The following is a 57,671-nucleotide window of genomic DNA, read 5'->3' as shown; positions in this document are numbered from 1 at the left end:
TCACATTCCGAACAGAAAGATGTCAGAACTTATAAGGTAACGGGACAGATCTTTTTTGCTTCCGTGTCTGAGCTCATGAATGCCATCGTTTATGATGAAGACGTGAAACGGATTGTCATTGATTTGACCGACGCCCACGTGTGGGATGATTCGGGAGCGGCGGCTCTTGAGAAAATTGTCGCCAAATGTAAAGAATACGGAATTGAGGCTGAATTAAAGGGATTAAATCAGAAAAGCCGAGATTTAATGAAACAAATGGCATAGAATTTGTGAAGTCCGGATGAATATATCCGGGCTTTTTTTCGGTTAAATTTGCCGGGGGGCATTGTTATAATGAATGAGACTTGAAAACCGTATATAGGAGACTTGCATATGATGTGGCTTCAGAAGTTGAACCAAGTGTTGGGGAGAATCATGCCGCTTTTGACTCCGTCAAGTGTGGCGGCGGGTGTGCTGTTATCTCAGCATATCAGCTGGATGGCCGGCGCTGTGCCGTGGATATTTGCATTTATTACATTTACGGGCAGTCTGAGTGCCAATTTTCATTCGCTGAAGCGCAGTATCGAGAAGCCGCTCCCGATGATCATGGCATTGTTTGTTCTGCATATTTTCATGCCTGTTTTTGCATGGGGAAGCGGCCATCTGATTTTCAGCGGTGACCCTTTAACTGTGACGGGGCTGATTATGGGTGTGGTGATTCCGACCGGAATTACGAGTTTGATTTGGGCTGCGATGTATAAGGGGAATGTCGGATTGACGCTGTCTATTATCCTGGTTGATACCGTGCTTTCTCCTTTTATCGTACCGTTAAGCCTGTCTGTCCTGGCCGGGGCGAATGTTCAGATGGATGTGTGGGGAATGATGAAAGGGCTGGCGGAGATGGTGGTGATTCCATCCATCGCAGGGATGATAGTCAACCAGTTTTCCCCGCCGGTAAGGACTCAGGCAATAAGCCGGTCGCTGTCTCCTTTTTCAAAAATCTGTCTGATGATTGTCATTGCCATTAACAGTTCGGAAATCGCGCCGTATGTCACGCACGTGGATATCAAATTTGCGGGCATCGCTGGCATGGTATTTTTTATTGCCATGACGGGTTATGCCGTGGCATGGCTGATCGGAAGGCTGATGAAGCGGAGCCAGGATGAAATTGTGTCTCTGATTTATACGGGGGGCATGCGCAATATCAGCGCCGGAGCCGTTCTCGCCGTTTCTTTTTTTCCGTCTCAAGTGGCGGTTCCGGTCGTCATCGGGATGCTTTTTCAGCAAATCCTTGCCGCTTTGTTCGGCTATTTGCTGAGACGCTTTGAACTTAAGCCGGTCGTGATGAAGTATGAAAAAAACCGCTCAGCTACGTGAGCGGTTTTTTCCGTACAGCCAGCTTAGTGCTGCATTGAATTGTCGTTTGAATGCTTCTTGATGGTGCACGGCGCCCTCTTCGATCGTGAAAGAGAGCTGAGATTGAGAAAAGCCTTTTTGCTTGAGGCTTTCGTACACGTCTTTATTTAGTCGGATCATGTTGTTTTGGATGTTGTTTTTATGCTCAGCTTCGCGGCTGCCGACAGACATAAAGATACGCCGCCGTGCCGGACGCAAAGATGCGGAGCGGACATAATCTGCTGATTTTTCATACCAGAAGGAACCGGAAATACAACCGATTCTGCCGAATGTTTCAGGCTTTTGGAGCATCGCGTATATCGAAAACAGTCCGCCTAATGACGCGCCGATCAGTCCTCTCGTTTCCGGATGTGCAGAAATGTGATGCATATCTTCAACAGTGGGAATGATGACATTTGTCAGCTCCTCGAGAAAGAGCCTCCCTTTGCCGCCGAAATCATGAAACGCAGGGCTCAGGGAGGGCGCGGGCCACGGCGTGTACTCATCGAGCCTGTCAGCCGGTTTGATGCCGATGAAAATCAATTCGGGAAGTGTTCCGTTCGCAAATTGGGATTCAAGCTTATCCATCTGTTCTAAAAACAAAAAACCCCCGTCCAGTACGTACACACAGGGTAAAGCCCCTGTTTGAACCGAATAGGAGGGAGGAAGATACACAGTGCATTCCTTTCCGTTTATCCGGTGTTCTGTAAGGGTGCCTCTCATGCATCCAGCCCCTTCTTTTGCTTAAACAGAAGAAAAAAGAAATAAGGAACGCCGAGAATCGCAAGAATAATTCCCGCCGGCACTTCTGAAGGCTGAAAGAACAATTTGCCCGCAAAGTCGGCGGATATGACGAGGAGCATACCGACCAATCCGCTGACCGGTAATGAGTATCTGTGCTCAATCCCGGCGAGCCTGCGGGAAATATGGGGCGCGATCAGTCCGACAAATGCCATGCTGCCCGCTGCGGTTACACATGCGCTGATCAAAGCGATGCAGGCAATGAGTAAAATCGTTTTTTCTTTATTGGTTGAAACACCGAGGCTTTTCACCGTGTCCTCATCGAAACGAATGGTATCCAGCAATGACGTTTTCGCCATAAGCAGAGGAATGAACACGATCAGCCACGGAAGGATCGCCGTAATGGTCAACCAGTTTGCCGACCAGATGCTGCCGTTTTTCCAAACCATCGCCATCTCATAATCCTGCGGGTCCATTTTTAATGAAAGAAATAAAGACAGCGCGCTGAATCCGGAATTCATGGCGATCCCGACGAGAATAATTCTGCCCGATTCCAGATGCCCCTGGTGCCAGGCGAAAATATAGATCAGCACGGCCGCCATCAATCCTCCGATGAGGCCGAAGACAGGCATACCCATCGCAGAGGCAAGTGCCGTCGCTTCAGATTGTCCCTGAAACAGAAGCATAAACGTGACGATTCCGGCTCCGGCTCCTGCATTAATGCCCAAAATACCGGGATCGGCAAGACCGTTTTTGGTAATGGCCTGAATAACGGCTCCGGCTATCCCCAACCCGAGTCCGATGGCAGCAGCCATGACAATGCGCGGCAGCCTCAGCTGAAACAGCAAAATGTCATATTGCGGATTCGGATGGATGCGGAAAAGCGTACTGAGCAGTTCACCCGGCTTTGCGGAAAAAGAACCGCTTGTCATGCTGAAATAGCTTACGAGCAATATGAGAGCAATCAGAATGATATAAATTCCGGCCATTTTACGTACCACGCTGATCCCCTCCTTTTCTTTTAATCAAATAAAGAAAGAAAGGAACACCGATGATAGAAGTGACAACTTCAATAGGCGTCTCAAACGGATAATTGATGAATCGGCTGGCAAGATCGCAAAGGGTCAGGAAGACGCCGCCGATGATGCACGCGCATGGGATCAGCCTGCTGTAGTCCGATCCGACGAGAAAACGTGTAATGTGCGGAACGACCAAACCGACAAATGCAATTTTTCCGGCGAGTGCCACCGAGCTTCCGGTCAATATGACAACGGCCGTCATCGCCATGAGTTTGATGGTTCTTTTCTGCTGTCCCAGACTTTTTGAAATGTCGTCTCCTAATGATACGGCAGTGACCTTTTTGCTGAGAATCATGGCCGTGATGATTCCGATCGCAAAAAACGGGACGGCCAGTTTCAAAAAATCAGGGTTCATTTGATGCAGTCTCGCACTGTACCAAAAACTGAGATCCTGCGAAATTTGAAAATAAATCGAAAGCGCAGCCGACAGACTGCTGAGAAGCATACTTGTCACCGTTCCGATGATGGCAAGCTGCACCGGGGTAAAACCGCCGGGAAGAATGGAGGCCAGCCCGAAAACAAGAGCAGCGCCGAATGCGGAACCGATAAACGAGTATATGATCATTTCAATGGATGTCGATTGAGGGAGCAATACCATGCAAAGGGTGATGATAAAAGCGGAGCCGTCCGACACACCCATGATTGAAGGCGAGGCCAGATAGTTCCGTGTGATTCCCTGCATGAGCGCTCCGGAAACAGCAAGGGCTGCGCCGATAAACATAGCGCCGGCAGCCCTCGGGATTCTTGAATGCCATATGATCTGATGGTCGGTATTCTCCGGATTAAAGTGCAGCAATGCGGAGAACACGGTATGGATGTCAAGCTGCTTTGCGCCGTATAAAACGGAAAGCAGCAGTGACAGAACAATGGCAATCGGTGAAGCAATGATAATCATGTGTGTCCGCCGTTTTGCATACATGTGAAAAACCTACTCTTTATTAGTCTTGAGTCAATTTGTCAGCCGCAACCTGTAAGAAGCTGATTTTACTCCACGCGGTTCCGCCTTGGGCTAACGGATCAATCGTATTGACGTATACATGGTCTTTTTTGACTGCCTTCAGGCTCTTCCAGATCGGATTTTTCTCTAAGTCTTTCAAAGCGTCCGGCTTATCTGCGTTTTCGTCATCAGAGAATTGTACGAAGATATGGTCAGGGTTCATTTCGCTTAATTTTTCAAGAGAAATCAGTTCCTGCGCTTTCGCCGCTTTGACTTCGTCCGGCGCCTTCAGGCCTAAATCACCGTAAAGCGTGGAGTTGAAATATACTTGTTCAGGATAAATATAAATATTGCCTTGTCTGATTCTGATGACCAGCGCGTTTGACTGTTTCGCTTTGCTGTTGATCTTTGTTTTTGTCTTTTTCAGGTCCTGTTCGTAATCTGCGATGATTTTTTTCGCTTTTTTCTCTTTATCTGTAAGCTGGGCGAGCAGCATCATGTTTTCTTTCCAGTTTGATGAGATATGAGAGACAGGGATCGTTTCAGCGGTGCCGCTCAATTTTTTCAACGTTTTTTCCGGGAATTTGGTTGATGCCAGAATGACGTCCGGCTGCAGCTCAAGAATTTTTTCCATATTCGGCTGCATTTTTTCCCCCGTTGATACGGATTTATCTGTAATATCTTTAAACAGTTCCGGGAATTTGCCCGAGAAAGAAATTGCTCCTGCCGGATGAACGTCAAGCAATTTGGCGTCTTCCATTGATTCTACGCTGCCTGTAATGGCGATTTTGTCAGTCGGCGCTTTGACTTCATATGTTTTTCCGAGATATTCGATTTTCTTTTTATCTGAAGAAGCGTCCTTTCCTTTACTTGCTGTATCAGATGTTTCTGAGCTTCCGCAAGCCGCGGCCGTGAAAGCCAAAAGCAAAATCATGAAAGCGAATGCCAATTTCTTCATCTATTGTTCCTCCTGTTCAATTGATAACTATTATCAATTGGAATTATAGAGAATGAACAGGGATAAGACCATGGATAATTTCCGGCATTACCATGGACGATCTTCGGAAAAAATAGAAATGCTTTGCTCGATCATCCGCTGATGTCCGCTTGGAGAATATTCAATCCACGGGTCAGATGATATAGGAAACACGCGTTTATTGCTGACGGCTCTAAGGTTCTGCCATATCCCGGTCTGCTGAATCCGCTGAAAATAACGAAGCGTTTCCGGTTCTTTACAAGTGAAAAGCATGATGCAGTCAGCCTGGCAATCCGCCAGCATGTCCAAGGAAATCTTTTCGTCAGGAGCAAAAGATTCCGGTTTTGCGGAGGCAAAGCCTAAATCACCGAAGAAGACATCCTCAATACTGTTGTTATGGGCGATGTACATATTTTCTTTATATACACGGACAAATAAGAACCGCTGATGCCGCACGTGTTTCAGAGCATCTTTCGCTGAATGGGCGAGACTTTGATAAGCTTTAAGCCAGTGCCGCGCTTCCTGCTCTTCATTCAAATATGCGGCTGTGCGAAGAAACTGGTCTCTCCAATTTTCTTGAGCCGGAAGGTAAAAAACGTCAGTGATGTCATTCAGGCGCTGTTTTTCTTCTTCACTGACAGAATCAAGACTGAAAATGATGTCCGGGGCAGCTTGGGAAAGCGTGTGCAGGTTCTCTTCCCAATTTGCATTATAGCGGTAAGCACTCAGGTGAACCGGAATATCGGAAGAGAATTGTTTGTAATAATAGGCCGTCCATTTCGGGTGCAGCGCCGCAGCATAAGGCACGTGATGCAGAGGAATCAGATGCCCCATCGTTTCTTTTCCGTACGCGGCCATTTTTGTGCGCCTTTTTTTCATATAGCTTGTGGGTGAGCTGCCGGTATGTTTTTTAAAGATGCGGCTGAAATAAAATTCATCTTGGTAGCCGATTTGATGAGCGATTTCCCGCAGTTTGCAGTTTGCCTTGGCCATCAGTTTTTTCGCATTGGTTATGCGGATGTCTGTGATATATTCAGTTACGCTCTGCCCGTATAGTTTTTTAAAGGTTTCACTGTAATGCTTGGGACTGATTCCCGCCATATGAGCGAGCTGGGTGAGCGTGATTTTTGTGTCGGACTGAGCATGAATGAATTGTTTTGTCTGTTCGATCGCCGCTTTCGTATTATTTTGATGGCATACTTTTGCGGCATAAAGGTCGTACATCAGCTGCTGAAAGTCGGCTGTATATTTCATTTTCTGCAATGCATCCGCCGATCGCGCATTTTCAGAAAGTGACTGAAGCCGGCTTGTCAAATGATCAACCGTTTGTAAATTCATTTGCTGAAGTCCGTGGAAGATGTCTTCCCCGTTATCCGGAAGCATCGCTTCATCATCTGATGAATAGGAGAAAACACGGAGTCTGACGATATACAAATGGATGCCGCCTGACGGTATAGGGGCAATATTGAATGTCTCATCACAAGGACAGATGTAGAGCGTTTCCTTCTGCAGCGGAAAGCTGTCTGTTCCGATATCAATTTGTCCCTCGCCTTTCACATGAAAGATCAATACGGGGGAATTAGTGAGCTGATGCTCTGACAGAAGGTCGGCTGTTTTTTTTACGGAGATGATATCAATGGGCTGAAAGAATAATGTGTTTTTCATGAGAAACCACCTTTTAGGAAACATTCATTTAAATGATAACTGTTATCATTTAAATTGTACCAAATAAATGAATGTTTTCCTATAAAAAGCGGAAATGTGAAATGCGTCAAAATGTTACACGTGTAACACGAATGTTGTCAGTATATGAGGTATTGTTTTCTTAGAGTTTTGAATTGGTCCAGCCGGCGTTGATATGTGCCGGTGATGTCTTCAATGGAAGTGCCTTTTTCTATTTTTTTGCGTACCCAGCCGTTACCGATCAACTTGTCAAAAGAGCCTGTCGTCAAGAAGGAAAAGTCATTCGGATATAAGTCATGCATGGTTTTCAGAATGGAAAGCCCTGTTTTTGCCGCTTCAAATGTGTTTCTGTTTGTTACGTAGACTTGTACGCCGTGGCACAGCTTGCCCTGGTGCTTGGAGAAGCTGGGGATAAATGATGCGGCTCTGAAGGTGACGCCCGGAAGCTTGAGACTGTTCAGGCGTTCTTCGAGCTCGGTGCTTTTCATATAAGGCGCGCCGATCAGTTCAAACGGCTTTGTCGTGCCCCTTCCTTCGGATACGTTTGTGCCTTCGATTAGTCCTGTCGCCGAATATGCGAATATGCTGTCCGGAGTCGGGATATTAGGCGAAGGGAGGACGAACGGCAGACCGGTATCTTCAATCGTCATCGTCCGCTTCCAGCGCTTCATTTTTACGACGGTGAGGTCGGCGCCAATATGAAACTCTTTATTGAATAAAAGAGCAAGCTCACCGATCGTCATGCCGTGCCTCAGCGGGATCGGATACAGTCCGACAAATGAAGCGTAATCCGGTTCAAGAACCGGGCCGTCCGGATTTCGTCCGCCTTGCGGATTCGGCCGGTCCAATACATAAAAAGGTATGCCTTTTTCTTTTGCCGCTTCCATGGCATAGGCCATTGTATAAATGTAGGTGTAGTATCGCGTTCCGACATCCTGAATATCGAAAATCAGTACATCTGTATCTTTCAGCATGTCAGGCGTCGGTTTCCTCGTTTCCCCGTATAGGCTGTAGACGGGAAGCCCTGTTTTTTCGTCTATATAGGATGTGACTTTGTCTCCGGCCTGAGCATCGCCGCGGACACCGTGCTCCGGTCCGAATAATGCGGTCAAGTGGATGTCTGGCGCCTCATACAGCACGTCAACGCTGCTTTTCAATGACGCGTTCACACCGGTCGGGTTGGTGATCAGCCCGACCCTTTTTCCCTTCAGTTCCTGTTTATAATCTTTCAGCAGGCGGTCGATGCCTGTTTGGATGCTTGGTTTCTTGGCGGTATGAAGGTTTCTGTCAGAAGCCGCCGAGACTGCCGTCATAGCACTGATGACGACAAGTCCGGCAAGAAGCGCAGCCGTTTGTGTTTTCATGATCAGTCCTCCTGTTTAAAGCGGTTTTCCGGTCTTCAGATTGATACCGAAACCATAAGGATACAGTGTCGTTCCCGGATGCGTGACGGAAGGAATGTCAGCGGGCAGCCTGCCTTGCGGTTTTGTCTGTCCGAATATCGCTTCAACGCCTGCCGGAATGTTTGGCTGGAGAAATTGTCCGTCTGTATATCCTTTAAAGCCGTAGACTGCGATAAGGGCTTCAGCTTCTTCAAAGTTCGCAGCGTCATATGGATTACGCAGGCTCATCAGCACAAAGGGTTTTTGGTTCGATTGTGCGGCTTTCATGACGGCCCGCGGAAATGCAGTCGTCCACTTGCCGGGATCTGTGACGGAATCGTCAATCACGCCGTCGTTTACGACAGGATCATTTTTCACAACATATGAGCCTGTAATCACGTAATCAGCGTCAGATATCTGCTTTTTGTGTTCATCATGAAATGTGCGTTCGGCGAAGTTCATTTTACTGATGGTTACCGGCCGGATTTTTTTCTTCTTGATGAGCTGCCGAATGGTTTGTTCCATTGACGCTGTTTGATCTTCATATGGAGCTGCAATGAGAACGCGGCTGTTCTTTTTCGGTTTGAATGGGAGCGTGCGGTTTTTGTTTTGTAAGACGGTGACGGATCTTTCCGCGATTTGTTTTTCAGCTTTCAGGTGATTTTTGCTGCCGACGGTTTTCTTTGCTTTTGCAATCTTCTTTTTCAGATTTGTCTCTTTCGGGGCGGGATATATCCCTCGTTTTATTTTCAGGGAAATGATACGTTCCGCTGATTTGTTAATTTGCTGCAGCGGAATATCCCCTTTTTGTACCGCCTTTTTTAAAGCGGAATGAACCCGGGCAAAGCGGTTTTCCGTTTGCAGCGATGTCACTTGGGCCGGCATCAGGGCAATATCGACGCCTGCTTTTACGGCCATGACGACCGCCTCTTCCTGGCCGAAATGATCGGCAATGGCTTTCATATTTAATGCATCCGTGACGATGACGCCGTTAAAGCCCATTTCCTCACGGAGAAGATGAGTCATCACTTTTTTCGAGAGCGTGGCGGGTACGAGGATGTCTGAACCGTCCAGCTTGCTTTTATAGGTTGTATCGTCAAACGCGGAAAATTGCACATGGGCTGTCATGATCATATCAGCTCCGGCCTGAATGGCCTTCCGGAACGGATAAAGTTCAATCTGACGCAGCCTTTCTTGATTGTGGGTGACAAGCGGAAGACCGTAGTGGCTGTCGACATCCGTGTCGCCGTGTCCCGGGAAATGTTTGACGGCGGCAGCGACATCCTGCTTTTGCTGAGCCTTCATTGAGGCAAGGCCGAGTGAAGCTGTCAGATCACGGTCTGAACTGAACGACCTGACGCCGATGACAGGGTTTCCGGGATTATTATTGATATCGAGAACGGGCGCGAAATTCGTATTAATGCCCAGTGCTTTCAGTTCTTTGCCGATAATGGCGCCGGTCTGGGACGCGTAGGCTGTTTTTCTAGCGGCTCCGAGCGCCATATTGCCTGGGAAATGAGTGCCCTCACCAAGTCTAGTTACGATGCCGCCCTCCTGATCAATGCTTAATAATAGCGGAATGTCAGGGCTCGCCTTTTGAAAGGCATCTGTCAGGCGTACCGTTTGCTCAGTGTTTTTTACATTTTCTGCAAACAAGATAACGCCGCCGAACCGGTACTTTTGAATAAGCCCTGCGACTTCGTCATTCATTTTGGTAAGAGCTTCAGGTGATGACTGCCCCTTTTTTTGCCAATTGCGAAAATCAGGCATGAGCATCTGCCCTAATTTTTCATCTAATGTCATACGGGATACCGCTTGTTCCGCCTGTGACGGAATGTCCGGTTTTGTCGATGCATGATGAGTGCCGAAAACAATGAACAACAGTAATACAGCTGAGATGACAAGTTTCATGATGGTGCCCTCCTGCCTTCATAGTTTGGACAAAAGACATGGGTTGTCATTCAATGGCTTCATAAATCGTTTTTATGACGCTGCCGTAGCTTCCGGTCGGAAAAAGATCCCCTTCAAAAACATTCGGGTTTTCACCGGGACTGACGACGGGGGAATGCTTTTTATTGGTTAAAAGTGCGATCCCCAGCTTATAAGCGGGATCAATAATCGTGACGGTGCCGGTCCATCCCGTATGGCCATATGCCTGCCTGCTTGCATAAGGGCCGAACATCCACTCCATATCCGGGCTGCCGTTTTTCCGCCAGCCGAGAGCGAAAGTCGGATCAGAGGATGCCGCCGTTGTGAACAAATCGGCCGTTCTTTTATTGAAGAGAGAAACGTGTTTATAACTGCCTCCGTTCAGCATGACTTGAAGAAGGACGGCCATATCATCAGCTCTGGAAAACAGCCCGGCGTGACCGGACACCCCTCCCATTGAGTAAAATGCTTTTTCATCGTGAACTTCCCCCTGCAGCGTATACGTCCTGATGTGAGGAAAATGGATGACTCCGTCACGTGTGTTGCCTAAACGTTCAGTAGCTGCGAATGCTTTTTCTTTAAAGCCTTTTTGCAGCGGATTGAACAGTGTGTGCGTCAGTTTCAGCGGTTTGTACAGTTCTTGTTCCGCATAGGCATCAAGGGTTTTTCCGGTTATGTTTTCAATGATGCAGCCGAGAAGCATGTAACCGATATCGCTGTATACGTGTTTTGTTCCTGGTTTGTATGCAAGCGGGATTTGAGTGAGAAAACGGATCGTTTTATCCCGTTCTTGTGAATACAAAGGGCCTGCGGTGTCCGGCTGATAGAAATAAAAGCTTGCCGGCAGACCGGATTGATGCTGGAGCACATCGATGACGCGAATGCGGTCTTTTTCTTGAATCGGATCGCTTTTTCTGTCTTTGAAATCAGGAAGGTAAGCCGCGACTTTTTGATACACATCAAGCTTTCCCTGGCTGACGAGTCGCTGTAATGCAAAATTCGCCGCGTACATTTTTGTATTGGAAGCTAGATCAAACATGGTTGATGTTTTCATTTTTTTCGGACGGGATAAAAGGGTGGTCCTGTCATATTTTTTGCTGTAGCCGTATGCTTTCTTTTTGATCACCCGTCCGTCCTTTACGACGACGAGGACGGCTCCGGGGAATCCTGCTGCGATGTCTTTTTCAATCATTTGATCAACCTTTCTGAGCTTTGCTGCGTCGTATAATTTGGATTGGGCTTCGGCTTTGTGCTGCGGCAGAAAAGAGAGGCTGATGACCATTGTGAGTATGGCGGCTGTCAGTGTTTTCATATTCTGATCCCTCCCGGTTTATTCAAATTCAGCTGCCATGTCATCCTTAAATCCGAACGCATAAGTGAAGACAAAGCCCGCCGCGTAAGAGATGAAGAGACCGATGATATACAAAACGATTTGAGCCGGCTGTACGAGAAACGAGAGCGGAAGGCCGGAGACACCGATTGAAAAAGTAGCCACCTGAAAATGGGCTTGAAAGGCGCCGCCGATTCCCGCCCCTAAACACGCCGTCAAAAACGGCCGGCCGAGAGGGAGCGTGACGCCGAAGATGAGCGGCTCTCCAATTCCGAGCAGACCGGATGGAAGTCCTCCGCCGATCGCTCTTTTCAATGAGGCTTTTTTTGTTTTCATAAAGATGGCGAAGGCCGCCCCTACTTGACCCGCGCCTCCCATCGCGAGAATCGGAAGAAGCGGGTCATCTCCGATTGATCGGATTAATTCCAAATGTACGGGAGTCAAGCCCTGATGCAGGCCGGTGACGACAAGCGGCAGGAAGGCGGCTCCCAGTACAAACCCTGAGAGCACTCCCCCGACATTCAGCAGCGACAATAAACCTGATGTAATCAGATCAGAAATAAAACCGCCTGCAGGGATAAAAACGACATATGTCACCAGCCCGGTGATAAGTAAAGACAATGTAGGCGTGACGATAATGTCGATGGATTGATGGACGTACTTTCTGATAAACCGTTCGGTATAAGCGATAAAAACCGCAGCGAAAAGAACGCCGATTAATCCTCCCCTGCCAGGGAGCAGATTCTCTCCGAACAAACTGATATTGGCGATCTCAGGGTTAAGGATCAATATGCCCGCAAGGCCGCCCATCGCAGGTGTCCCGCCGAATTCCTTCGCCGCATTGATGCCGACAAGGACGCCGAGGTAAGCGAATAAGCCTGAACCGATAACCGTTAAAATAAGTGCGATTTGGGATTCTTTCGGGAGCCAGCCGGCCTGAATGACGGCTTTCGTAATACCGGTGATTAAACCTGATGCAATGAGTGCGGGAATAAGGGGAATGAAGATGCTTGATATTTTTCTCAGAAACAGTCTGATGGGTGTGGTGTTTTTTCTGTTGAGATCGGCTTTTTTCCGTGAGGCGGCTTCTTTTAAATCAATGTTTTTTCCGGATGGCATAAGTTTTGCGAAAGCGTCGGCGACATGATTGACGACACCCGTGCCGAGAATGATCTGCAGTGTTTCGGCTTCGACGACGCCTATTACCCCGTCAAGCTGTTTCAGCGCTTCAATATCCGTTTTGTCCCGATCTAAAGGTGTAATCCTCAGGCGTGTCATACAGTGGGTAAAGCCTGAAATATTCGATGAACCGCCGCAATTGTCCAGGATATCTTTGGCCAGTGACTGATAAAATGCCTCTTTGCTCATGGAGATCCTCCTTTTTCCGTGCGATTTTTCCCGGGGAGCTGTGCCTGAAACGCGTCCTAAAAGCGCCTGCGCCGATCATGAAAACGGCGCGGGCTCGTAAAAGCACATTATTTTTCACCAAAGAACGATCAGCGTTCTTTTTCCTTTGAAACGTGCTGTTCAATGGCTTTGTCAATGAAGCCGTCTGCTTCTTTGAGCAGTGCCTTCGCGTGTGTTTCGTCTGAATTCGTCTTCAGCATGACGATTGCCGTTTTGACATGGCTGCCTGCGGCCTCAAGCGTTTCTTTTGCCTTGTCGTACGGAACGCCCGTGATGCTTTGGATAATGCCGATTGCGCGTTCTTTCAATTTTTCGTTGCTGACATGAACGTCCACCATTAAATTTTCGTACACTTTGCCGCTTTTGATCATCACGGCCGTGGAAATCATGTTCAGAATCATTTTATGTGCCGTCGCCGCTTTCATTCGTGTTGACCCTGTAATCACTTCGGGGCCGACGACGACTTCAATGCTGTGATCGGCATAAGTGCTGATCAATGAGTGTTTATTGCATGTGAGCGCGACGGTTTTGGCGCCGATTGTTTTTGCGTATTTCAGCGCACCGGCCGCATACGGCGTGCGCCCGCTTGCCGCGATGGCGATTACGGTGTCTTCTGCGGTAAGCCCAATCGTTTTGAGATCGAGAGCGCCGGTTTCCTCGCTGTCTTCTATACCTTCAGCCGCTTGCAAAAAGGCGTCTGCTCCTCCGGCCATCAGACCGATGACGGTGTCGGGACTTACGCTGTATGTAGGCGGGCATTCAACCGCATCCAGTACACCGAGTCTGCCGCTTGTGCCCGCTCCCGCATAAATCAGCCTGCCGTTTCGCCGTAATGATTGATGGGCGAATTGAACGGCAATCTGAATATCGGGCAGCACCTGCTGAACGGCTTCAGCCACTTTGAAATCCTCTTCGTTAATGATGCGGAGAATTTCCATCGTGTCTGCTTGATGGATTGAAGCGGTCTGCGGATTTCTGGTTTCTGTGGTCAATCTGTGAATGTTAAGCCGGTCTGTCATGATTGTACCCTCCCAAGTCGTTAATACTTGAAGTATATGGGCTTCTGAATAGATGTTTCAAGAAAAATCGGCAGGGGTGAGATGAATAATCAAGCGCTTTCACAAAAAATGATGCAGAATGTGCTGTTCACCGATGGGGCCGATCCTGCGACGACCTTTATCAATAAAACCGGAAGACCGGTACAGGTTCTTTGCACGATGATTGCGATGGTTTACAGCAAGCACGATTTCATCACACCAAGGAAAGTAATTTGCGACAAAAGCGGGGAGCTGCAGCATCGCTTGTTTGGCATAACCTTTTCCCTGATGCGGCGCATGTAAGGACAGCGCACTCAGCAAAATGGCAGACACATTGTTCGAATACGGGGCAATGGTTTCTTTTGAGGTATGTAAAATAAAAAAACCGACGGGGCGGTCTTCTTTTAAAATGACTGTCGGGTAGCGATCCCGGATGACAAGAGCCTGCGGCAGTACATCCTTCGGGAGAGCTGTGAACTTTTTATCTTCTTCACTCAGCACAAACCCGTTCAGTCCGTCTGCATGCTCCGGTTTATAAAAGGACAGGGCTACATCCATGATATCTACTCTCCTTTTTTATAATTGATCCAATTCATCTTCTGATAGAACACGGCAGCCTGCCCGTTTTAAAAGAGCGGAAGTGATGCCGTCTCCGATTATTTTTTTTCCTGAGAAAGTGCCGTCATAGATAAAGCTGCTGCCGCAGGACGGACTGTTTTCTTTAAGGATGACCGTTGCGGCGCCTATTTCTTTTGCGTATGCTAACGTTTTTTCCGCGCCATCCATATATAAAGCCGTAACGTCTTCGCCTGATGCCGTTACGATTCTTGCTGTTCCGTTCAGCACGTCTTCGCCCGTGCCGCCGATGATTTCCGCCGGTTCGCGGGGAGTGGTGAAGCCGCCCAAAAGTTCGGGGCAGACCATAACAGCTTTCTTTTCTTCTACGAGTCTGCGGATTTTTTCCGAAGCGGCGTGAGAGCCGTTATACCTGCATTCGATACCGCCGAGACAAGAGCTGACTAAGATCATCTGTGTCCATTCCCTTCAATATTTTGATACTTTCATCATAAATGAAATAAGAGAGGAGGGATGAGTTTTTCAGTTAAAAAACGGGTAAAAAAGTTTGAAAATAAAAAAAATAATTTTTCTCTTTACAAATGGGGTACAACCTGTATATAATAACTTTTGTCAGCTCGACGCGGACACAACGGCCCGTTGGTCAAGCGGTTAAGACACCGCCCTTTCACGGCGGTAACACGGGTTCGAATCCCGTACGGGTCATATGGAGGATTAGCTCAGCTGGGAGAGCATCTGCCTTACAAGCAGAGGGTCGGCGGTTCGAGCCCGTCATCCTCCACCATATTTGCCGGCCTAGCTCAATTGGTAGAGCAACTGACTTGTAATCAGTAGGTTGGGGGTTCAAGTCCTCTGGCCGGCACTGTTTTTCAAAAAAATACGGAGGGGTAGCGAAGTGGCTAAACGCGGCGGACTGTAAATCCGCTCCCTCAGGGTTCGGCAGTTCGAATCTGCCCCCCTCCACCATTTTTGGGCTATAGCCAAGCGGTAAGGCAACGGACTTTGACTCCGTCATGCGTTGGTTCGAATCCAGCTAGCCCAGTCTCAGACACCTTTTGCATAAAGGTGTCTTTTTTTTATCAGCATTTTGTTTCGATTTCTGATTGTTCATCAGATATACTATTTTTAAGCTGCTGTTAAGGCAGTATATTCTGTATTTTCCATCTACACCCTGCCTGAAATTTGGTAAAATAAATGTAATAAAAAAATGAAACCTTTTAAAACAATCAACGTATAGATACAGACCGGTGAAGGGCAGAGGTAAGATAAAACATGGAAAACCTGATTAAAAAAAGAATCAAGCAAGTCAAAAAAGGCGATCAAAATGCGTTTGCAGAAATCGTTGACCTTTATAAAGATAAGATTTACCAGCTTTGCTACCGCATGCTCGGCAATGTTCACGAAGCGGAAGATATTGCACAGGAAGCTTTTATCAGAGCGTATGTCAATATCGACAGTTTCGATATCAACAGAAAGTTTTCAACGTGGCTTTACAGAATTGCGACCAACCTGACCATTGACCGCATCCGCAAGAAAAAGCCTGATTACTATCTGGACGCAGAAGTAGCGGGAGCAGAAGGGCTGACGATGTATTCGCAGATCGCCGCGGACGGGGTTCTCCCTGAAGACGCCGTATTGTCATTGGAGCTGTCGGACACAATTCAGAAAAAGATTTTAAAGCTGCCTGACAAGTACAGAACGGTTATTGTATTAAAGTATATTGACGAACTCTCTTTAATTGAAATCGGGGAGATTCTGAATATCCCTGTCGGCACCGTCAAGACAAGGATACACAGAGGCAGAGAGGCTCTTAGAAAACAATTGAGGGATCTTTAAGTGGGGTGATGAAATGAGCTGTCCTGAACAGATCGTGCAGCTTATGCATAAGCATCTTGATGGAGATATCCTTCCTGAAGATGAAAACGTATTAAAACAACATTTGCAGTCATGCGGGAATTGCAAACGGCATTTTCATGAAATGGAGAAATCCGTAGCACTCGTCCGAAGCACATCGCATGTCACGGCCCCTGCTGATTTTACTGCCAAAGTTATGGCGAATCTTCCAAAAGAGAAAAAACGCGCTTCTGTAAAACGATGGATAAAAACTCATCCGATGATTGCAGCCGCAGCGGTTTTTGTGATTTTAATGGGCGGCGGTTTTTTCAACAGCTGGCATAATGACCACAATTTCAGTGTGTCCAAACAGCCGAACCTTGTCGTGCAGAATCACACGGTCACCGTCCCTGAAGGCGAGACCGTAAAGGGCGATGTCACAGTAAAAAACGGCAAGCTGTTCATTGAAGGAAAAGTCGACGGCAATGTGACCGTCGTCAACGGAGAAAAATACATGGCCTCAGCCGGACAAGTCACCGGGCAGATTGAAGAGATTAACCAATTGTTTGACTGGGTCTGGTACGAACTGAAATCGGCGGGCCAGGGCGTCGTGAGCGCTTTGGACCCGAGTGAAGATGAGTAAAGCGTATAATCGCTTTACTCTTTTTTTGTGCATCGCCGCTCTGGCTCATTTCACTTGAGAAATCAAAATGTGGTATAATGAGCACGCTATATGATGTACATATTGCTCATGCAGCACAATTCATAACAGAAAAACGAAATGACTGAATTCTTGGAGGACGAGGAAATGGCTTTTGAGGACATCCCATTTTTGCAATACCTCGGCAATGCCGTTGATATTCTCCTTGTTTGGTATGTGATATATAAATTAATCATGGTCATACGCGGGACGAAGGCGGTTCAGCTTTTAAAAGGAATCGTCGTCATCGTATTGGTCCGGATGGCCAGTTCATATTTGGGACTCAGCACGCTTCAGTGGCTGATGGACCAAGCGATAACATGGGGATTTTTAGCGATCATCATTATATTCCAGCCTGAGCTGAGACGGGCGCTTGAACAGCTCGGACGGGGCCGGTTCTTTTCCAGGAGCGGAACCCCCGTGGAGGAAGCGCAGCATAAGACAATTGAAGCGATTACAAAATCGATCAGCTACATGGCGAAACGCCGCATCGGCGCACTCATCGCGATTGAGCGCGATACGGGAATGGGCGATTATATTGAGACGGGCATCCCGCTTAATGCGCAGGTCAGCTCGGAGCTTTTGATTAATATCTTCATCCCGAATACACCGCTGCATGATGGAGCGGTCATTATGAAAAATAACGAGATTGCGGCGGCTGCCTGTTATCTGCCGCTTTCTGAAAGCCCGTTTATTTCAAAGGAGCTGGGGACGCGTCACAGAGCGGCTGTCGGCATCAGTGAAGTGACGGACAGCTTAACCATTATTGTATCTGAAGAGACGGGCGCCATCAGTGTGGCCAAAAACGGAGACCTTCACAGAGAATTGACGGAAGAAGCACTGAAAGAAATGCTTGAAGCCGAGTTTAAGAAAAACGCCAGAGATACTTCTTCTAACCGCTGGTACTGGAGGGGCAAGAAAAATGGATAAATTCTTAAACAACCGCTGGGCTGTAAAGATCATTGCATTGCTCTTTGCGCTGCTGCTTTACGTTGCGGTTAACAACAACCAGGCGCCGACTCCGAAAAAGCCGGGGGAATCCTTTTTTCCGACATCAACGACTGACGAGGCTACGCTTACTGATATTCCTGTAAAAGCATACTATGATGAAGCGAACTATGTCGTCACCGGCGTGCCCCAGACCGTAAATGTCACGATTAAAGGCTCGACAAGCGCGGTGAAAAAGGCGAGACAGACGAAGAATTTTGAGATATACGCCGATATGAATAAGCTGAAGACCGGGACTCATAAGGTCGAATTGAAGGCGAAAAACGTATCGGACGGACTGACGATCTCCATTAACCCGTCAGTCACGACGGTTACGATTCAGGAAAAAACGGCTGAGAGTTTTCCCGTGGAAGTTGAATACTACAATAAAAGCAAAATGAAAAAGGGATACACCCCTCAGCAGCCGATTATCAGCCCGAAAAACGTGCAGATTACAGGTTCGAAAAATGTGATTGATAACATTTCACTTGTCAAAGCATCCGTGAACCTTGAAAATGCAAATGAGACCATTGAAAAGGAAGTGAAGGTGACCGTCTATGACAAAGACGGCAACGCACTTCCTGTTGATGTTGAACCGTCAGTCATTAAAGTGACGGTTCCCGTAGCCAGTCCGAGCAAAAAGCTTCCTTTCAAAATCGAAAGGAAGGGAAGTCTTCCGGACGGAGTGAGCGTTGCGAGCATTGACTCGAATCCGAGTGAGGTGACGGTTTACGGCCCGCAGGATGTGCTGGATTCACTTGAATTTATTGACGGCGTATCTCTTGATTTAGGCAAAATTGATAAAGATACCGATATCAATGCCGATATCCCGCTTCCTAAGGGTGTCACTAAGGTATCACCGGAAAAAATCACGCTTCATGTTAAAGTGGACAGTGAAGACAAAAAGGATTTTGACAATGTCGGAATCAAGACGGTCGGACTGGGAGGCTCACAGCAGATTGAGTTTCTCGATCCTGAATCGCAGGCGATAAATATTACGGCCAAAGGCTCCCCCGCCAACATTAAGGCGCTGAAAAAGTCGGACATTGAACTGTATGCCAATGTCTCGGACTTGGATGACGGAGAGCACTCTGTAAAGCTAGAAGTAAACGGCCCGCAAAACGTCACATGGTCCCTGTCAAAAGACACGGTTAAGATCAAGCTGACTTCTAAGAAAAACTCAAGTTCAAATAAAAATAACGGCGGTTCCGCTGATTCCGGCAATAAGAACGGCACAAGCGGAGACGCAGACAAAGACAAGAACAAGAACCGGGAAGACGACACTGACAGCGATCAGAATAAAAGTCAAAACCAGGATCAAAATCAAGACCAGGATGAAGACGGATCAAGCGCTGATTCTTCTTCAACAGAATGAAAAAGGAGCGATACAAAATGGGCAAGTATTTTGGAACAGATGGTGTAAGAGGTGTTGCCAACAGCGAGCTTACGCCAGAGCTGGCCTTTAAAGTTGGGCGTTTTGGCGGTTATGTCCTGACCAAAGATAAGCAGCGCCCGAAAGTGCTGATCGGCCGCGATACACGTATCTCCGGACATATGCTGGAGGGAGCCCTTGTCGCCGGACTTTTATCGATCGGAGCTGAAGTGATGCGCCTCGGCGTTATTTCTACGCCGGGGGTATCCTATTTAACGAAAGCCATGGATGCTGAGGCGGGCGTCATGATCTCCGCTTCTCACAACCCCGTACAGGATAACGGAATTAAATTTTTCGGAGGGGACGGCTTTAAGCTTTCTGATGAGCAGGAGGCCGAGATTGAACGTCTTATGGATGAACCGGAAGATAAGCTGCCGAGACCGACAGGCGCGGACCTCGGGCTTGTGAACGATTATTTTGAAGGCGTTCAAAAGTATCTGCAATTTTTAAAGCAGACGGCGGACGAAGATTTCACAGGCATTCATGTAGCGCTTGACTGCGCCCATGGTGCGACATCATCCATTGCGACGCACCTTTTTGCCGATCTCGATGCTGACGTGTCTACAATGGGGACGTCTCCGAACGGATTAAACATTAATGATGGCGTCGGGTCTACACACCCGGAAGCGCTGAGTGCTTTCGTCAAAGAAAAAAACGCCGATATCGGCCTTGCGTTTGACGGAGACGGCGACCGCCTCATTGCTGTTGATGAAAAAGGAAACATCGTCGACGGTGATCAGATTATGTACATATGCGCGAAGTATTTGAAATCAGAGGGCCGTCTGAAGGATGATACCGTCGTATCGACTGTGATGAGCAACCTCGGTTTCTACAAAGCGCTTGAAAAAGAAGAAATCAAAAGCGTTCAAACGGCAGTCGGCGACCGCTATGTCGTAGAAGCGATGAAAAAAGACGGCTATAATGTCGGCGGCGAGCAGTCAGGGCACCTTATTTTCCTTGATTACAACACTACCGGCGACGGTCTTTTGTCCGCGATCATGCTTGTGAATACGCTGAAGGCGTCCGGCAAAACCCTTTCAGAACTTGCGGATGAAATGAAAAAATTCCCGCAGCTCTTAGTGAACGTGAAAGTGACGGATAAATATAAGGTAGAAGAAAACGCTAAGGTGAAGGCCGTTATTTCTGAAGTGGAAAAAGAAATGAACGGAGACGGCCGGATTTTAGTGCGCCCGTCAGGCACCGAACCGCTCGTCCGCGTGATGGCCGAAGCGAGAACAAAAGAGCTTTGTGACGAATATGTCACAAAAATCGTGGATGTCGTGCGGACAGAAATGGGAGCGGAGTAGCGAAGTTTATAAGCAGAGAGCGAACAAGACAAGTGCGATCAGCATAATATGATAGTAAACATGATGCCGGGGCGGCAAAAAATAATTGACCGTCCTTGGCACATGCTGTAAAATCAAGCTTGTTCAGCCTTTGTTTTTCACTTGCAGGAAAGGCGGGATTGTTTGCATCTTTTATAATTACAGCGCCCGAACTAAGCGCCCGAAAAACGGCTTAGTTGACGAGGATGGAGGTTATCGAATTTTCGGCGGATGCCTCCCGGCTGATTCATTTAGATCACAGCCGTAAGGATTTCTTCAAACCGGAGGGGCGACTCTCCGAACAAAGAGAAATCACATGATCTTCCAAAAAAACATGTGGGAGGGGACGATTGAAAGTCCCCTTGTAATTTGACTTTCTTCGTCTCCTTTTGCACCTTTAGGAGGAAGAAAATATGTGTGGAATTGTAGGTTACATCGGTCAGCTTGATGCGAAAGAGATTTTGTTAAAAGGATTAGAGAAGCTTGAGTACCGCGGTTATGACTCTGCCGGTATCGCTGTGGCGAATGAGCAGGGCGTGCATGTGTACAAAGAAAAAGGCCGCATCGCCGACCTTCGTGAAGTGGTGGATCACACGGTTGAATCTCAAGCGGGAATCGGCCATACACGCTGGGCGACTCACGGCGAACCAAGCTTCCTGAACGCTCACCCGCATCAAAGCGCACTCGGCCGCTTTACACTTGTTCACAATGGTGTGATCGAGAACTATGTTCAGCTGAAGCGCGAATATCTTGAAAACGTTGAACTGAAAAGCGACACGGACACTGAAGTAGTCGTTCAAATGATCGAGCAATTTGTGGCGGGAGGACTTAGCACAGAAGAAGCGTTCCGCAAAACACTGACTCTGTTAAAAGGCTCTTACGCAATTGCATTATTTGACGGTGAAAACACAGACACCATTTACGTTGCAAAAAACAAAAGCCCTCTGTTAATCGGTCTTGGAGATACGTTTAACGTCGTGGCATCTGACGCGATGGCTATGCTTCAAGTAACGAATGAATACGTTGAGCTTTTGGATAAAGAAATGGTGATCGTGACAAAAGACGAAACCGTGATTAAAAACCTTGACGGTGAAGTCATGACACGTGCGTCGTATATCGCTGAGCTTGACGCCAGTGATATCGAAAAAGGCACATACCCTCACTACATGTTAAAAGAAACGGATGAGCAGCCGCTTGTTATGCGCAAAATCATCCAAACGTATCAAGACGAAAATGGCAGACTGGCTGTGGCCGGCGATGTCGCTGACGCCGTGGCGGAAGCGGACCGCATTTATATCGTGGCTTGCGGAACGAGCTACCATGCCGGTCTTGTCGGGAAACAATATATTGAAATGTGGGCAAACGTCCCGGTTGAAGTGCATGTAGCGAGTGAATTCTCCTACAACATGCCGCTTCTGTCTAAGAAGCCGCTCTTTATCTTCCTTTCTCAAAGCGGAGAAACAGCGGACAGCCGCGCCGTGCTTGTTCAAGTCAAAGCGCTGGGTCACAAAGCGCTGACGATCACAAACGTTCCGGGATCAACGCTTTCCCGTGAAGCGGATTACACATTGCTTCTGCACGCAGGCCCTGAGATCGCGGTTGCATCAACAAAAGCGTATACGGCTCAGATTGCCGTGCTTGCGATCCTTGCGTCCGTTGCAGCAGAACGCAACGGCGTTGATATCGGTTTTGATTTAGTCAAAGAATTAGGTATTGCGGCAAACGCCATGGAAGCCCTCTGCGACCAGAAGGACGAAATGGAAATGATCGCGCGTGAGTACCTGACTGTTTCAAGAAATGCTTTCTTCATCGGCCGCGGCCTTGACTACTTCGTATGTGTCGAAGGCGCCCTGAAGCTGAAAGAGATTTCTTACATCCAGGCGGAAGGCTTCGCCGGCGGCGAGCTGAAGCACGGAACAATCGCTCTTATTGAAGAAGGAACACCGGTCTTTGCGCTGGCGACACAAGAACACGTCAACCTGAGCATCCGCGGAAACGTGAAGGAAGTCGCAGCCCGCGGCGCCAACACTTGCATCATCTCGCTGAAAGGCTTAGAAGACGCAGACGACAGATTCATCCTGCCGGAAGTCAACCCTGCGCTTGCTCCGCTGGTATCTGTTGTGCCATTGCAGCTGATCGCTTACTACGCTGCACTGCACCGCGGCTGTGACGTTGATAAACCGCGCAACCTTGCGAAGAGTGTGACTGTGGAGTAGGAATAAATAATTCACGGTAAACTTAAAATATAGTCGGAAAGTTTGACCCCTCTGGTTTTAGATAAACCAGAGGGGTTTTTAGTATAAAAATAAGAAGTGTTCGCCTATTGATTAACTGAAGATTTTTATATTTATAAAGAAATCTACGTATTTATATTGAAAAGAAGTAACACCTATTTTATAATATAAATATATTCCAGTTTAAACCCATAAATGTAACCATTAGTAAAGAATGGTAACGGTCAATTATTGGTTTTTGAATAAGTATTTGTTTGGTGTTTTATTCCCATGACTCATTCCTTTATAGGGCATACTTCATTCTTGAAGGGGCTCCTCAATTAGACAGTCATAATTAAATTTGTTATCTCTTGAATACATATATACTTTATAGAATGCACATTTTCTTTTCCAGCAAGTAAGTCCCCTCCAGCAATTTTCATCATGAATTTCCATTATATAAACGTAATCAATCGATTGCACATCCGTATTATGATTAATAAAGACTTTAAAATCCCTTTTGTATTTGCCGACTCCTGATCCATTATGAATACCTCGACTGGATATGAAAATAACAACATTTTTGCAATAATCCGGTTCAATTCTTAAAAAAGTCCTGACAACAATGATAGGAGTGGAATGATGTCAAACCTTTTAGAAATCAGAAACATCAGCAAATCTTTTGGCCATAAAGCTGTTTTAAAGGATGTTACATTCAATGTGCCTGCCGGATCAATTGTCGGATTTATCGGTGATAACGGCGCAGGCAAGTCAACAACATTTAAAACGATATTAGGATTAATCTCTCAGGATAGAGGTAAAGTGAAAATCTTTGGTAAAGAGAATCTGGATAAACATATAAAGTTCAAAGAAAATATTGGGGTCGTATTTGATGCGATGAATCTTCCTGCGCACCTTACGATAAAGCAGCTGAATCATGTATTTAAGAAACTATTCGGTGCTTGGGACCAAGATCATTTTTACCGGTTGGTTCATTCTTTCTCTTTACCTATGGACAAAAAAGTGAATACATTCTCGCGCGGCATGTCAATGAAGTTATCCGTAGCTGTTGCTTTGTCGCATAATGCAAAATTATTACTCCTGGATGAAGCAACGGGAGGGCTTGATCCCTCTTCAAGAGATGATCTGTTAAATGAATTAAAAAGCTTTGTGAGCAAAAGCAACGGCGGTATTTTACTTTCATCGCACATTATGACTGATGTCGAGAAGATAGCCAGCCATATCGTTATTATGAAAGATGGCGAAATTTTATTAAATGAAGAGAAAGATAAGGTTCTTGAAAGCTATACTGTTATAGATGTTGATGAAGGCCGATTGGCTGAGCTTGACGAAGATATCGTTCTAGCAAAAAGGAATCATGGATCTTATTGGAGTGTGCTTGTATCGGATCAACAGAAATTGCCGAATGGCGTAACGGCCAACACCATTTCCATAGAAGAAATCAGCGTCTTTTTAACGAGGAGTGAAAAAATTGAGAGGTCTGTTACTGACTAACTATTACCTGGTTTATCGAAGTTTCTTTGCATACACGGGGTTGGCCATATTGGTATCAGCAGTCATTTTTTATTTTGGGGATGCTTCAATGCATCGTTTTGTTGCTATGCTGATTATTTTGTTTGTCGTCATGCCCGCACTTGAGGTTATAAAGTATGAGAGCAAGTCTGGCTATGACAGGTATGTCCTGACTTTACCGGTCAGCAGAACAAATATTGTTCAAAGCCACTATGTCTTTTATCTTTTGATTGTTGTGATCGGAGCTGTAATATCTTATGGTATTTTCCTTGTATACAGCCTGGGTTCTGATGAACCAATTGACGGCATATTTAATATTGTCTCTTTTGGAACGTTCATCGTTCTCTTTGCCGGTGCAATCGTTTATCCTCTTCTCTACATGATAGGCCCGGAAAAATCCGATGCTATCGTGATTGGAGGAGCAATGGGGGGACTTTTTGCTACGTTTGGATTGCAAAGTGTCGTTGGGTATGTAGCAGAACAAGTACCGCTGTCATTTTTGCACATAAATCCTTCTTTATATGTCCCGATTATATATCTCATGATCGGCGTTATCTTATATATCATTTCATTTTTCATTGCCGCAGCTATATATCATAAAAAAGAATTTTAGCAACTGATCAAGTTACAACAGGATAAGACATGGCACGGGCTCATAAATTCACTTTAACTCCAAGCAGACAGCCGCCCGCACAATGGGCGGCTGTTCTTCTAATTAAAACTGCGTTGTCACATCGTACTCATAATCAATCTTCAATTTCACATTTTTCATAGTCGATTTTGCTGTTGCGAGTGTGTTGTATTTAAAATTCCAGATGCTTGAGACTGAGAGGTTATCATCCAGTGTGATACCGTAATTTCCTTGAGTGGAGCTGTTTGCAAGTGCACGGTGCCACACTTTATTTTCTTCCGACATGATGTAGTGGCTTGTATTTCCTTGGCTTGGTGTTTGGGTTGCGGTGGTGTTGATTCTTTTCACTGTGGCGTCTCTTGGAATGCTTGTCTGTTTGGTTAAGTCGAGTCTAAGAACAGTTGAATCTGATCCATTCGGACTGAGGCTTGTGTTCCCTTTATTTTCAGCTGTACCGCTGAATGAGAAGGTCTCACTGCCGGATTTGATTCGGTCGTAAATAGAGAGAGTAAAGTACATATCGTCAGTGTAGGAGCCGCGGGACACTTTCACGTAGAACGTCTCGTTATTTTCTTTCGCATCTGTATCCGCATAGATAAAAGGTAGCGCCGTATCAGGATTTATCACTTCTGTGCCTTTACTGATCAGTACTTTATTTTTATTATAAATTTCAATGTCCATTCCCTTGTATTCACTTCTTGTTGAACTCCTGACATAAAGTCTTTCTCCCTTATTTGCCGTGAAAGTGAAATACGAATCTTTTTCCCCTTTTGGCAATATGGCAGTATCAATATTTTTATATTTCCAGTAGCCTACCGGATTGGCAGTTTCAAATGAATGATTTCCTGTAATGGCGCTTATTTGTAACGAGTTCTTTTGAGACGCAGAGGCTGAAGGTGAAGATGCAAACAATGCGCCTGATAATACGATTGCACTGACAAATAGAATCAATATACACTTCTTCATGGAAAAATCCCCCTTTTTGACTACATCATACATAAAAACATTAGCTATGTAAACATTTGTTATTTAAGGTTAAAATCTACTGGAAGACAGCCGATAAAAACACTAGAACATCATCTCAAGCGGAGGTTAAAAACATGCGCCTAAACGCTCGATATATAAAAAATCAAGTAATGGCTCAGCAAGTGCTTCAGCGGTATTCTTCCAAAACAAATGTGAAAGATGCGGCAAAAGGATCGGACAGCTTATTGATTCAGACAGGCGGGAGCCGCGATCTGAGCCAGGTGAATTATTCAAGGAGCGGTGTCACTGAGAAAGGGAGCAGCCTGTCCCGTTTATATCAATCTGCAAATCAGAAAACGATTACGGATAATGGGAATGAGACGGTAATAGACGCTAATAATCCATATGAGTCTGAGAGTGATATTGCGAGCAAGATTCTTGATGAGAAATACAGCCGTATCAATGAAATCAATAAACGAAAACCAGATCCTTTGCATTATATTAAGGACAAATACCAGCGTGCCGATTCACCTTATTTCAGAAGTGATTTATCAGAATCGGAGCGTCAGGCCGCTTATCATAATGAAACGGAATGGCTGTTTAAGGGGAAAGCCCAGAGCTATGATTTCCGTGATGCGGCGTTTCGGGGTGAAACGCTCAACGGAGAGATTCAAGTCGAAAATGAAAAGGTGTTTCAGCGCGGGCAGGTGAATCAGCAGATTGAGATGCTTTTCCATCGGAATCATATTCAGATTCCGGAGGGTGCGAATCTTACATTTACGATATCACCGATTGATTATCTGTTAAAAGTGAGCGGGACTGACGATAAAGAGCTCACTCAGCAGATTGAAGCTGTCTTAAACTCCGGGGAAAACAGCAAAGAGCTGTTTGCGCACATCATTCGCAGCCGGAGTGATGACTCCTCGCAGTTTACGCCGGAAACATATGAGAAATATCAAGTCGTTCGGGAAATGTACGAGGTGACCGGCTATCATCTGAAAGACTTGCAGATCGTGGACGGAAAGTACGTCACAGAAGACGGACGCGACCTTTTAGACGTCTATAAGGAAGCGCTGCAGCAAGATCCTTTGTTGAGACATACGGCGGCAGAAGCGGCCGCCCATTACGGACAGGGGCTCACGAAGCTTGCGAGAACGGGTTATGACGCCATTCCTGATTTGGTTCTGTCCATTGAGTATAAAAACGGATCTCTGCGTGATGTCGGCCAAAGCAGGCAATACGGATCTGGGGATACAGATTGGCTTTCTGAATGGAAACGGGAGCTGGGTGTGTGTATATAAAATGAGAAAAAAGCTGACGAATGATGCCGTCAGCTTTTCTTTATGCGTTTACTTAAAACTCCTCATACTCCGCCGGATCTTGGCCGTTTATGCGTCCGTCGGGGCGGGTAAGCGAGTCGATAATGCTCATGTCGTTTTCATCAAGGGAGAAATCAAAAACGGAGATGTTTTCAAGCTGGCGCTCGGGCGATGCTGATTTTGGAATCGGGATGGCGCCCAGCTGGATATGCCAGCGTAAAATGACTTGAGAAATGGTTTTGCCGTATTTGTCCGCAATCTGTCCGAGTTTTTGATCGTTCAATACTTCGCCGGCCCGGGATAACGGACTCCATGATTCTGTCACGATGCCCTGTTCTTCGTGCCATTGGCGCTGCTGCTGCTGATTAAAAGCGGGATGCAGTTCAATTTGGTTGATGCCGGGCTTTACGCCGGTTTCACGTTCGAGCCGTTCGATATGCTCAGGCAGGAAATTGCAGACGCCGATGGATCGGATCAGGCCCCATTTTTTCGCATCAATCAGTGCCTTCCATGCTTCCGTGTAGCGGTCTTGTTTCGGGTTCGGCCAATGGACGAGATACAGGTCATAGTAGTCCAGACCGGCGCGGTATAAAGATTCTTGGATGGTTTGTACAGCTTTGTCATAGTCATGGTAGCGCCCGGGCAGCTTGGACGTCACGTATAGCTGTTCTCTCGGAACAGAGCTTCTCTTGATGGCTTCTCCGACCGATCCTTCATTTTCATAGTTATAAGCGGTGTCAATCAGACGGTAGCCGATATCAATGGCGCTGGTAATGGCATGAACGCCGTTGTTTCCATTAAGAGCGTATGTACCGAAGCCGATCGCGGGAATGCTTGTCCCATCCAGCAGTTTCTTTTGCGGAATTGCTCCAGTCATCATTAAATCCCTCCTTGTTTTCTACTTTACCATTATTCTTACAAATGAAACATAATAATGGAAGGGAATGAGATGATCCGCACATGAAAAAAGCTGACGGAGAACCGCCAGCTTTAAATTTGAAACATCCATGCTACGACGGGGCCGAAGACCGACCCTAACACGGCGCAGAGCGTCATGGAAACAGAGCTCATGGAGACCGTTAATTCTCCGTACTCCATTGCTTTTGAGGTGCCGAGCGCATGGGAAGCGCTCCCGAATGCAATTCCTTTCCCGAGTGAGCTGCGGATGCGGATCCACTTGAGAAGCAGCGGTCCTAAGATAACGCCGGAAAACCCTGCGATCATGACGAACACGACTGTCATGGAAGGGACACCGCCGATACCGGACGCAATCTGTATGGCGACAGGCGTCGTAATTGATTTTGGGATAATTGACAAAATCAAACTCCGGCTGATGCCGAACAGCTCTGCAAATAGCAGGCCGCTGACCATTCCGGAGAATAAACCGGCTAACACGCCGCCGATGATCGGAAACATATACTTGATTAACACCCGGCGCTGCTTATAAAGCGGGTATGCCAAAGCCACCACGGCGGGTCCGAGCAGTGAATTGATCCATTGTCCGCCGATCATATAGTCTTTATACGAAATATGAAAAACAAGCAGCACGGCGATAATGAAAATCGTAGTCGTCAAAACCGGTATGAGAAAGGGATATGGAAAGCGCACATATAATTTCACCATAGCCAGATAGGCGGCGGCCGTGAACAAAATTATAAGGATTGCGATACATGCTTGCTGCACTTCTTTTTCTCCTTTCTCTGATTGGCTTTGTGCTCTAACAGCTGGCTGGCGTACCCTGCGGCGATCATTGTGACGATGGTGCTCAGCACGATGATCAGAAACAGAGCAGCCCCGCTGGCGGAAAACAGTGACGGGTAATTGATGACGCCCGTCATGGCCGGAATGAATAACAGCGGAAGAAAAGACAGCAAAAATCCGGCTCCGTCTTCAATCATTTTGACGGGAATGATCTTAACCGATAAACATATGATCAGCAGGATCAAACCGATGATACTTCCGGGAATGGGCAGGTGAAAGAACTGCTGAACGGCTCCCCCGATAAAGGAAAATGCGAATAAAATAATGATTTGCAGTATGATGCGTATGACTTTCACGACAATGCTGTTCTTTGGAGAAGAGCAGCTTCCCCCTTTCTTGATGCTTCGATATGTTTCTTTACTTTTTGTGCATATATTTGTACTATACAAATATATGTATGCAAAATCTTTCTATATGTTTTCTGAGTAAATGTGCATATGTTTGTATTATACAACTAATATTGCTGTTGTCAATTGTAAGGAGTGAGGCTGTTGTCAAAACAAGATCCGATTGAATTAATTGAATATGAGCTCACCACTTTTATCAGGAGAGCTGTTTATCTTGATAACTCCGACCGTAAAATCGGACATCTGGAAAGGGCTGCGTATTTGTTATTACGGCAGCTGGATGAATTCGGGCCGGCGCGTGTGAAGGAATTGGCTGAATCATTTAAGCTGGATATTTCCACATTGTCACGCCAGGCCGCGGCCTTGGAGTCGAAAGAGCTGATCCAGCGTTTTTCCGATCCTTCTGACGGGCGGGTCAGTCTGTTTGCGATTACGAAGCTTGGCAAACAGAGGTTAAAAGCTGATAAAAAGATGCGTCTTGATCGATACCAACATATGCTTGACGATTGGTCAGGCGATGAAAAAGAAATGTTCGGCCGGCTTTTGCTGCGGCTGAATGAGGCATTTATCGATTAATGCATGATTTTTGCCGGTTAAGCAGGATTATGGCGTATACAAGGGAGAATGGAAGAGAGTAAGACTTTACGCCATTCTGCTTAGCAAAAATAATATTGAATAGGGGGCGGAACATGTTTCTCCAGGGACATCCTGTTTCTCGGAGGCTGCGGCATTTATTATCTCAATATTCATAATTCAATAAAAATGAAAGCGCTTTATTTTTAGTTTGTTGGTTTAGGGTGCAAGGTGTTTACCTGAAAAAAACAATTGTATTTTCCACGGAAATTTATTATGATGAAATAAGGAAATTGGAGATTATACAACAATAGAAAAATAGAATATTTCTAATATTGCGGGAAATGAAGAGTGAGTTAGGTTCAACAGGTGCACCTTCTGCTTCATTATTTCACATATATCAGAGCTGTTAAGAGGAGGAAGCGAAGTGGCAAACAAAGAATTAAAGAGAGGCTTAGGCGCGCGTCATATACAGATGATTGCGCTGGGCGGCACGATCGGTGTCGGTTTATTCATGGGGTCATCCAGCACGATCGGATGGACCGGGCCGTCTGTCCTGCTGGCTTATGCGATCTCGGGTATCTTTATCTTTTTTATCATGCGTGCGATGGGCGAAATGCTCTATGTAGAGCCGAGTACAGGGTCGTTTGCGACGTTCGGCCATAAGTATATACATCCGTTAGCCGGCTATATGACGGCGTGGAGCAACTGGTTTCAATGGGTGATCGTCGGGATGTCTGAAATTATCGCCGTCGGTTCGTATATGAAATATTGGTTTCCTGATCTGCCGGCATGGATTCCCGGCATTATCGCCATGGCCATTCTCGGTGCGGCGAATTTAATTTCGGTAAAATCTTTCGGTGAGTTTGAATTTTGGTTTGCCATGATCAAAATCGTCACCATTATTCTGATGATTGTGGCCGGAATCGGAATTATTTTCTTCGGTTTCGGTAACGGAGGGCATGCGATCGGATTATCTAATTTATGGTCGCACGGCGGTTTCTTTACGAATGGTTTTTCAGGATTTTTCTTTGCCTTGTCTTTGGTTGTTGCGGCCTATCAAGGGGTCGAGCTGATCGGGATTACGGCAGGGGAAGCGAAGGACCCGCAAAAAACGCTGCGAAGCGCGATTCAGAGTATTATTTGGCGGATTTTAATTTTCTACATCGGTGCGATTTTCGTAATCGTTACCGTATATCCGTGGAATGAGCTTCACTCACTCGGCAGTCCGTTTGTTTCGACATTTGCGAAAGTCGGGATTACGGCGGCGGCCGGTTTGATTAACTTTGTTGTGATTACCGCTGCGATGTCCGGATGCAACAGCGGGATATTCAGTGCGGGACGCATGCTTTACACATTGGGCGTGAACGGACAGGCCCCGAAATTCTTTAAGAAAGTTTCTTCGAGCGGTGTGCCGATATTCGGTACGCTTGCGGTATTAATCGGACTTGTGATCGGTGTCGTGCTGAACTACATCGCGCCTCCGAAAATTTTTGTCTATGTGTACAGCGCGAGTGTGCTGCCGGGAATGATTCCGTGGTTCGTCATTTTAATCAGCCATCTCGGTTTCAGAAGAGCGAAGGGCGCTGAGCTTGATAAGCATCCATTTAAAATGCCTTTTGCGCCGTTTACAAACTATTTGACGATCGCTTTCTTACTCATGGTATTGATCGGCATGTGGTTTAACAAAGATACGCGGATTTCTTTGGTTGTCGGGGTGATTTTCCTGGCGATTGTGACGGTCAGCTATTATGCGTTCGGTATCGGCAAGCGCATGCCTGGTGAAAAATCGAAAATAGAAGACGCTGTATAATTCAAAAAGACACCTCTCTTACAGGGGTGTCTTTTTCGGCTTGTCCGCGAGTGGTATACTGGTTAAAAAAAGCAGAACCGGGGGAAACATCGATGAGTCATTACCGTACGTTATTATTTGATATAGACAATACGCTGCTGGATTTTACCGCTTCAGAAACCGATGCTCTTCAAAAATTGTTTCAAGGTTCAAAGCTGGAGCTGACGGCAGAGGTGGAAGCCCGTTATAAAGCGTTAAATCAAGGGCTGTGGAAGGCGTTTGAAGAGGGGGAAATGACCCGCGATGAAGTGGTGAATACACGGTTTGCCCTTTTGTTTAAAGAATACGGCCTCGAAGCCGACGGCGTGCTGATGAATCAGGCGTACCGCCAATACTTAGAAGAAGGGCACCAGATGATAGACGGAGCTTATGAGCTGATTGAACGGCTGAGTCCTTTATTTGATTTATACATCGTGACGAACGGCGTCTCAAGATCACAATATAAGCGGCTGGGCGACTCCGGTCTGTATCCGTTCTTTAAAGATGTGTTTGTATCTGAGGACACGGGTTTTCAAAAGCCGATGAAGGAATACTTTGATTACGTGTTTGCGAGAATTCCCGGTTTTTCTGCCGAGGGCGGACTTATTATCGGCGATTCACTGAGCGCGGACATAAAAGGCGGTCAGATGGCGGGAATTGATACGTGCTGGTTTAATCCCGGAAAGAAAGCAAATGAGTCCGGAATCATCCCGACGTACGAGATTCATTCGCTTGATGAGCTGTATGATGTGCTGAACGTGGAGGTTGTCGCTTTATGATTTCTCAATATATGTATAATATAATTTATATCAAGTTGTCTCAGGAAGGATTATTATGAAAAATCTTTCTTCAATTAGTACAAGAGTGCTCATAGAAAAAACCATTATTTGTTTTTCCTTATATTCTATTATCAGTTCTATTTTTAAAACGCCAACTTTCACGGCTTCGGAATCCGCTTACCTGCTGATAATCACCATTTTTTTAGTCGTCAACGATCATATCAGATTAAAATACCTAAGCGGTCAGTATTCTTTTAGATATTATGCATCTTTTTTAGTAAGTAACCTTTTATCAGGCATTTTATTGTTTAAAATTAACTGTCTCGGTTCTCAAATATATAATATTTTCTTACTGATCGAGATTATTGTAACAACTCGTAAACTGCCCTGGACTGTAGTAAGCCTGCATTTTATTATTTTTTTTACAGCTCTTAAAGCAGCAGGGACCAGCGGGAAAGATATATTGATGTCCTATTTAGTGATCATGGCTATTATTTATCTGTTTAGAAACGTACTGCTCGAAAAAGCAAAAATACAAACATTAAATAAAGAATTACAAAGTGTAAACACTAAACTTAAGAATTATTCTCAAAAGATTCAAGAGTTAACTATTTCTAAAGAGCGGACAAGAATTGCACAAGAGCTTCATGATTCCCTAGGGCATTATTTGATCGCATTAACAATGAATCTTGAATTCGCCGATAAAATAGTCAGTAAAAATCCCAGCGAGGCTAAACAAGTCATCAATAAGTCACATGATTTATCGAAGGAGTGTATTATTAACCTGAGAGAAGCTGTCGCTTTGCTCAATGACCCTGCTCCTCAAAAAGGGCTTCTGAAATCGATCAATGAGATTTTTGAAAATTTTCAGCAAACAAATGAAATAAAATTCGAGCTTGATATGGACAATAAAGTAGAGTCAGCTGATCCTGATATCAAGAATTGTCTCTATAAAACAGTACAAGAGTCTATAACGAACGGGATAAAACATGGAAATGCTACGTTTTTTTCAATAAGAATACGTAAGTCTTTTGAAAAAATCTCTATATCGATAACTGATAACGGAACAGGATGTTCTGAAATTAATAAGTCAAATGGAATAAAAGGAATAGAGAAAAGATTTGCTGCACTTGGAGGAGAGGTTGATTTTCATTCAGGGCTAGATTCAGGATTTACTGTGGAAGCCGTAATCCCCGAGATAGCAGATCTTTAATCCGAATGTGAGGAGGTATTGATATGGATATTATCATTGTGGATGATCAGCAAATTGTCAGGGAAGGGCTTAAAATGATTCTGAGTCTGCACGAGGAAATTAATATTGTAGGCGAAGCTTCTAATGGTGAACATTTATTAGATTTGCTAAAACAGATAAGGCCTGAAATCATTTTAATGGATATAAGAATGCCCATAATGGACGGCATTGAAGCAACAAAGCTAGTTAAAGAGAGATATCCGGATATTAAAGTGATTATCCTGACAACCTTTAATGATAGTGAATACATTTTTACTGGACTGAAAAGCGGTGCTGATGGTTACATACTGAAAGATTCTGATTCACAAGAAATTATTGATTCCATCAAAACAGCATGTGAAGGCAATATTCTGTTAAATCCTAAGGTAACGCTAAAAGTTGTAAAGGCTCTAAATTCGGTAGAACATAATAAAGAGCTTGTTCAAGAAAATAATGAAAAGGAACAGCTGGTGCAATTGCTTACTCCCAGAGAAAAAGAAGTCGCTAAACAGATTATGGAAGGGAAAAGCAACAAAGCTATAAGCGAAGCACTTTTTATTACTGAAGGCACAGTCAAAAATTATGTATCAAGAATACTGGAAAAACTTCAAATGAACAATCGAACGGAGCTTAGCTTATATTTACAAAAGCATATGTGATTCAACTTTTTTCCTTCAATCAGAAAGGAATTTCATCAAATTCCTTTCCTCCATTTTCTTCTGAATATATCCGGACTTACACCTTCCGTATATGACTAAAGTAACAATGCGATTCCTAACTAAAGTAATAAGGTAAATGAGTACTATAGTAAATTCTAAAAATATTCCATTCAGGTTAAAATAAAAGAACCGAAATACCACGAGGGGTGTTTTAATTATGCTCGAATTAAAAAAACTTACCAAAAAATATGATGACTTTACGGCAGTTAATAATATTTCGCTGACTGTAGAAGATGGAGAAGTATTCGGACTATTGGGTCCTAACGGTGCCGGCAAATCAACAATGGTTTCTATGATTAGCACTGTTCTTGCACCTACCAGCGGGACAATTAAAGTAGATAATAAATCACTTAAGGAAAAACCTATTGAGATAAAAAAAATAATGGGGGTTGTTCCACAGGATTTAGCTTTATATGAAACGTTAAGCGCCAAAGATAACTTGAACTTCTTCGGAAGCCTTTACGGGCTGAAAGGGAAAAAGCTAAAAGAAAGAACTGATGAGGTTCTGGAGATTATTGAACTGACAGATAAAAAAAATCAAAATGTATCAGAGTTTTCCGGGGGAATGAAACGCCGGGTCAACATAGGTGTGGCGTTAATGAATAATCCTAAATTATTAATTCTTGATGAGCCTACAGTAGGAATTGATCCGCAATCAAGAAATCATATTCTTGAAACAGTAAAAAGGCTGAATAAAGAAAAAGGAATGACTGTTATTTATACCAGCCACTACATGGAAGAAGTAGAGTATCTTTGCGAGAAGGTGGCAATTGTTGATCATGGATCTCTTATTGCTTTAGGAACGAAAGAAGAACTCAAGGAAAACTTAAATGCTTGTGACACTTTAACCGTTACTTTTAAGGGTGCTGATGAAAAGGCACTCAGCCGGATAAACAGCATTACAGGAATTGATAAAGTGACGGTAGATCATAAACAAATTTCAATGCTTGTATCGACGAAGGAAAGAAACATCATTGAAATTGTAGATGATATCAAAAATCTGGGGATCGACCTCACTAGCTTTAAGTACGAGGAAGTAAATTTGGAAAGCATTTTCCTTCAAATTACAGGGAAAAACCTAAGAGATTAGTAGGAGGAGGCTATCTTGAGAAAATTATTCAACTTATTTTTTCTTGATTTTAAGCTGTTAACAAAAAATAAGTCATTTTATTTAAAGCTGATGCTGTTTCCATCACTGCTAATCCTCATATTGGGCAGTGTGTTCAGTAATTCAGATTCAAAAATCGAAGCATTTGATGTAGCTTTTTACTCAGCAGATTCAGGGGAGAGTGTTTCTTTAGGTGATGTCTTAAAGGATAAAGTTTTTAAGAAAGGCGATCTCAAAGATATCATTCATTTAAAAGAAGCTGAGAGCTACAATGACGGTGAAAAATTAGTTAAAGAACGAAAGGCTGCAGCTTTTATCTATGTACCGGAACACTTTACGAAAGCCGTTATGAACAACGGGAAAACAAATATCGATTTAATTGGAGATAATAACAAGACCATAGATAAAAATATTGTTCAGGCTGTTTTGGAGGGCTTTACGAAAAGCGTGAAAACAATGAGCGCTGAGCAACAAGAAGTAATAAAACATATCAGCTCCGGCAGCAGCGTACCAAAAGAAAAAATAGAAAAAATGATGAACGATTTGGCCGATAATGACGGGATCTCCGCTGATATCCCAAAAGCAGCGACAAATAAAAATGCGGTTCCTGTCGATTCCATGCAGTATTATTCAATTGCAATGGTTGTCATGTTTTCCATTATGACGGCTTTTGTGCTTGTTCACAGCATTGTTGATGAGCGGCAGAATAATACGCTGTTCAGAATTAAATCTACACCGACTTTAAATATTCAGTATGTGCTTGGAAAGTTGACAGGTATTATTTTTGCGATCTTAATGCAGATGACTGCTGTTATTCTGATAAGCTGGGTCGTATTCCGAATGAACTGGGGCAACTTGTTTGATATTTTTGTTATTACGGTAGTATACGCATTTGCTATAGGCAGCATTGTATTGTTTTGGGGTTTTACCGCTAAGGACCACGTGGCGGTGTCCAGTATGGCTTCTCCGGTTCTTTATATTTTTAGTTTTTTGGGAGGCAGTTTTATTTCTAAGAACGGACTGCCTGATAGCTTGAGGGTTGTTCAAGAGATCATACCGAACGGTAAGGCAATAAACTCTTATTTAAAAGTCAAACAGAATATTGGTCTTAGCGGCATGTATATTGATTTGCTTGAGCTAATTGGTATTGGTCTCATCTTTGTCTTTATTAATATTATGGTATTCAACCGGAAGAAGGTGGCGTAGTAGTGCAATTGATTGCCATGATTAAACATCAGCTGAAGCTGATGCTCCGAAATAGATTAGCAATTTTTGCAACGATTTCGGTGCCGTTAATCCTTACATTTTTGTTCTCTTTTTCTCAAGATACGGATAGCAAAGAGAACTTGTATATAGCCAATGCTGATAAAAGTAACTATGCTGCAAAGCTCATTGAAATGATAAAAGAGCATAAAAATATTAAAGTTATAAAGCTAACGGAAAATGAATTAAAGAAAAAAGTCGATGATCAGGATATTCCTTTTGGGGTCGTTATTGAAAAAGGTTTTGGAAAGGATTTGACGGACAATCACAAGATAAAAATGAAAATCATCCAAAACTACGAGAACGGCAGCGGAACATTGTTAGAGCAGCTGGTCACAAATGAGGCGGGAACTCTTAAAAAGGTAGTTAAAGATTCGCAATATATGTCTGCACAGTTGCATACGGACTCAAAAGATATAGAAAAGAACATTTTCAAGAAATTGAAAAACAATTCAGGAATAGAAGTGAATGACAAAACATTAAGTCAGGGTGAACATACTCAGGATAATGCGACCGTGAGATTAATTGGTTTTCTTGTAATGTTTATTTGGTTTGTTGTTATTCAAGGGTTAAGAACACTTATTGATGAAAAAGAGAATAATACTTTCAGCAGATTACTAAGTACGCCTATAAACTATACAAAATATGTTTTATCCAAAATGGCTGCTACTTATATTTCCGGAATCATTCATATAATCGTTATTATACTTGCGGGAAAATATTTACTCAAGATCAGCATAGGTCATAACATCTTTGCCATCGCTGTTATGCTCGCTGTTTATTTATTTGCATTGACCTGCATTACGATGATTATGGTTCCATTTATGAGAAGCCAAAAGCAGTTTACTTCTGCCGCATCGATCATAATTGCAGTAAGCGGGATGATAGGCGGTTCCTTTTTCTCATTGGAAATTGCTCCAAAATATATGCAGGTTATTTCTAAATTTACACCCGAAGCATGGGCAATACAGTCTTTAAACAACATTATCTTTAGTAAGAGTACCTTAGGAACTGAATGGCTTCCGATCGTAATTTTTGCAAGTGTCGGCTTATTAAGTATTATTGTATCTTTCATCTTAATAAGCAGGGAGATTAAAAAAAAGAAAAATTAAATCAACAATAATCTGATAAAATTAACAGATCAAAAAGGACGTGAGGGAATTGGGTATGGAAGAACTATTTGGAATGGCTGAATTAATTATAGGTGTACTCATGAATGTATTTATCGGTAAAATCGGGCAAGTTGCTTTTGGAAAAGATAACAGAACAACAAGGATCATTTTAAGAGTAATAGGAATCTTCCTCATCATCAACGGAGTTTCAAGAGCATTTCATATATAAAATGAGATAGTAAAAAACATCCTTTTCAGGGTGTTTTTTTATCGGGTTATTACAAAAATTCTGAGGTGAATTATGAAAAAAATATTTTGTCTTCCGTATGCAGGGGGATCAAGTGCAATATACTATAAATGGAGAAGGTTAATGAGTGACTCTTTAACAATACATCCTATTGAGTTAAAAGGAAGAGGTACAAGAATTAACGAAGATTTTTATGAACATATAGATGAGGCTGTTAATGATATATATGATCTGATAAAGGATCAAATCAGGGAGTGTGATTATGCTTTATTCGGCCACAGTATGGGAGGCCGATTAGTTTATAAGTTATATAGTAAAATTTCTGAAATGCAGCAGAAGAAGCCAAATCACATATTTTTCTCCGGCTGCGGCATTCCTAAAACGAAAAAAGCAGAGGGGATGATTCATGCTTTGCCGGATAATTTATTTTTGCAAAGAATCATGGATATGGGCGGGACTTCGGAAGAACTGTTACATAACAAGGAATTACAACAATTATATCTTCCTATTTTAAGAAGTGATTTCAAAATGTTGGAAGGGGATGTTATTTCTGAAAATAAGACTGTTATGGACTGTGATATAACAGTGTTGCATGGTAATAATGACAAGACGATAAGCTCAGATTTAATATGTAATTGGGGACATTATACTTTAGGGAAATGCAATTTTTATACGTTTGAAGGAAATCACTTTTTTATTCATCAATTTTCGAATGAAATAACGGACATTATAAATAAAACCTTGAGATGAATTTTTGATTAAAAAATCGGGAGTGTTACTTTGTCCCGGTTTTTTTTATGTTAATACGAAAAATAAAAACTGGGTTAATGTGCTTAGGTGTTTTTCCCCCCTAATTGACAACTCTTAAACATTTGTATAATATTTCTTAAAGATGGCTAGTTCTTCTTCATTATCCTTTTTTTTAAAAAAGTGTTTGTACGGGTCTATATCATTAAAAAATGGTTTTTGCTGCCGATAAATAAACTGTCAGACTACAACAACAATTATTGGTGAGCGGTATTGCCTGTGATGCAGTTTAACATAAAAATCCACCGAAAGCCTCTGCTGTTTTAATTCAGTGAATGATTTGAATTTTGATATCAAGTGAAGGAGTTTTTGTTATGACAAAAAGTATAAAGGGAGATAAAGACAGTATTGGTGAGTTAAAAACTGAAGAGCATTTTTTAGTGGCAAGTAAACCTTCTAAAGAAAAAAGAATGAAAAATCTTACATATAAATTGTCACAGCAATTAAGCGATAAGCTGAATGTATACTGCAATGGATCGGATGAACGTCTGCATGTCGTATTAACAGCGGCACTGACTTTGTTAATAAATCAATATACAGAAAGACAAAATATTGTAATCAAAACTCCTGTTTTCAAAAAGAAAAGAACGATTGATTGTGAGCAAGAAATTTTGACTCTTAAAAATGCTGTTCATGGTGAAGACCTATTAAAAGAGATCATACATAAAGTCGAATTCACCGTAGAACAGGCATTGGAAAGCCCCCAAAATAATTCTCGAACAAGTGATAAAATGACTGGCCTTCCTTTTGATGTCATGATAGTCCTTGAAAATATTCAAGAATACATACTTAATCAAGAAAATCCCGCTATTCATATCCTATTTTCGTTTATGAACCAGAAACAATACATAGAGACAGCCATACACTATAACGAATGCCTCTATTCTCAAAATATGATAAAAGATTTGTCACTGCGATTTCAGATGATTCTTGAAGCTATGGTAACTCCTGAAAATATCAGAGTGAAAGATATGAGATTCCTGAAAGAAAAAAATAAGCAAAAGAAAATCTTTGGCTGGGAAGATAATTATTCGAAAATTGGAACAATTTCGGAGGTATTTGAGCAGCAGGCTGATGAATATTCGGATAAGACTGCTTTGGTACTAGAAAACTCTTCAATGTGTTACGCAGAACTTAATCACCGTGCGAACCAGCTGGCACGGTATCTTCAGGAGTGCGGAGTAAAACGGGGAGACCTTGTCGGAATTGCTTTAGAACGCTCTTTTGATCTGTATATTAGTATTCTGGCAATATTAAAGTCAGGCGGTGCTTATGTGCCGTTAGACCCTCAATATCCGAAGCAAAGACTATCATTCTTAATCGAAGATTCAGGTGTAGAGTTGCTGATTACAAACGAAAGCATTCAGTCACAACTTCCGCCTCACGGGGACGGCGTAATCTGTTTGGATGGTATGAAAGAACAAATTGAAAAGATGGATGGATCTAATATTGGCATAAAAGGTTCCTTGGATGACCTGGCTTATGTCATGTATACGTCAGGCTCAACGGGACTGCCTAAAGGAGTAAGTATTGTTAACCGCGGTGTGATTCGGCTGGTGAAGGAGACTGATTATGCGGTGTTTGATGAGAATCAAACGTTTCTGCAACTAGCTTCTGCTGCTTTTGACGCTTCTACCTTCGAGATCTGGGGCTGTTTATTGAATGGGGGATGTCTGGCTATAATGCCTCCGGGAATACCGACGGCTGATGATATTGCAGAAGCTGTAAAAAAATATAACATTACGACTCTTTGGCTGACGGCCGGTTTATTTTCTCTAGTAGTTGATCAGCAGTTAGAATCATTAAAAGGACTTCAGCAATTATTGGTAGGCGGAGATGTGGTTTCCGTTCCGCATGTTCAAAAAGTATTAGCGCTTGGAAAGGTACAAGTAATTAACGGATATGGGCCGACAGAGGGAACGACCTTTACCTGTTGTTTCCCGGTCCCTCATGATTGGAAAGGCAGTATGCTTCCTATAGGGAGGCCTATTTCTGGTACAGAAATATTCATTTTAGATTCGCAATTAAAACCGGTAGCGCCGGGAATTCCTGGTGAGCTGTTTATTGGCGGAGATGGGCTGGCGCGAGAGTATTGGCGACGGCCTGATTTAACGAAGGAACGGTTTATATCCCACCCTTTCAATAATGATCCTTCAGCACGTCTTTATAAAACAGGAGACTTAGTGCGTTATTTAGAAAATGGCGATGTGGAGTTTATTGGACGGCGGGACGAGCAAGTCAAAATCCGCGGTTTTAGAATCGAGCTTGGGGAGATAGAAGCCCGATTGATCAATCATACAGAAATTAAAGAAGCGGCAGTAACAGTAAATCATAATGGTGATGAAGATTTATATATCTGTGCTTATTACACTTCAAATCATAAAATCGCAAAGATTGAATTGCAGCACTTTCTGAGAGACTTTCTTCCGGAATATATGATTCCATCGTACTTTAAACAAATGGATAACATGCCTTTGACGGTAAATGGGAAAATTGACAGACGGGCACTTCCTAGACCTGATATATCTCAAATGTCCGAAACAAAATATGAAGCGCCGACAAATGAAACGGAGAAAAAACTTTCGGAGATTTGGGAAGCTGTACTTGGCAGGGAACGCGTCGGTATAGATGAAAATTTCTTTGAAACCGGCGGTCATTCACTAAAGGCTTCTATGTTAATTTCCCGCATCAGAAAAACTTTCGGTACGGATATAAAGGTGAAGGAGCTTTTTGAGCAGCCTACCATCAAACAGCTGAGCCGTCTTATTCAAAAGCGGGATAAACAGAATTATCCGGTCATCAGTAAAGCGAGGAAGCAGTCTTATTATCAAGCATCATCTGCTCAGAAAAGAATGTTTGCCCTTTGGGAGACGGATAAAGACAGTATCGTTTATAACTTGCCGATTATGATTGAACTGAACGGAAAATTAGATGTAAAAAAAGCCGAGTCAGTTTTACAAGAGATTATTGGCAGACACGAAGCGTTACGGACAAGTTTCGATGTTGTAAGCGGCGATGTGGTTCAGATTATTCACGATACATGGGAGCTCGAATTTGATTATCAGAAGCTGCCGTCTGATGGGATACGACCATATGTGAAGCAGTTTATCAGACCCTTTCATTTGGACAAAGCACCGTTAATCAGAGCCGGACTCATAACGTATGAAGACCGGAATCTGCTGCTGCTGGATGTTCATCATATCGCTGCGGACGGTGTATCGGTTGGAATAATCCGCAAAGAATTCAATGCGCTGTATGCGGGTCATAAACTAAAACAGCCGCCGCTGCAATATAAAGATTATTCAGAATGGCAAGTAAGCTCAGGAACAAAAGAGGCGTTAAAGGAACAAGAGGAGTATTGGCTTAAGCGGTTAAGCGGAGATCTGCCGATTCTCAATCTGCAGACTGATTATGAGCGGCCGAGAGTCAAAAGCTTTGAAGGAAGCCGAATCAGCTTTACGGCCGATGAAAGGTTAACATCAAGCTTAAAGTCGGTGGCGAAAGAAACAGGAACAACTTTGTACATGGTGCTGCTGGCGGTATATAATGTCATGCTTTCAAAATACAGCGGTCAGCAGGATGTGATCATCGGAACAGCAGAGTCCGGAAGGTCAGACACCGAACTGGAGAATACAGTGGGGATGTTCGTCAATACCGTCGCCATAAGAAATTTTCCTGAGGAACATAAAACATTCAGAGCGTTTTTAGAAGAGGTCAAACATCATACGTTAAAAGATTTTGAGAATACAGATTACCAATTTGAAAATATTGTTCAAAAACTCGGGGTAAAAAGAGATTCGAGCCGGAACCCGCTGTTTGACGTCATGTTTACTTTTGAGAGTAAGGATTACGGATTCGGAGGAAATGAAGAGACAGCAGAATCAAATTTACTAGTATCTGAGGTCAATATATCAAGATTTGATTTAACGTTAACTGCAATGGAAACCGATGAAGGCGTTAACTTCCAATTGGAATATTGCAATCATTTATTCAGGAAAGACACAGTCGAAAGAATGGGTGCTCATTATACCCAGCTTTTACAACAGGTTGTATCAGAACCGGACACGGCAATCTGCAGACTGAATATGATAACGGATGATGAGAAACATAAACTGCTTTATGTATTCAATGATACAGCAGCCGACTTCCCGCATAATAAGACAATCCATCAATTGTTTGAAGAACAAGCGGAAAAGACACCGGAAAGAATAGCGGCAGTGTATGAAAATAATAAAGTAACTTATAAAGAACTTAACGAAAGATCAAATAGTCTGGCGAGAACACTAATGAAAATGGGGGTGAAAAAAGAGTCAATAGTAGGTATTGTTGCTGACAAATCATTAGAGATGGTGTTAGGCATATTGGGTGTGCTGAAGGCGGGAGGCGCATTTTTGCCAATTGATCCGGGATATCCTTCTGAGAGAATCAAATACATGATTGAAGACAGCGGTTCTGACATTTTATTAGTGCAGAATAGTCAGGCTGATAATATCCCGTTTGACGGGAAGGTTATTGATTTAACAGATAGTTCTCTTTACTCCGGAGATCGGCATAACCTGCCACTGATGAGTTCCGCAGAACATCTTGCTTATGTCATTTATACTTCTGGAACGACTGGAAAACCAAAGGGTGTAACGATCCGGCATATCGGAATCAGTAATCTCAAAAGTGTCTTTGAACATGATATGAATATCAATTACCGGGATAAAATTATTCAATTTGCAAGTTTTTCATTTGATGCATCAGTGTGGGAAATCAGTATGGCACTGTTGACCGGAGCGGAACTACACATCCTTTCAAGTCAAGTCATCAATAATTATACATTATTTGAAGAGTATATTAACCGGCATGACATTACTGTAGCCACTTTGCCGCCTGTATACATCAACCATATAAATATAAACGGATTATCAGCTTTAAGGCTCTTAATTACTGCTGGTTCTCAGATATCTACAAAATCCTTGAACCGGATCGTGAATAAAATAGACTATATTAATGCCTACGGCCCAACTGAAACGACAATCTGCTCTACAATGTGGAGATACTCAGAAGCTGAGAGGGCGATGGCAAAGACCATTCCTATCGGTAAGCCGATCAGAAATCTGAAAGCCTTCATAATTGATCACAACAACAATCTTGTGCCTATTGGTTTAGCGGGAGAATTGTGTGTGTCGGGTGACAGCTTAGCAAGAGGATATCTCAATAAAGAGAAAATGACGCGTGAGAAGTTTATTGATCATCCATTTGAGTCCGGAACTAAAATGTACCGAACAGGAGACTTGGCAAGGTGGCTTCCTGACGGAAACATAGAATTTTTGGGGAGAATTGATAATCAAGTCAAAATCAGAGGCTTCCGGATTGAAACTGATGAAATAGAAAGCCAGCTTCTGAAAATAAGCGGGATAAAAGAAGCAGTTGTTATAGATAAGTGCGACCTTCACGGTGACAAATACCTTTCTGCTTTTGTAACCGCAGAATATAAAATATCCGGAGCAGCTGTGAGGGAGCAATTGGGTGACATTTTGCCGCAATATATGATTCCCGGTGTCATCATCCAGGTTGAACAGCTGCCTCTCACACCAAATGGGAAAATTGACAGGAAAGCACTTGCTGAAATAGAAGAGCCTAAACATATAAAGGAGCACCTTGAAGCACCCCGTTCCGAAGTCGAACAGATTCTGGTAAATGTTTGGTCGGAAGTTCTGAAAATTGATGATATTAGTATTAATGATAATTACTATGAGCTGGGCGGAGACTCAATAAAATCTATACTGATTGTATCAAAGCTTCAAAAATACAGTCTCAGTCTAGAGGTAAAAGATCTTTTGCAGTATCCGCAAATAAAAAACCTCAGTAAACACGTGAAATTATATAAAGCTCAAACAGATCAGAGCCCGGTTAGCGGGAGAACTGAACTGGCACCGATACAAAAGTGGTTTATAGAGAATGACTTTGCGGACATTCACCACTTTAATCAGGCATTCATGTTTCAAATGAAAGAAAAAATTAATGAACACGCTCTGGCAAAGACATTTGAATTATTAGTAAAGCATCATGATGCTTTGAGGTTGATATATACAGCCGAAAATGACGAAATAAAACAAGAAGTCAGAGATGTCCAAGCCGCCCGGGATACTTTTACTCTGGACATATATGATCTGCTTGCTGATACGGATTACAAAAATACAATAGAAAAACTTGCCGATCAGTTACAAAGCGGAATGGATCTTGAAAAAGGGCTTTTAATGAAACTTGGTTTATTTCGAACAATGAGGGGCGATTATCTACTTATTGCTATACATCATATGGTGATTGACGGAGTCTCTTGGAGAATTCTGCTTGAAGATATGGAGCAGGTCTACAACAATCTGCAAAAAGGAGAGCCGGCCGTTCTTCCGCCGAAAACGGCATCCTTTCAAGAATGGACACGTAAATTGGCGGAATATGCAAACGGAAGTGAGATAAGAAAGGAACTTCGGTATTGGGAGAATATCGAAAAAACGAAGATTAAAGAAATTCCGAGAGATTTCAATAAAACTGACAGTGTATTTAAGGAAAGCCGCACCATTACTGTCAGTCTTACAAAGCAGTTAACTGATAAGCTCCAGAGGAATACAAATGCAGCTTATAACACACAGATTAATGACATCTTGCTTTGTTCACTGGGAATGGCAGTAAAAGAATGGGCGGGACTTGACAAGGTTTTAATCGGTCTGGAAGGCCACGGAAGAGAGAACATATTAGAAAACATTTCAATAGAAAGAACCATCGGCTGGTTCACCTCACTATTTCCGATCGTGCTGGATATGGAGCACAGTGATGATCTGCCTTATTGCATAAAAAATACGAAAGAGTATTTAAGAAGAATACCTCATAAAGGTATTGGTTACGGAATTATTAAATACTTGACGGCACGGGAACATAAAAAAGACATCAGTTTTACGATAAAGCCCGAGATCGGGTTTAACTATCTGGGAGAAATCTCTCAAAAAAAGCGGGCTGTTTTTCAGCATGCAGATATATCATCTGGTACAAGTGTTTCTTTATCTAATAAAAAATTGAATGCCATCGAAATCAACAGCTTTATTATGGACGGTCAACTGCAGTTGGAATTTAACTATAGTACGAAAGAGTTTAAAGAAGAAACAATTAAAACATTAACCGAATCCTATATAAACCGGTTAATCGATATTATTCAGCATTGCGAAATGAAAAAAATTCCTGAAAAAACACCCTTTGACTATGGAGATCTGGATTTATCCATTGGAGATTTGGAGCAGATTTTATCAAGCGGAAAAGAGATAGAGAAAATCCACTCCCTGACTCCTATGCAGAGCGGGATGCTTTATCATGCATTGCTTGATCCGTTTTCACAAGCCTATTTTGAACAGCTTACATTTTCTTTATCCGGTCAGCTTGATATTGGCAGATTAAATACAGCTTTTAATATGCTGATCGAGAAGTATGAAATTTTAAGAACATGCTTTTTTCATGAAGGACTAAGTAAGTTTAAACAGGCTGTTCTAAGAGAGAGAAAAGTTAAAATTGAATTTGAAGATATCAGCACTTTCTCGGAATATCAAAAGAAAGTCCGGCTTAAAGATGTCCAGTTTAAAGACAGGGGAACGAGATTCGATTTGACGAATGATTGCTTAATAAGAGTAACCGTATTAAAAACTGATGAGAAAGAATATAAACTGCTGTTCAGTTTTCACCATATTATTATGGATGGCTGGTGTATGAGTTTAATAATGAATGATATAAAAACTATTTATACGTCATTAAAAGAAGGAAGAGAGACAGTGCTTCAGCATACCGAGCCTTACAGCACCTACTTAGAATGGCTGGATAATCAGGACAAAAGTGCCGCATTAGAATATTGGGGGGATTATCTAAATGAATATGAGCAGCAAGCCGGTATTCCAAAGTTCTGCTGATGAGGGCGGTTTCAATAATAGGAAGAAAACATTCATTATTGATGAAACATGTACTTCGATGTTGAAAGCTGCAGCTGATCAATATCACATTACTTTAAGTGCATTGATTCAGACTGCATGGGGAGTTCTTTTGCAGAAGTATAACAACGTGAATGATGTTGTGTTTGGTGCGGTTATTTCCGGAAGACAATGCAGGGTGCAAGGCATAGAAAAAATGGTGGGGTTATTTATCAATGCGGTTCCTCTGAGAGTAAAAGGCGATGGTGATACGGTATTTATAGCATTAGCCCAAAAGCTGAACAGTGACTTTATCAAAGCGAATACATCATACGGTTACAGTTCTTTAGCGGATATACAAGCTCTTACAAAGATGAAAGAGAAACTGATCAACCATATGTTGGTTTATGAAAATTACCCTGTTGATGACTATGGCAAGGCGGTCGATGATACAACTGATGCTTTAAGGATTACAGATATGGAAGTGTTTGAACAGACGAACTATGACTTTGGGCTGGTTATTATTCCAGGCAGCCAAATCAAAGCAGAGATGACGTATAACAATAATGTTTATCGTGAAGATATCATTAATCGTATAGGTGTTAATTTCTGTCATGTATTAAAGCAAGTGGCAACTGATCCTACGCGTGTCCTGAAAGACATCAGCGCTGTAAATGAAGAAGAGCGCGGAATGCTCCAGGAGTTTAATAAGCAGTCCTCTAATTATACCGTGAATAAAACGATACAAGACCTTTTTGAAGAACGAGCGGAAAAGACACCTGACCAAACAGCGGCTGTCTATGCAGGAAAGCATATCACTTATAAAGAGCTAAACGAAAAGGCTAATCAAGTTGCAACATTATTAATGGAAAAAGGGGCAGGAAAAAACAGCATTACGGCTATGATGATCCGTCCTTCAGAATATTCAATGATTGGGATACTGGGAATTTTAAAAACCGGAAGTGCGTTTCTGCCTATTGATGATGAATCACCGGTCAGTCGGATAAATCATATTTTAAAAGATAGCAAAGCTGATATCCTCATTACAGATTTGTGCTTTTTAGCTGATAAAAACATTGCGGCGGAATGTTTGGATATTACGGATAAATCGATTTATACCAGCCAAAATACATCAAACCCTGATGTTCAGTATGATCTCGAGGACGAGGTATATGTTATATATACCTCGGGTACTTCGGGAAAACCGAAGGGGGTGAAGGTGAAAAATAAATCATTAGTTAATTATTCATTATGGGTATGTGATCAAATAAACATAAATTCTGACAGCAGGTCGTTAGTGACGTCAAAATATAGTTTTGACTTATGCTATACCAGTATATTTCCGGTTTTATCCGGTGGCGGACAAGTCCACTTTGTTGATAAAGAAGTGTATCTTCACTCTCTATCATTAATAGAATATATTCATAAAAATAGTATTACATATCTTAAAATGACACCCACTTTATTTTCAACATTGATGGAGGATGTTGACATGCTGGCGTCTTGTCCTGATTTAAAAGTTATCATACTGGGCGGCGAAAGCATAAACATCGGCAACGTCAAAAAGCTCGCTGAAAAATGCAGATGGATGAAGTTTATTAACCATTACGGGCCGACCGAAAGCACTGTTGGCTGTATTGCACATAGCATTGATCTAGATCATATTCAAAACTGTGAAATATACAATAAAATAGGAAGACCAATTCACGGCATTAATATCTATATTGTGGATCGTTCAGATCAACTGGTCCCTGTGGGAGCACCCGGTGAGATTTGTATCAGCGGGGTAGGTTTAGCATCGGGATATGTCAATAATGAAGAATTAACGAATGAAAAATTTATTGATAATCCTTTTCATCCCGGAGCAAAAATGTACAAAACAGGAGACCTTGGCAGATGGATGCCGGATGGAAATATAGAATTTTTAGGCCGGATTGACAACCAGATCAAAATCAGGGGTTTTAGAGTTGAAATCGGTGAGATCGAAAACCAACTATTACAGCTGGAAGGTATAAAAGAAGCCGCGGTTGTTTATATAGAGGAGAAATATCTTTCTGCATATATTACTGGGGACATTGAGATGGAAGGCTCGTTCGTACAGGAGAAATTGGCACAGGCTCTTCCGAAGTATATGATTCCGAGTTTCATAATACAACTGAAAGAGCTGCCTCTTACAGCTAACGGAAAAATCAATCGAAAAGAACTGCCTCTTCCTGACTTGCAACGGTTGTCAGTACCTCGATACGAAGCTCCGGCAAATGAAACGGAAGAAAAACTAGCTGAAATTTGGAAAGAAATGCTTGGGCATAAACGGATCAGTATAAATGAAGATTTCTTCGAACTGGGCGGACATTCTTTAACAGCTGCGTTCACTATTTCCCGCATCAGAAAAACTTTCGGTACGGATATAAAGGTGAAGGAGCTTTTTGAGCAGCCTACCATCAAACAGCTGAGCCGTCTTATTCAAAAGCGGGATAAACAGAATTATCCGGTCATCAGTAAAGCGAGGAAGCAGTCTTATTATCAAGCATCATCTGCTCAGAAAAGAATGTTTGCCCTTTGGGAGACGGATAAAGACAGTATCGTTTATAACTTGCCGATTATGATCGAACTAAATGGAAAATTAGATGTGAAAAAAGCCGAATCAGTTTTACAAGAGATTATTGGCAGACACGAAGCGTTACGGACAAGTTTCGATGTTGTAAGCGACGATGTGGTTCAGATTATTCACGATACATGGGAGCTCGAATTTGATTATCAGAAGCTGCCGTCTGATGGGATACGACCATATGTGAAGCAGTTTATCAGACCCTTTCATTTGGACAAATCACCGTTAATCAGAGCCGGACTCATAACGTATGAAGACCGGAATCTGCTGCTGCTGGATGTTCATCATATCGCTGCGGACGGTGTATCGGTTGGAATAATCCGCAAAGAATTCAATGCGCTGTATGCGGGTCATAAACTAAAACAGCCGCCGCTGCAATATAAAGATTATTCAGAATGGCAAGTAAGCTCAGGAACAAAAGAGGCGTTAAAGGAACAAGAGGAGTATTGGCTTAAGCGGTTAAGCGGAGATCTGCCGATTCTCAATCTGCAGACTGATTATGAGCGGCCGAGAGTCAAAAGCTTTGAAGGAAGCCGAATCAGCTTTACGGCCGATGAAAGGTTAACATCAAGCTTAAAGTCGGTGGCGAAAGAAACAGGAACAACTTTGTACATGGTGCTGCTGGCGGTATATAATGTCATGCTTTCAAAATACAGCGGTCAGCAGGATGTGATCATCGGAACAGCAGAGTCCGGAAGGTCAGACACCGAACTGGAGAATACAGTGGGGATGTTCGTCAATACCGTCGCCATAAGAAATTTTCCTGAGGAACATAAAACATTCAGAGCGTTTTTAGAAGAGGTCAAACATCATACGTTAAAAGATTTTGAGAATACAGATTACCAATTTGAAAATATTGTTCAAAAACTCGGGGTAAAAAGAGATTCGAGCCGGAACCCGCTGTTTGATGTCATGTTTGTACTTGAAAATGCAGATTACGGTATTGAAAATCACTTGGATCCAAATCCGGAAGAGCATATTCAAACCGAGATCAATATTTCAAAATTCGATCTAACGCTAACCGCGACGGAAATTGATAAAGGAATCAAGTTCCACTTGGAATACTCCAGTCAATTATTTGAAAAAGAAACAGCCGAGAGAATGGGTGCCCATTTTACGAAGCTTTTACAAAGTGCAGCTGCCGGCCTAGATCAACCTTTAATGAAACTGGATATGATTCCTGAACAGGAGAAGCACACATTGCTCCATATATTCAATGACACGGCAGCTGAATTTCCGCGAAATAAAACGATTCATCAATTATTTGAAGAGCAGGCAGAAAAAACACCTGAACGTATTGCGGCTGTCCAAGAAGATACGCTATTAACCTATAAAGAACTAAACGAGAAATCAAACAGCCTGGCTAATCTTTTGAGACAAAAAGGAATTAGAGAAAACAGCATTGTCGGAATCATGACAGAGAGATCTTTTGAGATGATCATCGGAATTATCGGGGTGCTGAAAGCAGGGGGAGCGTATTTGCCGATAGATCCTGAATATCCTGATGAAAGAGTAAATTACATGCTGAAAGACAGTGATGCAAACATTCTCCTAATTCAAAACGGATTGTCAGGTGGTATTACATTCAATAAAGAAATTTTATCATTAAGCGATCCTGCTCTATATATGCATAACAGAAGTAATCTGCCGAATGTCAGTTGCCCGGAAGACCTTGCCTACATGATTTATACTTCAGGGACTACAGGGCTGCCGAAGGGCGTCATGGTAAAACATAAAGGCGTGGTAAATTATATTCATTGGGCAAATAAGATATATGTAAATGATGAAGATATTGATTTTCCTCTGTATTCTTCTATTTCTTTTGACTTAACGGTTACTTCAATTTATACACCGCTTATTTCAGGAAATAAAATTATCATTTATGAGGGACCGGACAAGGCTCTTCTGATCAGAAGAATTATAGAAGAAAATAAAGCGGATATTATTAAGCTAACGCCGACGCATTTGAGATTGCTGGAGAATGTAGATTTAAGTACGTCAAAGATAAAAAAAATAATCGTCGGCGGGGAAGAGCTGAAAACCGGGCTTGCAAAAAAGATACACGGTGCATTTAACGGTCATGTCAAAATCTACAATGAATACGGCCCGACAGAGGCTACAGTCGGGTGTATGATTCATCAATATCATATTGAAAGAGACAATGGCAATGCAGTATCAATAGGCAAACCTGCGGATAATACTAAGCTTTATATATTAGGAAAACAATTGGAATTACTTCCTTTAGGGGCAGCCGGGGAACTTTGTGTCAGCGGAGAAGGGCTTGCGGAGGGATATAAAAATAAAGCGGGCTTGACGTCAGAAAAATTTGTAGATAACCCCTTTGAACCCGGGGCTAAGTTATACAGAACAGGGGATATGGCAAAATGGATGCCGGACGGGACAATTGATTATTTAGGAAGAATTGATGATCAAGTCAAAATCAGAGGGTATCGTATTGAAACGGGAGAAATAGAAAACCGGCTTCTGAAAATGAGTCACATAAGAGAGGCTGTTGTTGTAGCGAGAGATGACCAACATGGGGATAAATATCTCTGCGGTTATGTTACTTCCGACAAAAAAATAGATGTTTATGCTTTAAAAGAAAATCTGTCTAAAGAATTACCGTTATTTATGGTGCCAAGTTATATCTTCCAGATTGAAAAAATGCCGTTAAGCTCAAACGGAAAAATAGATACGAAATCATTGCCGATTATAGATATTGCGGATGTATTGGAGTCTGCATATGAAGCACCGCGAAATAAAAAGGAACAAATTCTCGCATGCGTATGGGAGAAAGTTCTGGGGATGAAATCAATCGGGATTAACTATAACTATTACGAGATCGGCGGAGACTCAATTAAATCCATTTTAGTAGTTTCCGAACTCCAAAAATACGGCTTAAAACTTGAAGTCAGAGATTTAATGAAATATCCGCACATAAAAGACTTGAGTGCTCACGTAAAATCAGCTGATATACAAGCAGATCAGTCGATTGTAGAAGGAGACGTTGATCTGACACCGATTCAAAAATGGTTTATAGAACAGAGATTTGAACAAGAAAACCACTATAACCAAGCCTTTATGCTTTACAAAAAGTCCGGCATAGAAGAAAAAGCAATCGAAACGGCCTTTTTGGAACTGGTGAGGCATCATGATGCCCTCAGGATGCAGTTTAAAAAGGAAAACGGTGAAATTAAGCAATGGAATAGGGGCATTAAACAGGCAAAAGAAACATTTACTTTAGACGTATTTGATATGACACAAACAGAAGATCCAGCCATGGCAATTGAATCACTGGCTGACCGTATGCAGAACGAATTGAGCTTGGAAAAGGGGATTTTAATAAAACTGGCGGTATTTAAAACCAAAAACGGAGATCATCTTCTATTAACCATTCATCATATGATCATTGACGGAGTATCTTGGAGAATCCTATTGGAAGATTTTGAAACAGCTTATCTTCAAACAGTTAATGGGAACAAGGTGGAGCTGGAAACTAAAACAGCATCGTTCAAAGAATGGGCGCGTCAATTGAAAGAATATGCAAACAGCAAGGCTCTTCAAAAGGAAGCTGGGTACTGGGAGACCATAGAAACGGCTATTATTGAACCTCTTCCAAAGGATTTCATTGCCGAAAGCTGCTCTTATGAAGATAGTAAAGAAATTAAAATTGAATTAACAGAGGATCAAACAAAAACACTTTTAAGAAATACAAATGCAGCATATCATACACAAATTAATGATATATTGCTTTGCTCACTGGGACTTGCAGCCAAAGAATGGACCGGCAACGAGAAGATCCTTGTGAATCTTGAAGGGCACGGCCGTGAAAGTGTTATAAAAACCCCGGTCCATCGCACAATAGGCTGGTTTACGACAATATACCCAATTGTTCTCGATATGACAGAAAGTAATAGTTTATCAAGCTCCATTAAGTATACAAAGGAAATGCTTAGACATATCCCCCAAAACGGGATTGGTTACGGAATACTCAGATATTTGTCGGACTCGGTTCACCTTCAATTAAAACCTGATATCAGTTTTAACTACTTGGGTGAATTTGGCCAAGAAGATCGCAGCAACCTATTTCAAATATCACCTTTGTCCGCCGGAACGAGCATATCTGGAAGAAATAAAAAGACACATAGTATAGAAATAAATGGATATATCATGGATGGCAGGCTGATGTTTTCGTTCAATTACAGTGCAAACCAATATAAACGAGAGACGATTGAGCAATTTACGAAAGCCTATCAATTGAAAATAAATCAGATCATAGAACATTGTGTGAATAAGAAAATATCTGAGAAAACCCCATGGGATTATGGGGATCCCGATCTTCAAATAGAGGAGTTAAATCAAATTCTTGCAAGCGGTGCTGAAGTAGAAAAAATTCATTCTCTTTCACCGATGCAGGAAGGCATGCTATATAACGCTGTGATTGACCATCAATCTAGCGCTTATTTCGAACAAAGTGAAATAACAGTTGAAGGAAATCTGAATACAGAAGTTCTCAGTGACGCATTAAACAGACTGATTGCTAAATATGAAATATTAAGAACGTCATTTTTCTATAACGGTTTCCGTGTATTTAAACAAGCCATTTTAAAAGAAAGAAAACTAAACATTCAATATCATGATATCAGCCAATGGGAGGAGCAGAAGAAGGATGCCTTTGTAGGGCAATTCAAGGTGAGAGACAGGAATACTCCGTTTGATCTGAACAAAGATTGTCTGATCAGAGTATCGGTGATCAAGCTGGGAAGAAATAAATTTAAAGTCATATACAGTTTCCACCACATTATTTTGGATGGCTGGAGTGTCGGTATTCTGTTAAAAGAGCTTATGGATCTATACGGTGACGTGGCTGAAGGGAAAAAACTCCTTCAAGAAACACCTGTACCGTACAGTCGTTATCTTGAATGGCTTGATCAGCAGGACAAGGACCGTGCATTTGAATATTGGAAGGAATACCTTTCTGCATATGAACAAGAGATCTCATTTCCGGAACTGGAATTGAAATCTGACGAGTATCAGCATGATCAAAAACTGGGAGCGCTTAACGGTGAAACCGCCGCTAAGCTGAAAAAAATCGCTGAGTCAAACAGCATTACATTAAATTCTATCGTTCAAACAGCATGGGGGATATTGCTGCAGAAATATAACAATACAAATGATGTGGTATTTGGTTCCATTGTTTCAGGCAGACCGAGTGAGATAAACGGAATTGAAAATATGGTCGGCTTATTTATAAATGCAGTGCCAATCAGAGTGAAAAGAGAATGTGATACATCATTTATTTCATTGGCTAAACAAATAAATAAAGACTTTATTGAAGCGAACGAATACAGTTATTGTTCTCTGGCAGACATACAGTCTTTGACAAGTATGAAGAATAAATTAATCAATCACGTAGTCGTGTATGAAAATTACCCGTTGAATGAGGATCTTTTCCAAGATTCAGCCCGTTCGAGTGTAAAAATAACTGCTGAACATGGGTTTGAACAAACCAACTATGATTTAGAGCTTTTAATTGCTCCCGGTGACGAATTGCATATGAAAATCACATATAACGCCAGTGTTTACAGTAAAGAAACGGTAAGTTCAATCTTGGATAACCTGGTTAGCGTTTTACAGCAGGCAGCGGCTGATCATGAAGTAATGGTTTCTCAGATCGATATGGTAAATGAGACAGAGAAACAAAAGCTGGTGAAAGAATTCAACTGCACGGAATTATCATATAAGAAAGAAAAGACGTTACAAGAGCTTTTCGAAGAGCAAGCTGTAAGGACACCTGATGCAATCGCTCTGGAATGGAACGGAGACTTCCTGACCTATAAGGAGCTGAATAATAAGGCAAATCAATTGGCACGAGCCCTCAGGGAAAACGGCATCAAAGAGAATGTTGTGGTTCCTATTTTGGTAAGAAGGTCTTTCCGATTGATTATAGGAATATTAGGAATACTAAAGGCAGGGGGATGTTACTTACCGCTTGATCCAGATTATCCGGCAGACAGGATCAATTATATGCTGAAAGACAGTAAAAGCGGCCTGCTGTTAACTGAGGAAGGACTTCCAAATGAATTAACGTACAGCGGAACTGTATTTAACATAGATTCAGAGGATTTATTACATCACTTGGAGACGAACATTGATGTTATTAACAGGGCCGAAGATTTAGCATATGTCATTTATACGTCGGGATCAACCGGAAAACCGAAAGGGGTCGCCGTAGAGCACCGTGCCGTTCATAACTTTATCAAGGGAATAACAGACAGGATCAGCTTTTCACAAGACAATGTCCTTCTTTCGGTCACCACGTGTTCATTTGACATATTCGGATTAGAGTCGCTGCTGCCTTTAACTCAAGGGCTGAAAGTTGTCATAGCCGGTGAAGCGGAACAAAGAGATCCGTACTTGTTAAACAAGATCGTTGTTGAGACTGATGTCAATACTATTCAGCTTACGCCATCCAGATTAAAGCTGATGCTAAGTGCAGAAAACAGCACGGAGAGTCTTCAGAAATTGAAGACCATCATGGTTGGGGGCGAGGTATTTCAACGGGAATTGTTATTTGAACTAAAAAAATATAAAAATCTGAAGATCTATAATATGTACGGTCCGACTGAGACGACGATTTGGTCTTCTGTGAAAGACTTAACCAATGAAAATAGTGTAAATATAGGCAAGCCGATTGCGAATACACAGATATATATTGTAGATCATGATGGAAACACTGTACCGCTCGGCAGTACTGGCGAATTATGCATTGCTGGAGCCGGAATGGCCAGAGGATATTTAGGAAAAGAAGATTTGACTGCGCAAAAGTTTGTAGACAATCCGTTTGTTAAAGGAACCAAGATGTATAAGACAGGAGATTTAGCAAGGTGGTTGCCAAATGGTGAACTGGACGTTATCGGAAGAATGGACAATCAGGTAAAGATCAGAGGGTATCGGATAGAATTGGGAGAGATTGAAAGCATAGTAAACCAACACGAAAAAGTTAAGGAATGTGTAGCTGCCGGAAAAACAAATTCCGCAGGAGTCCAAGATTTAGTTCTGTATTATGTGGCAGAAAGCACTGTATATCCTTCAGAATTTATTAAATTATTATCACCTGTGCTTCCTGAGTATATGATTCCGCAGATCTTTATGAAAATTGACCAAATTCCGCTGACAGCAAACGGAAAAATAAATGTCCTGGCACTGCCTGAACCTGTGATAGATAGAACAGGTTTTGACCGGCCTTTTGAGGAAGCGGTAACGGATGTACAAAAAAGTATCAGCCGTGTTTGGACCGATGTTTTAAAAATAGAAGAGCTTGGAATACATGATAACTTCTTTGAAGCAGGCGGTAATTCAATCAAAATCGTTGCAGTTTATAATGAGCTTCAGAAGCTGTATCCAAAACAAATTCAAATTGCTGACTTGTTTGCATATCCGACTATTTACAGATTGTCCGAATATATAGAATCAGCTATAGCCTTTGCGGAGATAGCAGTGTCCTTGGAAAAAGAAATCATTCCTATTACTTTACCGCTTGAATACATCTCGGAATCAACTGGACAAAGTCATACAGCCATGCACGAATATGCGGTAAATGCGAATTATTATGATGGTTTAAAAACAATATGCAATACCTACAAATATGATATTTCTCATGTTTTATTAGCGGGTTATGTATTTTTATTAGCTGATGTCAGCCAGCAAAACTTGGTTCATATCCAATTTTCGGGTCATGGAGATGATCGGATGAGTCAGCTGTCTTTTGATCTGTCTGATATCGAGAATTTTCACGATATTATTCGTATGGCGAAGGAGCAGATTGAGAATCAAGAGGATTCAGATCAATACGATTTGAATACTCACTATAAGAAATCAAGTTCGGCCCAAGATGTTTTTCCTCTTTTTTATATTAGTAATGAATCAAAAAAAGAGTACTCAGAATTATATGATCTGGT

Annotated in this window: 39 protein-coding genes and 5 tRNA genes (2 of these 44 cut by a window edge); 28 read left to right on the top strand and 16 right to left on the bottom strand. The window is 42.8% G+C overall.

Going from position 1 to position 57,671, the window contains the following annotated elements; translation table 11 throughout:
* Together BZ167_RS08680 and BZ167_RS08675 are read left to right on the top strand one after the other, a co-directional pair.
* Nucleotides 1-264, top strand: the 3' portion of a protein-coding gene (locus BZ167_RS08680) for a SulP family inorganic anion transporter (RefSeq protein ID WP_039252943.1). The gene continues 1,170 nt to the left of window position 1, outside the view; the window shows 264 of its 1,434 coding nt (coding positions 1,171-1,434); the start codon falls outside the window, past its left edge; its stop codon occupies nucleotides 262-264.
* 150 nt (nucleotides 265-414) lie between these two features.
* A complete protein-coding gene (locus BZ167_RS08675) occupies nucleotides 415-1,356 on the top strand; it encodes a bile acid:sodium symporter family protein (RefSeq protein ID WP_094031904.1) in 942 nt (313 codons plus the stop codon).
* Here the strand turns inward: BZ167_RS08675 and BZ167_RS08670 are convergent.
* From BZ167_RS08670 to BZ167_RS08615, 12 genes are all read right to left on the bottom strand, one after another.
* On the bottom strand, nucleotides 1,345-2,097 hold the full coding sequence (locus BZ167_RS08670; RefSeq protein WP_031378869.1) for an alpha/beta hydrolase: 753 nt from the start codon (nucleotides 2,095-2,097) through the stop codon (nucleotides 1,345-1,347). The two genes, BZ167_RS08675 and BZ167_RS08670, sit on opposite strands and share 12 nt — an antisense overlap.
* Complete coding sequence (gene feuC, locus BZ167_RS08665) at nucleotides 2,094-3,104, bottom strand: iron ABC transporter permease FeuC (protein WP_060675286.1); 1,011 nt, start codon at nucleotides 3,102-3,104, stop codon at nucleotides 2,094-2,096. The genes BZ167_RS08670 and feuC overlap by 4 nt, the downstream gene beginning before the upstream one ends.
* 1 nt (nucleotide 3,105) lies before the next feature.
* Entirely contained in the window at nucleotides 3,106-4,113 is a 1,008-nt protein-coding gene (locus tag BZ167_RS08660) for a FecCD family ABC transporter permease (RefSeq protein ID WP_015416687.1), read from the bottom strand.
* Between the two features lie 19 nt (nucleotides 4,114-4,132).
* A complete protein-coding gene (locus BZ167_RS08655; protein ID WP_003156778.1) occupies nucleotides 4,133-5,089 on the bottom strand; it encodes an ABC transporter substrate-binding protein in 957 nt (318 codons plus the stop codon).
* Between the two features lie 87 nt (nucleotides 5,090-5,176).
* Nucleotides 5,177-6,772: a bacillibactin transport transcriptional regulator Btr gene (gene btr, locus BZ167_RS08650; protein WP_039252940.1), complete on the bottom strand. Its 1,596-nt coding sequence runs from the start codon at nucleotides 6,770-6,772 to the stop codon at nucleotides 5,177-5,179.
* Between the two features lie 137 nt (nucleotides 6,773-6,909).
* Nucleotides 6,910-8,154, bottom strand: coding sequence for an exo-beta-N-acetylmuramidase NamZ family protein (locus BZ167_RS08645; RefSeq protein ID WP_039252937.1), 1,245 nt, complete (start codon nucleotides 8,152-8,154; stop codon nucleotides 6,910-6,912).
* A gap of 15 nt (nucleotides 8,155-8,169) precedes the next feature.
* On the bottom strand, nucleotides 8,170-10,083 hold the full coding sequence (locus BZ167_RS08640) for a glycoside hydrolase family 3 protein (protein WP_077392033.1): 1,914 nt from the start codon (nucleotides 10,081-10,083) through the stop codon (nucleotides 8,170-8,172).
* A 46-nt stretch (nucleotides 10,084-10,129) separates the two neighbouring features.
* Entirely contained in the window at nucleotides 10,130-11,413 is a 1,284-nt protein-coding gene (gene pbp4b, locus BZ167_RS08635; RefSeq protein WP_077392032.1) for a penicillin binding protein PBP4B, read from the bottom strand.
* An 18-nt stretch (nucleotides 11,414-11,431) separates the two neighbouring features.
* Nucleotides 11,432-12,799 carry a PTS transporter subunit EIIC gene (locus BZ167_RS08630; RefSeq protein ID WP_062623230.1) on the bottom strand — a complete coding sequence of 456 codons (1,368 nt, stop codon included), beginning with the start codon at nucleotides 12,797-12,799 and terminating at the stop codon, nucleotides 11,432-11,434.
* A 128-nt stretch (nucleotides 12,800-12,927) separates the two neighbouring features.
* Nucleotides 12,928-13,857, bottom strand: coding sequence for an N-acetylmuramic acid 6-phosphate etherase (gene murQ, locus BZ167_RS08625; protein ID WP_015416693.1), 930 nt, complete (start codon nucleotides 13,855-13,857; stop codon nucleotides 12,928-12,930).
* Nucleotides 13,858-13,956: 99 nt separating this feature from the next.
* Nucleotides 13,957-14,433 carry a GNAT family N-acetyltransferase gene (locus tag BZ167_RS08620; RefSeq protein ID WP_015239057.1) on the bottom strand — a complete coding sequence of 159 codons (477 nt, stop codon included), beginning with the start codon at nucleotides 14,431-14,433 and terminating at the stop codon, nucleotides 13,957-13,959.
* An 18-nt stretch (nucleotides 14,434-14,451) separates the two neighbouring features.
* Entirely contained in the window at nucleotides 14,452-14,904 is a 453-nt protein-coding gene (locus tag BZ167_RS08615; protein WP_007408014.1) for a 2-thiouracil desulfurase family protein, read from the bottom strand.
* Nucleotides 14,905-15,084: 180 nt separating this feature from the next.
* Between BZ167_RS08615 and BZ167_RS08610 the strand changes: the two genes are divergently transcribed.
* The 13 genes from BZ167_RS08610 to BZ167_RS08550 all read left to right on the top strand — a co-directional run bounded on the left by BZ167_RS08610 (nucleotide 15,085) and on the right by BZ167_RS08550 (nucleotide 25,087).
* Nucleotides 15,085-15,156, top strand: a tRNA-Glu gene (locus tag BZ167_RS08610).
* 3 nt (nucleotides 15,157-15,159) lie between these two features.
* Nucleotides 15,160-15,235: transfer RNA gene (locus BZ167_RS08605), tRNA-Val, on the top strand.
* Between the two features lie 5 nt (nucleotides 15,236-15,240).
* A tRNA-Thr gene (locus BZ167_RS08600) sits at nucleotides 15,241-15,313 on the top strand.
* Between the two features lie 19 nt (nucleotides 15,314-15,332).
* Nucleotides 15,333-15,417, top strand: a tRNA-Tyr gene (locus BZ167_RS08595).
* Nucleotides 15,418-15,421: 4 nt separating this feature from the next.
* Nucleotides 15,422-15,493: transfer RNA gene (locus tag BZ167_RS08590), tRNA-Gln, on the top strand.
* Nucleotides 15,494-15,723: 230 nt separating this feature from the next.
* Complete coding sequence (sigW, locus tag BZ167_RS08585; protein WP_003156766.1) at nucleotides 15,724-16,287, top strand: RNA polymerase sigma factor SigW; 564 nt, start codon at nucleotides 15,724-15,726, stop codon at nucleotides 16,285-16,287.
* A gap of 13 nt (nucleotides 16,288-16,300) precedes the next feature.
* Nucleotides 16,301-16,927, top strand: coding sequence for an anti-sigma-W factor RsiW (rsiW, locus tag BZ167_RS08580; RefSeq protein ID WP_011996220.1), 627 nt, complete (start codon nucleotides 16,301-16,303; stop codon nucleotides 16,925-16,927).
* A gap of 165 nt (nucleotides 16,928-17,092) precedes the next feature.
* The gene (gene cdaA / locus BZ167_RS08575; RefSeq protein ID WP_003156763.1) at nucleotides 17,093-17,914 is read left to right on the top strand and encodes a diadenylate cyclase CdaA; all 822 of its coding nucleotides are present in this window, start codon (nucleotides 17,093-17,095) and stop codon (nucleotides 17,912-17,914) included.
* The gene (locus tag BZ167_RS08570; protein WP_007408012.1) at nucleotides 17,907-19,346 is read left to right on the top strand and encodes a CdaA regulatory protein CdaR; all 1,440 of its coding nucleotides are present in this window, start codon (nucleotides 17,907-17,909) and stop codon (nucleotides 19,344-19,346) included. The genes cdaA and BZ167_RS08570 overlap by 8 nt, the downstream gene beginning before the upstream one ends.
* 17 nt (nucleotides 19,347-19,363) lie before the next feature.
* On the top strand, nucleotides 19,364-20,710 hold the full coding sequence (glmM, locus tag BZ167_RS08565) for a phosphoglucosamine mutase (RefSeq protein ID WP_007408011.1): 1,347 nt from the start codon (nucleotides 19,364-19,366) through the stop codon (nucleotides 20,708-20,710).
* A 431-nt stretch (nucleotides 20,711-21,141) separates the two neighbouring features.
* Nucleotides 21,142-22,944 carry a glutamine--fructose-6-phosphate transaminase (isomerizing) gene (glmS, locus tag BZ167_RS08560; protein WP_061047144.1) on the top strand — a complete coding sequence of 601 codons (1,803 nt, stop codon included), beginning with the start codon at nucleotides 21,142-21,144 and terminating at the stop codon, nucleotides 22,942-22,944.
* A 639-nt stretch (nucleotides 22,945-23,583) separates the two neighbouring features.
* The gene (locus tag BZ167_RS08555; RefSeq protein ID WP_015416698.1) at nucleotides 23,584-24,456 is read left to right on the top strand and encodes an ABC transporter ATP-binding protein; all 873 of its coding nucleotides are present in this window, start codon (nucleotides 23,584-23,586) and stop codon (nucleotides 24,454-24,456) included.
* Complete coding sequence (locus tag BZ167_RS08550) at nucleotides 24,434-25,087, top strand: ABC-2 transporter permease (protein WP_031378865.1); 654 nt, start codon at nucleotides 24,434-24,436, stop codon at nucleotides 25,085-25,087. The genes BZ167_RS08555 and BZ167_RS08550 overlap by 23 nt, the downstream gene beginning before the upstream one ends.
* A 102-nt stretch (nucleotides 25,088-25,189) precedes the next feature.
* Here the strand turns inward: BZ167_RS08550 and BZ167_RS08545 are convergent, their stop codons facing one another.
* On the bottom strand, nucleotides 25,190-26,071 hold the full coding sequence (locus tag BZ167_RS08545; protein ID WP_015416700.1) for a hypothetical protein: 882 nt from the start codon (nucleotides 26,069-26,071) through the stop codon (nucleotides 25,190-25,192).
* 134 nt (nucleotides 26,072-26,205) lie between these two features.
* Here BZ167_RS08545 and BZ167_RS08540 point away from each other — a divergent pair, with 134 nt between their 5' ends.
* Nucleotides 26,206-27,372 carry a DUF4885 family protein gene (locus tag BZ167_RS08540; RefSeq protein ID WP_077392031.1) on the top strand — a complete coding sequence of 389 codons (1,167 nt, stop codon included), beginning with the start codon at nucleotides 26,206-26,208 and terminating at the stop codon, nucleotides 27,370-27,372.
* A gap of 52 nt (nucleotides 27,373-27,424) precedes the next feature.
* On the opposite strand, the gene BZ167_RS08535 is transcribed toward BZ167_RS08540, so the two are convergent.
* The 3 genes from BZ167_RS08535 to BZ167_RS08525 all read right to left on the bottom strand — a co-directional run bounded on the left by BZ167_RS08535 (nucleotide 27,425) and on the right by BZ167_RS08525 (nucleotide 29,447).
* The gene (locus tag BZ167_RS08535; protein ID WP_077392030.1) at nucleotides 27,425-28,270 is read right to left on the bottom strand and encodes an aldo/keto reductase; all 846 of its coding nucleotides are present in this window, start codon (nucleotides 28,268-28,270) and stop codon (nucleotides 27,425-27,427) included.
* A gap of 110 nt (nucleotides 28,271-28,380) precedes the next feature.
* Nucleotides 28,381-29,073, bottom strand: a complete 693-nt coding sequence (locus BZ167_RS08530; RefSeq protein WP_007408978.1) for an LrgB family protein — start codon at nucleotides 29,071-29,073, stop codon at nucleotides 28,381-28,383.
* Nucleotides 29,043-29,447: a CidA/LrgA family holin-like protein gene (locus BZ167_RS08525; protein WP_003156751.1), complete on the bottom strand. Its 405-nt coding sequence runs from the start codon at nucleotides 29,445-29,447 to the stop codon at nucleotides 29,043-29,045. The genes BZ167_RS08530 and BZ167_RS08525 overlap by 31 nt, the downstream gene beginning before the upstream one ends.
* A 195-nt stretch (nucleotides 29,448-29,642) precedes the next feature.
* On the opposite strand from BZ167_RS08525, the gene BZ167_RS08520 reads away from it, so the two are divergent.
* From BZ167_RS08520 to BZ167_RS08465, 12 genes are all read left to right on the top strand, one after another.
* Nucleotides 29,643-30,074, top strand: a complete 432-nt coding sequence (locus tag BZ167_RS08520) for a MarR family winged helix-turn-helix transcriptional regulator (protein WP_007408979.1) — start codon at nucleotides 29,643-29,645, stop codon at nucleotides 30,072-30,074.
* A gap of 424 nt (nucleotides 30,075-30,498) precedes the next feature.
* Nucleotides 30,499-31,884, top strand: coding sequence for an amino acid permease (locus BZ167_RS08515; RefSeq protein ID WP_003156747.1), 1,386 nt, complete (start codon nucleotides 30,499-30,501; stop codon nucleotides 31,882-31,884).
* A gap of 92 nt (nucleotides 31,885-31,976) precedes the next feature.
* Nucleotides 31,977-32,681: a YjjG family noncanonical pyrimidine nucleotidase gene (locus BZ167_RS08510; RefSeq protein ID WP_061047147.1), complete on the top strand. Its 705-nt coding sequence runs from the start codon at nucleotides 31,977-31,979 to the stop codon at nucleotides 32,679-32,681.
* Between the two features lie 55 nt (nucleotides 32,682-32,736).
* Nucleotides 32,737-33,894, top strand: coding sequence for a sensor histidine kinase (locus BZ167_RS08505; protein WP_033575106.1), 1,158 nt, complete (start codon nucleotides 32,737-32,739; stop codon nucleotides 33,892-33,894).
* A 23-nt stretch (nucleotides 33,895-33,917) separates the two neighbouring features.
* Nucleotides 33,918-34,571 (top strand): response regulator transcription factor, encoded by a 654-nt coding sequence (locus tag BZ167_RS08500; protein ID WP_033575107.1) that lies wholly within the window; start codon nucleotides 33,918-33,920, stop codon nucleotides 34,569-34,571.
* Nucleotides 34,572-34,788: 217 nt separating this feature from the next.
* Nucleotides 34,789-35,721, top strand: a complete 933-nt coding sequence (locus tag BZ167_RS08495) for an ABC transporter ATP-binding protein (protein WP_061047148.1) — start codon at nucleotides 34,789-34,791, stop codon at nucleotides 35,719-35,721.
* Nucleotides 35,722-35,736: 15 nt separating this feature from the next.
* Nucleotides 35,737-36,945 (top strand): ABC transporter permease, encoded by a 1,209-nt coding sequence (locus BZ167_RS08490; RefSeq protein WP_061047149.1) that lies wholly within the window; start codon nucleotides 35,737-35,739, stop codon nucleotides 36,943-36,945.
* A 2-nt stretch (nucleotides 36,946-36,947) separates the two neighbouring features.
* Nucleotides 36,948-38,114, top strand: coding sequence for an ABC transporter permease (locus BZ167_RS08485; RefSeq protein WP_033575109.1), 1,167 nt, complete (start codon nucleotides 36,948-36,950; stop codon nucleotides 38,112-38,114).
* Nucleotides 38,115-38,163: 49 nt separating this feature from the next.
* On the top strand, nucleotides 38,164-38,343 hold the full coding sequence (locus tag BZ167_RS08480; RefSeq protein ID WP_024084829.1) for a hypothetical protein: 180 nt from the start codon (nucleotides 38,164-38,166) through the stop codon (nucleotides 38,341-38,343).
* A 72-nt stretch (nucleotides 38,344-38,415) separates the two neighbouring features.
* A complete protein-coding gene (locus tag BZ167_RS08475; protein ID WP_061047150.1) occupies nucleotides 38,416-39,111 on the top strand; it encodes a thioesterase II family protein in 696 nt (231 codons plus the stop codon).
* A 371-nt stretch (nucleotides 39,112-39,482) separates the two neighbouring features.
* The gene (locus tag BZ167_RS08470; protein WP_071392181.1) at nucleotides 39,483-47,105 is read left to right on the top strand and encodes a non-ribosomal peptide synthetase; all 7,623 of its coding nucleotides are present in this window, start codon (nucleotides 39,483-39,485) and stop codon (nucleotides 47,103-47,105) included.
* Nucleotides 47,065-57,671: the 5' portion of a non-ribosomal peptide synthetase gene (locus tag BZ167_RS08465; RefSeq protein ID WP_071392180.1), read on the top strand. It continues 151 nt past the right edge of the window; only the first 10,607 of its 10,758 coding nucleotides appear in the window; the start codon lies at nucleotides 47,065-47,067; its stop codon lies off the right edge, out of view. Before BZ167_RS08470 ends, BZ167_RS08465 begins: the two co-directional genes overlap by 41 nt.

It is taken from the genome of Bacillus sp. 275 (assembly GCF_001999205.1).
Lineage (GTDB): Bacteria > Bacillota > Bacilli > Bacillales > Bacillaceae > Bacillus > Bacillus velezensis.
Note: the sequence above shows the minus strand (reverse complement) of the source record. Positions and strands in the feature narration are given on the sequence as shown.

Bases quoted from the DNA above. Each gene is read 5' to 3' on its own strand.
- BZ167_RS08675 (WP_094031904.1), top strand. From the start codon at position 415: ATGCCGCTTTTGACTCCGTCAAGTGTGGCGGCGGGTGTGCTGTTATCT.
- BZ167_RS08670 (WP_031378869.1), bottom strand. From the start codon at position 2,097: ATGAGAGGCACCCTTACAGAACACCGGATAAACGGAAAGGAATGCACT.
- feuC (WP_060675286.1), bottom strand. From the start codon at position 3,104: ATGGCCGGAATTTATATCATTCTGATTGCTCTCATATTGCTCGTAAGC.
- BZ167_RS08660 (WP_015416687.1), bottom strand. From the start codon at position 4,113: ATGTATGCAAAACGGCGGACACACATGATTATCATTGCTTCACCGATT.
- BZ167_RS08655 (WP_003156778.1), bottom strand. From the start codon at position 5,089: ATGAAGAAATTGGCATTCGCTTTCATGATTTTGCTTTTGGCTTTCACG.
- btr (WP_039252940.1), bottom strand. From the start codon at position 6,772: ATGAAAAACACATTATTCTTTCAGCCCATTGATATCATCTCCGTAAAA.
- BZ167_RS08645 (WP_039252937.1), bottom strand. From the start codon at position 8,154: ATGAAAACACAAACGGCTGCGCTTCTTGCCGGACTTGTCGTCATCAGT.
- BZ167_RS08640 (WP_077392033.1), bottom strand. From the start codon at position 10,083: ATGAAACTTGTCATCTCAGCTGTATTACTGTTGTTCATTGTTTTCGGC.
- pbp4b (WP_077392032.1), bottom strand. From the start codon at position 11,413: ATGAAAACACTGACAGCCGCCATACTCACAATGGTCATCAGCCTCTCT.
- BZ167_RS08630 (WP_062623230.1), bottom strand. From the start codon at position 12,799: ATGAGCAAAGAGGCATTTTATCAGTCACTGGCCAAAGATATCCTGGAC.
- murQ (WP_015416693.1), bottom strand. From the start codon at position 13,857: ATGACAGACCGGCTTAACATTCACAGATTGACCACAGAAACCAGAAAT.
- BZ167_RS08620 (WP_015239057.1), bottom strand. From the start codon at position 14,433: ATGGATGTAGCCCTGTCCTTTTATAAACCGGAGCATGCAGACGGACTG.
- BZ167_RS08615 (WP_007408014.1), bottom strand. From the start codon at position 14,904: ATGATCTTAGTCAGCTCTTGTCTCGGCGGTATCGAATGCAGGTATAAC.
- sigW (WP_003156766.1), top strand. From the start codon at position 15,724: ATGGAAAACCTGATTAAAAAAAGAATCAAGCAAGTCAAAAAAGGCGAT.
- rsiW (WP_011996220.1), top strand. From the start codon at position 16,301: ATGAGCTGTCCTGAACAGATCGTGCAGCTTATGCATAAGCATCTTGAT.
- cdaA (WP_003156763.1), top strand. From the start codon at position 17,093: ATGGCTTTTGAGGACATCCCATTTTTGCAATACCTCGGCAATGCCGTT.
- BZ167_RS08570 (WP_007408012.1), top strand. From the start codon at position 17,907: ATGGATAAATTCTTAAACAACCGCTGGGCTGTAAAGATCATTGCATTG.
- glmM (WP_007408011.1), top strand. From the start codon at position 19,364: ATGGGCAAGTATTTTGGAACAGATGGTGTAAGAGGTGTTGCCAACAGC.
- glmS (WP_061047144.1), top strand. From the start codon at position 21,142: ATGTGTGGAATTGTAGGTTACATCGGTCAGCTTGATGCGAAAGAGATT.
- BZ167_RS08555 (WP_015416698.1), top strand. From the start codon at position 23,584: ATGTCAAACCTTTTAGAAATCAGAAACATCAGCAAATCTTTTGGCCAT.
- BZ167_RS08545 (WP_015416700.1), bottom strand. From the start codon at position 26,071: ATGAAGAAGTGTATATTGATTCTATTTGTCAGTGCAATCGTATTATCA.
- BZ167_RS08540 (WP_077392031.1), top strand. From the start codon at position 26,206: ATGCGCCTAAACGCTCGATATATAAAAAATCAAGTAATGGCTCAGCAA.
- BZ167_RS08535 (WP_077392030.1), bottom strand. From the start codon at position 28,270: ATGATGACTGGAGCAATTCCGCAAAAGAAACTGCTGGATGGGACAAGC.
- BZ167_RS08510 (WP_061047147.1), top strand. From the start codon at position 31,977: ATGAGTCATTACCGTACGTTATTATTTGATATAGACAATACGCTGCTG.
- BZ167_RS08505 (WP_033575106.1), top strand. From the start codon at position 32,737: ATGAAAAATCTTTCTTCAATTAGTACAAGAGTGCTCATAGAAAAAACC.
- BZ167_RS08500 (WP_033575107.1), top strand. From the start codon at position 33,918: ATGGATATTATCATTGTGGATGATCAGCAAATTGTCAGGGAAGGGCTT.
- BZ167_RS08495 (WP_061047148.1), top strand. From the start codon at position 34,789: ATGCTCGAATTAAAAAAACTTACCAAAAAATATGATGACTTTACGGCA.
- BZ167_RS08475 (WP_061047150.1), top strand. From the start codon at position 38,416: ATGAAAAAAATATTTTGTCTTCCGTATGCAGGGGGATCAAGTGCAATA.
- BZ167_RS08470 (WP_071392181.1), top strand. From the start codon at position 39,483: ATGACAAAAAGTATAAAGGGAGATAAAGACAGTATTGGTGAGTTAAAA.